General features: G+C 31.8%; 60 protein-coding genes, 1 other RNA gene and 1 riboswitch (2 of these 62 cut by a window edge). Of the genes, 10 read left to right on the top strand and 51 right to left on the bottom strand.

Features of this window, described 5'->3' with window-relative positions; all coding sequences use genetic code 11:
- The 5 genes from fahA to ERX46_RS15725 all read right to left on the bottom strand — a co-directional run.
- A protein-coding gene (gene fahA, locus ERX46_RS15745; RefSeq protein ID WP_130094824.1) for a fumarylacetoacetase crosses the window boundary here: on the bottom strand, positions 1-695 show its 5' portion. It extends 577 nt beyond the left edge of the window; only the first 695 of its 1,272 coding nucleotides appear in the window; its start codon is at positions 693-695; its stop codon lies beyond the left edge, outside the window.
- A gap of 92 nt (positions 696-787) precedes the next feature.
- A complete protein-coding gene (locus ERX46_RS15740) occupies positions 788-1,174 on the bottom strand; it encodes a hypothetical protein (RefSeq protein ID WP_130094823.1) in 387 nt (128 codons plus the stop codon).
- Between the two features lie 150 nt (positions 1,175-1,324).
- A complete protein-coding gene (glyA, locus tag ERX46_RS15735) occupies positions 1,325-2,599 on the bottom strand; it encodes a serine hydroxymethyltransferase (protein WP_130094822.1) in 1,275 nt (424 codons plus the stop codon).
- A 247-nt stretch (positions 2,600-2,846) separates the two neighbouring features.
- Positions 2,847-3,629, bottom strand: a complete 783-nt coding sequence (locus ERX46_RS15730) for a C40 family peptidase (protein WP_130094821.1) — start codon at positions 3,627-3,629, stop codon at positions 2,847-2,849.
- Positions 3,626-4,216 (bottom strand): DinB family protein, encoded by a 591-nt coding sequence (locus tag ERX46_RS15725; RefSeq protein WP_130094820.1) that lies wholly within the window; start codon positions 4,214-4,216, stop codon positions 3,626-3,628. The genes ERX46_RS15730 and ERX46_RS15725 overlap by 4 nt, the downstream gene beginning before the upstream one ends.
- A gap of 302 nt (positions 4,217-4,518) precedes the next feature.
- Here ERX46_RS15725 and ERX46_RS15720 point away from each other — a divergent pair, with 302 nt between their 5' ends.
- Positions 4,519-4,776: a hypothetical protein gene (locus ERX46_RS15720; protein ID WP_130094819.1), complete on the top strand. Its 258-nt coding sequence runs from the start codon at positions 4,519-4,521 to the stop codon at positions 4,774-4,776.
- Positions 4,777-4,877: 101 nt separating this feature from the next.
- Here the strand turns inward: ERX46_RS15720 and ERX46_RS15715 are convergent, their stop codons facing one another.
- On the bottom strand, positions 4,878-6,101 hold the full coding sequence (locus tag ERX46_RS15715; protein WP_130094818.1) for a chloride channel protein: 1,224 nt from the start codon (positions 6,099-6,101) through the stop codon (positions 4,878-4,880).
- Positions 6,102-6,120: 19 nt separating this feature from the next.
- Positions 6,121-6,184, bottom strand: a riboswitch (Fluoride riboswitch).
- 217 nt (positions 6,185-6,401) lie between these two features.
- Positions 6,402-8,393 (bottom strand): excinuclease ABC subunit UvrB, encoded by a 1,992-nt coding sequence (uvrB, locus tag ERX46_RS15710; RefSeq protein WP_130094817.1) that lies wholly within the window; start codon positions 8,391-8,393, stop codon positions 6,402-6,404.
- A 758-nt stretch (positions 8,394-9,151) separates the two neighbouring features.
- Here uvrB and ERX46_RS15705 point away from each other — a divergent pair.
- From ERX46_RS15705 to ERX46_RS15695, 3 genes are all read left to right on the top strand, one after another.
- Positions 9,152-9,751, top strand: a complete 600-nt coding sequence (locus tag ERX46_RS15705; RefSeq protein WP_130094816.1) for a transcriptional regulator — start codon at positions 9,152-9,154, stop codon at positions 9,749-9,751.
- Positions 9,748-10,476 (top strand): DUF3307 domain-containing protein, encoded by a 729-nt coding sequence (locus ERX46_RS15700; protein ID WP_130094815.1) that lies wholly within the window; start codon positions 9,748-9,750, stop codon positions 10,474-10,476. Before ERX46_RS15705 ends, ERX46_RS15700 begins: the two co-directional genes overlap by 4 nt.
- A gap of 87 nt (positions 10,477-10,563) precedes the next feature.
- On the top strand, positions 10,564-10,908 hold the full coding sequence (locus tag ERX46_RS15695) for a hypothetical protein (RefSeq protein WP_130094814.1): 345 nt from the start codon (positions 10,564-10,566) through the stop codon (positions 10,906-10,908).
- Between the two features lie 480 nt (positions 10,909-11,388).
- On the opposite strand, the gene ssrA is transcribed toward ERX46_RS15695, so the two are convergent.
- Positions 11,389-11,791, bottom strand: a transfer-messenger RNA (tmRNA) gene (gene ssrA, locus ERX46_RS15690).
- Between the two features lie 218 nt (positions 11,792-12,009).
- Between ssrA and priA the strand changes: the two genes are divergently transcribed.
- On the top strand, positions 12,010-14,493 hold the full coding sequence (gene priA / locus ERX46_RS15685) for a replication restart helicase PriA (RefSeq protein ID WP_130094813.1): 2,484 nt from the start codon (positions 12,010-12,012) through the stop codon (positions 14,491-14,493).
- A gap of 15 nt (positions 14,494-14,508) precedes the next feature.
- Here priA and ERX46_RS15680 read toward each other — a convergent pair whose 3' ends face one another.
- The 24 genes from ERX46_RS15680 to ERX46_RS15565 form a co-directional block, all read right to left on the bottom strand.
- Positions 14,509-15,132: a TIGR04282 family arsenosugar biosynthesis glycosyltransferase gene (locus tag ERX46_RS15680; RefSeq protein WP_130094812.1), complete on the bottom strand. Its 624-nt coding sequence runs from the start codon at positions 15,130-15,132 to the stop codon at positions 14,509-14,511.
- 71 nt (positions 15,133-15,203) lie between these two features.
- Positions 15,204-16,268: an arsenosugar biosynthesis radical SAM (seleno)protein ArsS gene (arsS, locus tag ERX46_RS15675; RefSeq protein ID WP_130094811.1), complete on the bottom strand. Its 1,065-nt coding sequence runs from the start codon at positions 16,266-16,268 to the stop codon at positions 15,204-15,206.
- 158 nt (positions 16,269-16,426) lie between these two features.
- Positions 16,427-16,846, bottom strand: coding sequence for a YoaP domain-containing protein (locus tag ERX46_RS15670; RefSeq protein WP_165366255.1), 420 nt, complete (start codon positions 16,844-16,846; stop codon positions 16,427-16,429).
- A 23-nt stretch (positions 16,847-16,869) separates the two neighbouring features.
- Complete coding sequence (locus tag ERX46_RS15665; RefSeq protein WP_130094809.1) at positions 16,870-17,781, bottom strand: hypothetical protein; 912 nt, start codon at positions 17,779-17,781, stop codon at positions 16,870-16,872.
- 371 nt (positions 17,782-18,152) lie between these two features.
- Complete coding sequence (locus ERX46_RS15660; protein WP_130094808.1) at positions 18,153-18,626, bottom strand: SRPBCC family protein; 474 nt, start codon at positions 18,624-18,626, stop codon at positions 18,153-18,155.
- Positions 18,627-18,656: 30 nt separating this feature from the next.
- Positions 18,657-19,073: a DUF6157 family protein gene (locus tag ERX46_RS15655; protein ID WP_130094807.1), complete on the bottom strand. Its 417-nt coding sequence runs from the start codon at positions 19,071-19,073 to the stop codon at positions 18,657-18,659.
- A 142-nt stretch (positions 19,074-19,215) separates the two neighbouring features.
- The gene (locus ERX46_RS15650; RefSeq protein WP_130094806.1) at positions 19,216-19,818 is read right to left on the bottom strand and encodes a hypothetical protein; all 603 of its coding nucleotides are present in this window, start codon (positions 19,816-19,818) and stop codon (positions 19,216-19,218) included.
- Positions 19,819-19,984: 166 nt separating this feature from the next.
- Positions 19,985-20,926, bottom strand: a complete 942-nt coding sequence (locus ERX46_RS15645) for a hypothetical protein (protein WP_130094805.1) — start codon at positions 20,924-20,926, stop codon at positions 19,985-19,987.
- A gap of 214 nt (positions 20,927-21,140) precedes the next feature.
- Positions 21,141-22,205, bottom strand: coding sequence for an endonuclease/exonuclease/phosphatase family protein (locus ERX46_RS15640; protein WP_130094804.1), 1,065 nt, complete (start codon positions 22,203-22,205; stop codon positions 21,141-21,143).
- Positions 22,206-22,296: 91 nt separating this feature from the next.
- Positions 22,297-22,809: a hypothetical protein gene (locus tag ERX46_RS15635; protein ID WP_130094803.1), complete on the bottom strand. Its 513-nt coding sequence runs from the start codon at positions 22,807-22,809 to the stop codon at positions 22,297-22,299.
- Between the two features lie 289 nt (positions 22,810-23,098).
- Positions 23,099-24,319, bottom strand: coding sequence for a Kelch repeat-containing protein (locus ERX46_RS15630; protein ID WP_130094802.1), 1,221 nt, complete (start codon positions 24,317-24,319; stop codon positions 23,099-23,101).
- 283 nt (positions 24,320-24,602) lie between these two features.
- The gene (locus ERX46_RS15625; RefSeq protein ID WP_130094801.1) at positions 24,603-25,706 is read right to left on the bottom strand and encodes a PDDEXK nuclease domain-containing protein; all 1,104 of its coding nucleotides are present in this window, start codon (positions 25,704-25,706) and stop codon (positions 24,603-24,605) included.
- On the bottom strand, positions 25,703-26,098 hold the full coding sequence (locus tag ERX46_RS15620; RefSeq protein ID WP_130094800.1) for a hypothetical protein: 396 nt from the start codon (positions 26,096-26,098) through the stop codon (positions 25,703-25,705). The genes ERX46_RS15625 and ERX46_RS15620 overlap by 4 nt, the downstream gene beginning before the upstream one ends.
- 553 nt (positions 26,099-26,651) lie before the next feature.
- A complete protein-coding gene (locus ERX46_RS15615; RefSeq protein WP_130094799.1) occupies positions 26,652-27,806 on the bottom strand; it encodes an alpha/beta hydrolase-fold protein in 1,155 nt (384 codons plus the stop codon).
- A gap of 137 nt (positions 27,807-27,943) precedes the next feature.
- Entirely contained in the window at positions 27,944-28,450 is a 507-nt protein-coding gene (locus ERX46_RS15610; RefSeq protein ID WP_130094798.1) for a cupin domain-containing protein, read from the bottom strand.
- Between the two features lie 296 nt (positions 28,451-28,746).
- Positions 28,747-29,154, bottom strand: coding sequence for a hypothetical protein (locus ERX46_RS15605; RefSeq protein ID WP_130094797.1), 408 nt, complete (start codon positions 29,152-29,154; stop codon positions 28,747-28,749).
- A gap of 106 nt (positions 29,155-29,260) precedes the next feature.
- Positions 29,261-29,692: a hypothetical protein gene (locus ERX46_RS15600; RefSeq protein WP_130094796.1), complete on the bottom strand. Its 432-nt coding sequence runs from the start codon at positions 29,690-29,692 to the stop codon at positions 29,261-29,263.
- A 17-nt stretch (positions 29,693-29,709) separates the two neighbouring features.
- A complete protein-coding gene (locus ERX46_RS15595) occupies positions 29,710-30,771 on the bottom strand; it encodes a tetratricopeptide repeat protein (RefSeq protein ID WP_130094795.1) in 1,062 nt (353 codons plus the stop codon).
- Between the two features lie 133 nt (positions 30,772-30,904).
- A complete protein-coding gene (locus ERX46_RS15590) occupies positions 30,905-31,546 on the bottom strand; it encodes an alpha/beta hydrolase (protein WP_130094794.1) in 642 nt (213 codons plus the stop codon).
- A gap of 8 nt (positions 31,547-31,554) precedes the next feature.
- Positions 31,555-32,583, bottom strand: a complete 1,029-nt coding sequence (locus ERX46_RS15585) for an LIC11966 family surface protein (RefSeq protein WP_130094793.1) — start codon at positions 32,581-32,583, stop codon at positions 31,555-31,557.
- The gene (locus ERX46_RS15580; protein WP_130094792.1) at positions 32,583-34,625 is read right to left on the bottom strand and encodes a S41 family peptidase; all 2,043 of its coding nucleotides are present in this window, start codon (positions 34,623-34,625) and stop codon (positions 32,583-32,585) included. Before ERX46_RS15580 ends, ERX46_RS15585 begins: the two co-directional genes overlap by 1 nt.
- Before the next feature lie 218 nt (positions 34,626-34,843).
- Positions 34,844-35,329 carry a hypothetical protein gene (locus ERX46_RS15575; RefSeq protein ID WP_130094791.1) on the bottom strand — a complete coding sequence of 162 codons (486 nt, stop codon included), beginning with the start codon at positions 35,327-35,329 and terminating at the stop codon, positions 34,844-34,846.
- A 135-nt stretch (positions 35,330-35,464) separates the two neighbouring features.
- The gene (locus ERX46_RS15570; protein ID WP_130094790.1) at positions 35,465-36,067 is read right to left on the bottom strand and encodes a class I SAM-dependent methyltransferase; all 603 of its coding nucleotides are present in this window, start codon (positions 36,065-36,067) and stop codon (positions 35,465-35,467) included.
- On the bottom strand, positions 36,067-36,870 hold the full coding sequence (locus tag ERX46_RS15565; protein WP_130094789.1) for a DUF4349 domain-containing protein: 804 nt from the start codon (positions 36,868-36,870) through the stop codon (positions 36,067-36,069). Before ERX46_RS15565 ends, ERX46_RS15570 begins: the two co-directional genes overlap by 1 nt.
- A 134-nt stretch (positions 36,871-37,004) precedes the next feature.
- Here ERX46_RS15565 and ERX46_RS15560 point away from each other — a divergent pair, with 134 nt between their 5' ends.
- Positions 37,005-38,891 (top strand): B12-binding domain-containing radical SAM protein, encoded by a 1,887-nt coding sequence (locus tag ERX46_RS15560; RefSeq protein ID WP_130094788.1) that lies wholly within the window; start codon positions 37,005-37,007, stop codon positions 38,889-38,891.
- Between the two features lie 208 nt (positions 38,892-39,099).
- Here ERX46_RS15560 and ERX46_RS15555 read toward each other — a convergent pair whose 3' ends face one another.
- From ERX46_RS15555 to ERX46_RS15530, 6 genes are all read right to left on the bottom strand, one after another.
- Positions 39,100-39,339, bottom strand: a complete 240-nt coding sequence (locus tag ERX46_RS15555; RefSeq protein ID WP_130094787.1) for a hypothetical protein — start codon at positions 39,337-39,339, stop codon at positions 39,100-39,102.
- A gap of 2 nt (positions 39,340-39,341) precedes the next feature.
- Entirely contained in the window at positions 39,342-39,839 is a 498-nt protein-coding gene (locus ERX46_RS15550; protein ID WP_130094786.1) for a hypothetical protein, read from the bottom strand.
- 144 nt (positions 39,840-39,983) lie between these two features.
- Entirely contained in the window at positions 39,984-41,573 is a 1,590-nt protein-coding gene (locus ERX46_RS15545; protein WP_130094785.1) for a T9SS type A sorting domain-containing protein, read from the bottom strand.
- Between the two features lie 116 nt (positions 41,574-41,689).
- Entirely contained in the window at positions 41,690-42,637 is a 948-nt protein-coding gene (locus tag ERX46_RS15540) for a hypothetical protein (protein WP_130094784.1), read from the bottom strand.
- A gap of 4 nt (positions 42,638-42,641) precedes the next feature.
- Positions 42,642-43,415, bottom strand: coding sequence for a hypothetical protein (locus tag ERX46_RS15535; RefSeq protein ID WP_130094783.1), 774 nt, complete (start codon positions 43,413-43,415; stop codon positions 42,642-42,644).
- A gap of 328 nt (positions 43,416-43,743) precedes the next feature.
- Positions 43,744-44,103 carry a TraR/DksA family transcriptional regulator gene (locus ERX46_RS15530; protein WP_130094782.1) on the bottom strand — a complete coding sequence of 120 codons (360 nt, stop codon included), beginning with the start codon at positions 44,101-44,103 and terminating at the stop codon, positions 43,744-43,746.
- A 429-nt stretch (positions 44,104-44,532) separates the two neighbouring features.
- Here ERX46_RS15530 and ERX46_RS15525 point away from each other — a divergent pair, with 429 nt between their 5' ends.
- Complete coding sequence (locus ERX46_RS15525; RefSeq protein ID WP_130094781.1) at positions 44,533-45,339, top strand: T9SS type A sorting domain-containing protein; 807 nt, start codon at positions 44,533-44,535, stop codon at positions 45,337-45,339.
- A 325-nt stretch (positions 45,340-45,664) separates the two neighbouring features.
- On the opposite strand, the gene ERX46_RS15520 is transcribed toward ERX46_RS15525, so the two are convergent.
- From ERX46_RS15520 to ERX46_RS15510, 3 genes are read right to left on the bottom strand one after another with little or no spacing between them, the layout of a single operon-like run.
- Positions 45,665-46,075 carry a hypothetical protein gene (locus ERX46_RS15520; RefSeq protein ID WP_130094780.1) on the bottom strand — a complete coding sequence of 137 codons (411 nt, stop codon included), beginning with the start codon at positions 46,073-46,075 and terminating at the stop codon, positions 45,665-45,667.
- Positions 46,076-46,112: 37 nt separating this feature from the next.
- Positions 46,113-46,631, bottom strand: a complete 519-nt coding sequence (locus tag ERX46_RS15515; protein WP_130094779.1) for a GNAT family N-acetyltransferase — start codon at positions 46,629-46,631, stop codon at positions 46,113-46,115.
- Positions 46,632-46,649: 18 nt separating this feature from the next.
- On the bottom strand, positions 46,650-47,072 hold the full coding sequence (locus tag ERX46_RS15510) for a hypothetical protein (RefSeq protein ID WP_130094778.1): 423 nt from the start codon (positions 47,070-47,072) through the stop codon (positions 46,650-46,652).
- 32 nt (positions 47,073-47,104) lie between these two features.
- On the opposite strand from ERX46_RS15510, the gene ERX46_RS15505 reads away from it, so the two are divergent.
- Both ERX46_RS15505 and ERX46_RS15500 read left to right on the top strand, forming a co-directional pair.
- On the top strand, positions 47,105-47,758 hold the full coding sequence (locus tag ERX46_RS15505) for a PH domain-containing protein (protein WP_130094777.1): 654 nt from the start codon (positions 47,105-47,107) through the stop codon (positions 47,756-47,758).
- Entirely contained in the window at positions 47,748-49,283 is a 1,536-nt protein-coding gene (locus ERX46_RS15500; RefSeq protein WP_130094776.1) for a PH domain-containing protein, read from the top strand. The genes ERX46_RS15505 and ERX46_RS15500 overlap by 11 nt, the downstream gene beginning before the upstream one ends.
- Before the next feature lie 41 nt (positions 49,284-49,324).
- Here the strand turns inward: ERX46_RS15500 and ERX46_RS15495 are convergent, their stop codons facing one another.
- Genes ERX46_RS15495 through ERX46_RS15485 form a run of 3 tightly spaced genes read right to left on the bottom strand, consistent with a single transcriptional unit; the run spans position 49,325 to position 51,127 of the window.
- Entirely contained in the window at positions 49,325-49,813 is a 489-nt protein-coding gene (locus ERX46_RS15495) for a hypothetical protein (protein ID WP_130094775.1), read from the bottom strand.
- A 60-nt stretch (positions 49,814-49,873) separates the two neighbouring features.
- Positions 49,874-50,320, bottom strand: coding sequence for a DUF2059 domain-containing protein (locus ERX46_RS15490; RefSeq protein WP_130094774.1), 447 nt, complete (start codon positions 50,318-50,320; stop codon positions 49,874-49,876).
- A gap of 18 nt (positions 50,321-50,338) precedes the next feature.
- Positions 50,339-51,127 (bottom strand): hypothetical protein, encoded by a 789-nt coding sequence (locus tag ERX46_RS15485; RefSeq protein WP_130094773.1) that lies wholly within the window; start codon positions 51,125-51,127, stop codon positions 50,339-50,341.
- Positions 51,128-51,827: 700 nt separating this feature from the next.
- Between ERX46_RS15485 and ERX46_RS15480 the strand changes: the two genes are divergently transcribed.
- On the top strand, positions 51,828-52,838 hold the full coding sequence (locus ERX46_RS15480) for an alpha/beta fold hydrolase (RefSeq protein ID WP_130094772.1): 1,011 nt from the start codon (positions 51,828-51,830) through the stop codon (positions 52,836-52,838).
- Positions 52,839-53,129: 291 nt separating this feature from the next.
- Here ERX46_RS15480 and ERX46_RS15475 read toward each other — a convergent pair whose 3' ends face one another.
- The 7 genes in view from ERX46_RS15475 to ERX46_RS15445 are tightly spaced (at most 28 nt apart) and all read right to left on the bottom strand, a layout consistent with a single transcriptional unit that may run on beyond the window.
- Positions 53,130-53,675 (bottom strand): hypothetical protein, encoded by a 546-nt coding sequence (locus tag ERX46_RS15475; RefSeq protein WP_130094771.1) that lies wholly within the window; start codon positions 53,673-53,675, stop codon positions 53,130-53,132.
- Positions 53,675-54,907 (bottom strand): nucleoside recognition domain-containing protein, encoded by a 1,233-nt coding sequence (locus tag ERX46_RS15470; protein WP_130094770.1) that lies wholly within the window; start codon positions 54,905-54,907, stop codon positions 53,675-53,677. The genes ERX46_RS15475 and ERX46_RS15470 overlap by 1 nt, the downstream gene beginning before the upstream one ends.
- A 28-nt stretch (positions 54,908-54,935) precedes the next feature.
- A complete protein-coding gene (locus ERX46_RS15465; RefSeq protein ID WP_130094769.1) occupies positions 54,936-55,508 on the bottom strand; it encodes a glutamine amidotransferase-related protein in 573 nt (190 codons plus the stop codon).
- Complete coding sequence (locus ERX46_RS15460; protein ID WP_130094768.1) at positions 55,505-55,939, bottom strand: hypothetical protein; 435 nt, start codon at positions 55,937-55,939, stop codon at positions 55,505-55,507. The genes ERX46_RS15465 and ERX46_RS15460 overlap by 4 nt, the downstream gene beginning before the upstream one ends.
- On the bottom strand, positions 55,936-56,637 hold the full coding sequence (locus tag ERX46_RS15455; RefSeq protein WP_130094767.1) for a hypothetical protein: 702 nt from the start codon (positions 56,635-56,637) through the stop codon (positions 55,936-55,938). Before ERX46_RS15455 ends, ERX46_RS15460 begins: the two co-directional genes overlap by 4 nt.
- Positions 56,634-57,323: a GIN domain-containing protein gene (locus tag ERX46_RS15450; protein ID WP_130094766.1), complete on the bottom strand. Its 690-nt coding sequence runs from the start codon at positions 57,321-57,323 to the stop codon at positions 56,634-56,636. The genes ERX46_RS15455 and ERX46_RS15450 overlap by 4 nt, the downstream gene beginning before the upstream one ends.
- 13 nt (positions 57,324-57,336) lie before the next feature.
- Positions 57,337-57,671, bottom strand: the final stretch of a protein-coding gene (locus ERX46_RS15445) for a hydroxymethylglutaryl-CoA lyase (protein WP_394345122.1). It continues 538 nt past the right edge of the window; the window shows 335 of its 873 coding nt (coding positions 539-873); the start codon falls outside the window, past its right edge; it ends in the stop codon at positions 57,337-57,339.

Genomic DNA, 57,671 nt, shown 5'->3' with positions numbered 1-57,671 from the left:
TAGTCGCTTGCTTCAGCAGTTGTAATGTTTTCTCCTAATGGCTTCCCGTCAAAAGTTACAAAAGCCATTTCTAATTCAAAATCCAATAATTTAGAAGCTCCGAAAACTGGATCTTGATCATCATTTGGTCTTGTTTGTCCTTTTGGACGTTTAATCATTTGTTCACTTGGTATAATTGAACTCGCTCTTCCGTGGTATCCAACAGGAATCCAAAGCCAATTTGGTAAAAGTGCATTTGCAGGATCTCTAAATAGAGTTCCCACGTTTGTTGCGTGACCTCTAGAAGAGTAAAAATCTGTATAATCTCCAACTTGAACAGGCATCAACATTTCCACTTGGTCAACGTCAATGAGTACTTGTTCAACATGGTGATTGTTATTTGATAAATCAGTATGTTTTTCGTCAAACAACTTCGACAATCGGTTTCTTAAATCAGTTGTAGCCTCTTTACCTTTCTTCATTATTGTATTCAAAGCATCTGTTTGAAAGTCTGATTGTTCAAAAGGTAAATTCTTAAAATAACCCAATACATATAGGGCATTTAAGTCAATTACTTTATTTCCAATTCTAGAACCAACACGGGCTTTATCTTGTCCTGTTTTGAAAATTCCAAAAGGTAAATTTTGAATAGGAAAGTCTGAGTTTCCATCCACCTCAATCCAAGATTTTAATGACGGGTCGTTTGCTTTAATCATTTTATTTTTGATTTGATATTGTTTCAAGCAAAAATACTAAAGTCTTTCGATTCATCAAAGACAATCGGCTCCTACTTATTGATTAAAATTCTTTATTTGAGTTGAATAGTTATTTCATTTGTTCTGCTTTCCAAAGGACCGAATCTCATATTTATTTTTGCGCCTTTCATAAAGCTTGTTTGTTCAAGAATTGGTTTTATTTCGTTGTATAATTTTTCAGCGCTAGATCCATACAGATACATTATTCCATCACTGTGATCTAATGCCAGTTCATTACCATCGTAAACCCCTAAACATTTTGCTTTTATAATATCGATAATTTTATACATCAAACTGTAAAGTTCATCTGTTGTCTCGAAACCATAATTAAAATAGATAAACAAAGCTTGTTCATTACTGCTGTGAATAGGATCATTATCTGATACTTTATCAACGAGTGGAATAAGTCTCTTTGCAAAATTTTCGTTTAAGGTTTTCATATTCTTTGATTTGAAAATTGTTAAGCGAGCAAGATAATTTTGTTAGTTTCCACAAGAAAACTAAAGATTTTTAAGTCTTCTTGCAAAGCCAAGTTAAATTAAATAAAAAAGAGCAAATGAAAAATCAAATGCCCTTTTTTGAATTTTATTTCAATATTTGAATAATGGGTGACCAGACATCATTTGTTTAACTTCAGTGATAACTTCTTTTGTTATTGCTTCGTTATTCATGTTTGTCATCACTTTGTCCATCAATTCTACAATTTTCGGAATATCATTTTCTTTTAATCCTCTTGTAGTAATTGCTGGTGTTCCAATACGAATTCCAGAAGTTACAAATGGAGATTCAGTATCAAAAGGAACCATGTTCTTATTTACTGTTATGTGCGCATCGTTCAATGCAATTTCAGCATCTTTTCCGGTAATTCCTTTAGAACGTAAGTCAATTAACATACTGTGGTTATCCGTTCCACCAGAAATAATTTTATATCCTAATTTTACGAATTCTGCAGCCATAACTTTTGCATTTGCTGCTACTTGTTTTTGGTAATCAGTAAATTTAGGATCCAATGCTTCTCCAAATGCGATTGCTTTTGATGCAATAACATGTTCCAAAGGTCCACCTTGAGTTCCTGGGAAAACAGCTGCATCTAACATTGATGCCATCGATCTTAAGTTCCCATTTTTCCAACGGATTCCAAAAGGATTGTCAAAGTTCTTTCCTAGCATAATAATTCCTCCACGGGGTCCACGTAAAGTTTTATGTGTTGTTGAAGTCACGATATGACAATGCTCCATTGGATTTGCCAATAGTTTGGTTGCAATCATTCCAGCGGGATGTGAAATATCGGCTAAAATTAAAGCGCCCACTTTGTCAGCAACTTTACGAATTCTTGCGTAATCCCAATCTCTACTGTATGCAGAAGCGCCAACAATAATCATTTTTGGTTTTACTTCTACTGCTTTCTTTTCTAATGCTTCGTAATCGATACGACCAGTTTCTTTATCAACTCCGTAGAAGTGTGGGTTGTATAATTTTCCTGAGAAATTAACAGAAGAACCATGAGTAAGGTGTCCTCCGTGAGAAAGATCAAACCCTAGGATATTATCTCCCGGTTGTAAACAAGCTAACATCACTGCAGCATTGGCTTGAGAACCTGAGTGCGGTTGAACGTTAGCCCATTCTGCACCAAATAATTTACACAATCTATCAATTGCTAATTGTTCAACTTGATCAACAATTTCACAACCTCCATAATATCTTTTTCCCGGAAGACCTTCCGCATATTTGTTGGTTAAAACAGAACCCATTGCTTCCATTACTTCATCACTAACAAAGTTTTCAGATGCAATTAATTCAATTCCGTTGATTTGACGTTCTTTTTCAAGTCCAATTAAATCAAAGATCTCCTTATCTCTTTTCATTCTTTATGTTTTTTTTCAAATTATAAATAGTAATCAATCTTGTATAATTACGAAGTTGTTTGGTGTAAGAAGGTGGAATATCTACCTTGAGCTTTACAGCCTTTCAACTTCAATAATCTAGTTTTTCTTAGGATTGACAATATAAACAATTTTCGATTTCGAATTTAAAATCCTATAGATTTCTTTTGTCACTAATTTAATGTTTCGAACAAATAATCCAAGACTTGGTGGTGTGGATTGGTTCATTTTAGGTGCCATAATTATTTATGCTTATTAATTTATGTGAATAATATTTTTTGTTTTCATTGTATATTCCTTCTTTATCCAAGGTGTCAATTCTAACTCTTCCATGTGCATGAATGATTTGTTGATTAGGCAGAACGATTCCAACATGATGAATATTTCCTGTTGTTTCTGATTTGAAGAATGCAAGATCTCCAGATTTTAGTTGTTCAAAATCTACTTTTGTTCCTTCTAAGTATTGCTGTGAAGCATCTCTAGGAAGAAATAAACCTACTTGATGAAAGACAGTCTGTGTAAATCCAGAGCAATCTATTCCAAAAGCTGTTCGTCCTCCCCATAAATAAGGTGAATTGGAGTAGGAGAGGGCTAAATCTTTAATATTTGAATTTAAATTTGAGTCTAGTTTTTGAGTTGGAATTTCATTTGCCCAAGAAAATTCTAGATCATCTATTTTGAAAGACTTTGAATTTGATAGTATTGGAGAACCTTGTAAAACATTTTGTTTCCCCCAAGGTGTAATGATTGTTAAAATACTTTCTTGTTGTCTTTGCGTGTTCGTTTTGAATTTCTCAAAAGTGATTTCTGAAATTTTAATCAATTGTTTATTGTCTACCCAACCCTCATAATTATCCTGCTGAATGTTGATTTTTACCCATTGATTATGAATACCAATTACAGTGACAATTTCGCCAAAAAGCAGTTGTGTGACAATTTCAGACGAATCCTCATGTGTCGATCTAACAGGAATTACTGCTAGACTACAAATTGCCTTTATGCCTGCAATCATTGTTTTTTAGGGAAGTTTGGATGCGCAAGTATATTTTTTACTTGTTGAATATGTCTTTCGTTGTGATAAATTACAAACATTAAAGCGTCACCCAATCTCAAACGAACCATTTTACTAATAGAAATTGGAATCTTCACTTTTTTCAAATTTACTCTCTCTGCATCTTCTAGAATTATAATTAATTCTTGTTGATTTTTTACAAAATTAGTAACAGGTTCTAAATCTATTAATTCAGGACTAATTGATGGATTAAGGTTTTTTGGAGCGCGAAATTTTCGTTTGATATTATTTAATCGACCTAATTTCATAGATCTCCAAGCGCTTCTTCCAAGAGGTGATGGAACAAAATTCTCTTTAACACTACTGAATTTCGTGTTTTGAATTTTATCAATAAAAACGTGGTGATAATACGTGGAATAACTATTGAGATGAGACAAAACTTCTTGAATGTTCCAGCTGTCTTTCGATGGTTTCCATTTTATTTGATTTTCACCTAGATGGGTGCATTTCTTAGATACTAAGGCAATGTTTAATTCCGTAATATTCCTTAAATTTAATAGCAAATCATCAGTCAAAAATCCTTTCATATTCTATATCTTAAACAGTCCAAAATTAAGACGATTTCTATTACTCTCCAATTAAAAATGGATAATTTTTTAATACAATTTCAACTTATTTACTGCTGTATAAATCGCAAATATAAATCAACTATTTAACTAAATATCAATTGTTTAAATATTTAACTTAATGAGCTAATAACCAGTTGTATATGTTTTTGTGAATTTTAATTTTTAATTCAAGTCAAGAAAAAATGCGGAATAGTAAAAGTTTAGGATTAACTTTACTTCGATTTAATAACGGTGCTCAATGCACTTTAAAAAAATAAAAAATGGCAAATATTAGAGGCTTGAAAAAAAACATCAACGGAATGATTTACGATGTTGTTGATGAATGTTACAGCGTACAATTGTTTAATGACTCAAAAACAGCTGAATCTGATTCTTTTATCGATGATGCTGCAGATTTCCAAGAAGAGATAATGGGTGAAATCAAAAGAGCTGAGAATAAAAAAGACTTTAAAGCAATTGAAGATAAAGTTCAAAAAACAAGAGAAGATTGGACTATTCGTTTGAATAAAATGCAATAATTCTCATTTCAGACTAATTTCCGATTCAAGTTGACATTGTTTTCTTGGATTATAAAAAGTTTTAAAACGTCCGATTCTTTATTGAGTTGGACGTTTTAGTTTTATAGACTTTTCTTTTGTTTAAAAATGGATTTCTTCTTTAAAAGAATTTGTTGATCGCTATAAACACTGGTATTTCCATGAATCATATAAGCGACACCATTTGCTAATCCAAAATAAAGAATTCCATTGAATCCAAATAATTCCGCGCCAATTAAAGTGCTTGCAATTGGAGTGTTAGTTGCAGCTCCAAAAACCGCTACAAATCCAATTCCAGCAAGAACATCCACAGGTAATGGAATAATCAAAAACAATAGATTTCCTAACATTGCACCAATGAAAAATAGTGGTGTAGCTTCTCCGCCCTTGAATCCAGCTCCTAAAGTTAAAGCAGTAAGTAGTAGTTTTATTAGAAAACTATATTCATTCATGGGTTCATTAAAAGCAGATTGAATTTCTGGGATGCCTAAACCTAAATAGGGTTTTATATCAAAGGTCAGAAACAGAAATAAAAGAACGACTCCACCAATCATTGGTCTTAAATAAGGAATAGAAATTTTGCTAAAAAGCTGAGTGAATAAATGTTTGAATTTACTAAAAGCATAAGCTGCAATTCCAAATGCCAATCCAGCGATTATAGTTGATAAAACTGCTGACCATGAAATTGAAGGGAATATTTCAATCGGATATTGTGTATGATGAGTTCCCCAAATAATGCAGAAATAATGACCACCAAAAGAAGAGAGGAGTACCCAAATTATATCTGCAATCTTGAATTTCTTGTCTCTCGGTAATTCAAAAGCGAAAATAGCTCCTGCAAGAGGTGTCCCAAAAATCCCTGAGAATCCCGCAGCAACACCCATTCGCAATAATCGTTTTCTGTGTTTTTTTGTCCAACTGAAAAAGTGAGTGATTGCATCACCAAGCGCTCCACCCATTTGTACGGCAGTTCCCTCACGACCAGCTGATCCACCAAATAAATGTGTAGCGACAGTTCCTATAAACACCAAAGGAATTATTTTCCAGTGAATTGGTCGCTTGGGTTGGTGCATTTCTCTTATCAAATAATCATTGCCACCTTCAACACCTTTTGATCCGAAATAATACATTAGACCAATCAATAGTCCGCCGATTGGGAGAAGATAAACGAAAATTGAATTATTAATTCGCAATTGAGTTGCAGCTGATAAACTTCCAAGGAAAAGTGCTGAAATACTACCTGCAACAAAAGAGATGAGAAATGCAATGAGGATCCATTGACTTATTCTAGATATTTTCGACTTCATAATTATTACCCTTATTAAAGTTTAAATAGAAGTCATCAGTCCAATAGAGACGGTTCAGGGCAGACATCATTGCCAATATATGGGACAAATTTAATTATTCTTTTCCTTTTTTCAAATTTGTATTCAGTACATATTTTAATTGGAAAGAATATTTTCTATTTATTCTCGGCTTTTTTTATCAATAAGGTATTGAACTTTGAAATTACATGAGTCGAACTTTGAAATAACACACCTTTAATTTTGAAATTACAAGATTTACATTTGTTCAAAAAAAGGCTTTGGTGTTTACTATTAGATTGATTACTCTTCTTTCCCTTTCATCAAGTTTTGTAAACGATACATTTCATCACGTAATCGTGCAGCTTCCATAAAGTCTAAATCTTTTGCTGCTTTTTTCATTTGACGTTCAGCATTCTTCATACTTTTCTCTAATTGAGATTTGTCCATGTATTGTTCAACAGGATCTGCCGCAATCATACTGTTGTCTTCTTCTTCCGTTCTGTATTGGAAAGCATTCTGATTTGTTTTGTTCAATGCAGTAGGAACCATGCCGTGTTCTTCGTTGTAGGCAATTTGAATTGCTCGTCTACGGTAAGTCTCCTCAATTGTACGCTCCATTGACTTGGTCATTTTATCCGCATACATAATCACCATTCCATTTACGTTTCTTGCTGCACGTCCAACAGTTTGTACTAATGAACGTTCGTTTCTCAAGAATCCTTCTTTGTCGGCATCAAGAATTGCTACTAAACTTACTTCTGGTAAATCTAAACCTTCACGTAATAAGTTAACTCCAATCAACACATCAAAAACTCCTTCTCTTAACTGCTGTAGAATTTCAACACGTTCTAGCGTATCGACTTCACTGTGGATATAACGACAAAGAATTCCCATTCTGTCCAAATACTTTTGTAATTCCTCAGCCATTCTCTTGGTTAAAGTGGTTACTAAAGTTCTTTCTTTAATTAAAATTCGCTTTTGAATTTCTTCAATTAAATCATCAATTTGATTTAGACTAGGACGAACTTCAATTTCTGGATCAAGCAATCCAGTTGGACGAATAACTTGTTCGACAATGACACCATCAGACATTTCAATTTCGAAATCTGCCGGAGTAGCACTCACATATATAATCTGATTTACAATCGATTGGAACTCTTCAAATTTCAACGGTCGGTTATCCATAGCCGCTTGCAAACGGAAACCATATTCTACAAGATTGGTTTTTCTTGCGCGGTCACCGCCATACATTGCTCTAATTTGCGGAAGTGTTACGTGACTTTCATCCACCACCATTAAGAAATCATCTGGAAAATAATCCAATAAACAGAAAGGACGTGTTCCTGGTAATCGTTTATCGAAATAACGAGAATAATTCTCAATTCCTTGGCAATAACCCAATTCACGGATCATTTCTAAATCATATTCTGTTCGTTCTAGTAATCTTTTTGCTTCGACTTGTTTCCCTTCTTCCTTAAATTTTTCCACCTGAATAACCATATCATCTTGAATGAATTCAATGGCCGCTTTTGTTGTTTCAGGTGAACTCACAAAAATATTTGCGGGATAAATATTGATAGATTTTAATTCATCTATTACATCGTTGCTTTCCGGATCAATTGTGTAAATTCCTTCGATATCATCATCCCAAAACTCAATGCGTAAAGCATAATCCGCATAAGCCAAATGCACATCAACAGTGTCTCCAGTTACTCGAAAAGTTCCACGTTTAAATTCATCTCCAGCACGTGAGTACAAGTTTTCTACTAGTTTAAACAGGAATTTATTTCTTAGTATAGTATCACCAACAGCAATTGGAATTATACTTTTCTCAAATTCATTTGGATTTCCAATACCATAAATACAAGAAACAGAAGAAACTACAATTACATCGCGTCGACCTGAAAGTAGGGCAGAAGTCGCTGAAAGTCGAAGTTTTTCAATCTCGTCATTAATTGCTAAATCTTTTTCAATGAAAGTGTCTGTAATGGGTAAATAAGCCTCTGGTTGATAATAATCGTAGTAAGAAACGAAATATTCAACAGAATTCTCTGGAAAAAACTGTTTAAACTCATTGTATAATTGAGCTGCCAATGTCTTATTATGAGATAAGATCAATGTTGGTTTATTGACTTGCTGAATCACATTTGCAATAGTAAATGTCTTTCCACTTCCTGTCACACCAAGTAAAGTTTGGTGTTCAATATCACTTTTTACACCAGCAGTTAATTCTTTAATCGCCTGCGGTTGATCACCCATTGGTTCGAAAGGAGAAACGAGTTTAAATTCCATAATACAAACTTAAATAATTTGAGTCTTTCATTGCTGATATAACCAATTAAAATAGGAAATGTTTTATATCAGTATTGAGTATTGAGTATTCAGTAGAAAGCAAAGAAGAGTGCTGATTGAAATAAGTTGACAATTTTAGATTTAATCTATTGTGAGTATATGAAAGTTAACATTAGTAGTTAAATGAGATGAAATGAATGCTTTATCATATTAATCGAATGAATTATCTGGCTTTAAGCTGATAATCATATGTATCGGGTTTAAAGTAGCTATATTTAATTATTGGGTTACCAAGCTAAGTCGTAATTATTTAAAAAGAGATTTCTCGTCGTTTCACTCCACTTGTGCTGAGCTTGCCGATGTATCGGAATGACAGGTTTTCGTTGGCTTGGGTGGGGTAAAATTTGCTCAAGCGAAGCTTGAGCAAATTTTACCCCAAAGACTTCTCTACGAACTGTCATTCCGATAGTTGAGAAAATCTTAGATTTTAACAACTGAGGAATCCCTTCTTCCTTTTTGCTAAAGCTTAACTCTAGATAAAATTAATTAATGCGATTATCGGCTGTATTATTGAAAAAACACTTCGTTAAAATTAGGGATTAACGAGCTATATTGGTAGCCCAATTTAATTATATTCAAAATTGAGTATAATCACCAATATACCTAAAATCGAGTATAATTAAGAATATACCTAAAATTGAGTATATTTGGCTTTATATACAATTTTGAGTATATTTATCTTAAATGAAAATTAAATAATGAAAGCGATCATAACAGGTGATATTGTAAACTCTAGGTCAGTAGATGCTAAGAAATGGTTGTTAAAACTGAAGAAGGTTTTGCGATTGTTTGGAAATGAACCAAAAGATTGGGAGATTTATAGAGGAGATAGTTTTCAGTTGAAAATTGAATCAGAGAATGCTCTGCAGGCTGCAATATTATTGAAATCTCAGATTAAACAATTTAAGGAGCTTGATATCCGTATGTCTATTGGAATTGGTGAAGTTGATTACGAAGCTTCAAAAATTACTGAATCAAATGGCTCTGCATTTTTACGATCAGGAGAATGTTTTGAAACCTTAAAAAAAGAACTTTTAGCGGTAAGTTCACCATCTAAAGCATTCGATAAAACAATGAATGTCATGCTTTCTCTCGCTGGATTATCTATGGATAATTGGACGCCTTTGTCCTCAGAGATTATTCAACTGAGTTTAGAAAATCCAAAAATGACACAATTGGAGATGGCCAAACTACTTGATAAAAGTCAAAGTAATATTAGTATTGCTTTAAAGCGTGGAGGTTTCGATGAAATTCAAAAACTATTAACCTATTATAAAGAAGAGGTAATTAATATATGATAGTTCTAGCACTAAAACTCATTCTGGCGCATATTCTGGGAGACTTCGTCTTTCAATCAAATAAGTGGGTTCAAAATAAAAGACAACTCAAGCTGAAATCTCCGAAGTTGTATTTGCATATTTTATTGCATGCACTTTTTCTGATTCTTGCATTACAATTTGATTTCAGTTATTGGTTGGGAATAGTAATTATTTTGGTTTCCCATTTTTTGATTGACCTTGGAAAACTGTATGCTATTAATAAAGTGAATAATATTGCGCTATTCTTCTTAGATCAGTTGCTGCATTTGGCTGTTATCATTGGAGTTGTGTATTATTATATTCGTTTTGAATTTATAAATCTTGACTTATATTTGCCGCAAGCTTTGCTTTTGATAGTTGCAATTTTGATGGTGACAGTAGTGACATCAATAATTATGCGGGTTCTTATTTCAAAATGGAAACCTGAAGAAGAGAGTCATGAATCACTTGAAAACGCTGGAGCTTACATCGGAATGTTGGAGCGCTTGTTCATATTTGGTTTTATCATTTTAAACTATTGGGAGGGAATAGGGTTTTTATTAGCAGCTAAATCTGTATTTAGATTTGGTGATTTATCCAACGCAAAAGATCGAAATCTTACCGAATATATTTTAATTGGAACATTACTAAGTTTTGGACTTGCTATCCTAATCGGATTAGGTTATCAGTGGTTAAGATTTATGCTTGCTATGTCAAATGGTTAATCAATTTAATACTTAACTTAGCGCTGACAAAGAGTTGCAATCTTAACAAGAGTACGATTCTAGAATAAAAGCAATAAAAAAGATAAAATGAACGAACCGATAACGATAAATAGAAATGCAGTTTTAATTATTCCAAAACAAGCATTCTTTGATTGGGCAAACGCAGTATTTCCAGAAGATCCTACAAACGCAGATGATTATTCAGAATTTAATACTTATCTAATTGCAGAAGATAGTTTTACTGGCGATGCAGAAGAAGCGTTAGAGAACTATTGGGAATTTATCTTTGAAAATGAACTTTTTGATATTTCAACAGATGACGAAGATTGGCCAGAAGAGCTGACTTGGGAATTGTTTAAAAAGTTTTTCAAATTTCATTTTAGTTCGTTTGTTACGGATTTGGAGGATAATCCATTTTATGTGGAGAACTGAGGGTAATTATGAATGATGAATGTTGGATTTGTGGGATTGATTATTTGCTTCACGAATTAACTAAATATTGCTTTGAATAGTGGTTGATTTCTCCAAACACGCGTTAATATTTTTTGTTATTAATGCGTGTTTTATTTAATTGCTTGCTGTTGTTTGCGTTTATCACTACAATACTCCCAACACGCAATAAGTTTTGGCTTAAAAAATATGAGAGGTATATGTTTTGCGAAATAACTTGTATTTCACATGCTGAAAGTATTTGATTTCATCAATTCAGCTCGATCACTAAAAATCCTCACCTCAATGTTTAATCAAAAAAAAACTCCCCATAAAATTGGAGAGTCTCTTTTGAACTTAATCTTGTGGAGCTGGAGGGGTTTACTTCGGCTCCTATGGTCGCTCAGCATAAACTTCTCACCCCATTTTCTTTCCAAAAAAAAAACTCCCCATAAAATTGGAGAGTCTCTTTTGAACTTAATCTTGTGGAGCTGGAGGGGTTCGAACCCTCGTCCAAACAATGAAATAGCTAGCCTTCTACATGTTTATTTTGTGATTTAGTTTTCGATTATGGAACGGACACAAACACCCTGACCATAACTTATCTTCGTTAAATTTCGCAGACAAACAGAAGCCGTTTGCAAACTATTCTCAAATTGTTGATTTCTCGGGATCCAGTGCTCATGAGACGGGAGAACTGGCGAGAAACTTGTCCCTCGTACTGTACTTCGGAGTGGATTAAGCTAGTAACCTAAGTTACTACGCTGCAAGATTATATGACGTGTTGTCAATTATCGTTTGTGACCAGAGATTTACGAGACTCACCACATGGCTCGACATGCTTATACTAATTAGATGCAGTTGCTGTCAAATCCAGGTCAGCCCCATTTAATATAGTGCTACAAAGATAGAGAACTTTGAGGGATATCCAATGCGTTGAAATTAAAATAAAAGTTATTTTTTTATCAATTAGAAGAAGTCAAGAGAATAAGATTTACAATGGTTTGTTATCTATTGAAGTTTGAATTTCCAGAATATTGTAAAATCAACGATTATTTCCATCCAATCCAACCAAAATTACCACTTCATTCTTAACTTTGAATCGTGGAAGAAAGAAAGACATATTTTGTAGACGTAATTCTACCAGTTCCCATCAATAATGCCTTTACATATCGAGTTCCATTCGAGATGAATGACTTTATGAAAACAGGTATCAGGGTAGTGGTGCCGTTTGGTAGATCAAAACTGCAAACGGGAATTATCGTGAAAGTCCATGAGGTTGTTCCTGAAGGATATCAATCGAAATATGTTGAAGCTGTCTTAGATGAATTTCCTATTATAACTGGGAAACAATTCAAATTATGGAATTGGATTTCAGAATATTACATGGCGCCACTTGGTGATGTAATGAATGCTGCCTTGCCATCGAATTTTAAGTTGGGAAGTGAAACAAAAGTGTTGATTCATCCTGAATACGAAGGGAATTCAGAAATACTTACGGACAGAGAATACCAAGTTGTTGAAGCGCTTGAAGTACAAAGTGAGTTAGACTTAAAAGAGATTTCTGATATTCTTGGAATTAAAACGATACAACCTGTAATTAAGGCGCTCATTGAAAAACGGGTGATTATTACGCAAGAAGATTTAAAACAAAAATACGCTCCAAAAACTCAATTATTTGTTGAATTGGCCAAAGAATACCAATCAGATGAACAGTTGAAAGCTTTAATTGATGTTTTGAGTGAAGACAAACGTAAGAAAAAACAATTGGATGCCATTTTAACCTACATGCAAATGGGAGGTTTTAAGCAAGGTATTTCTAAGCCTATTTTAAGGTCGGAATTGGTGGAGAAAGGAGCTTCTGCTTCTTCATTCAACACTTTAGACAAAGATGGAATTCTGAAAATTAAACGAATGGAGATTTCCCGTTTAATGGAGAGAGATGAAGCGGATTCAGCGTTTAAAGAATTGTCACCTGATCAACAACGTGCTTTAGATGAGATTAGAGAATCTTTTGTTGAGAAGGATGTTACGCTTTTACATGGTGTGACAGGTTCTGGTAAAACTGAGGTTTATGTTGAATTGATTCAAGAGCAATTGGATAAAGGGAAACAGGTTTTATTCTTGTTGCCGGAAATTGCCTTAACAACTCAATTAATTCAACGTTTACAGAAATATTTTGGTGATAAAATTGGAGTATATCATTCTCGATTTAATCAAAATGAACGTGTTGAAATTTGGAATTCACTTTTACATAATGACACAACGAAATTTCAAATTGTTCTAGGAGCGAGAAGTGCAGTTTTCTTGCCTTTTAGAAATCTAGGATTGATAATCGTGGATGAGGAACATGAATCTTCATTCAAACAATATGATCCAAGTCCCCGCTATAATGGGCGTGATACAGCAATTGTCTTGCGTGCTTTTCATGGTGCGAAGGTTCTTTTGGGTTCTGCAACTCCAGCAATGGAAACATATTTCAACGCAGAAGAAGGGAAATATGGTTTGGTGAAACTGGACAAACGTTTTGGTGACATACAAATGCCGGAGATTTTCACTGCAAATATCAAGAAGGAGAAAATGCAGAAAACCATGCAATCGGATTTCTCTGGATTCTTGGTGGAGCACATGAAAAAAGCTTTAGAAAACAAGGAGCAAATCATTCTTTTTCAGAACAGAAGAGGGTATAATCCTGTTTGGGCTTGTGAAGTTTGTGGTTGGAATCCGAATTGTAAAAATTGCGATGTTTCCTTGACTTATCACAAGAACAGTAACATTCTAAAATGCCATTATTGTAGTTATTTCACCCCGCCCGTTGGTGCTTGTCCAAAATGTCAGAGTAATCGCCTTAAAATGATTGGCTTTGGAACAGAGAAGATTGAAGATGAATTATCTATAATTCTACCTGGTGTGCGTGTTCAGCGTTTGGATTTAGATACAACGCGTCAAAAGAACAGCTATGAAAATATCTTGAATGATTTCGATGCGCGTAAGATCGATATTCTTGTGGGAACACAAATGGTTACCAAAGGATTGGATTTTGATAATGTAAGTTTGGTTGGAATTCTAGATGCTGATATGATGCTGAATCGGCCAGATTTCCGTGCTTTTGAACGCAGTTATCAGTTGATGTCACAAGTGGCTGGACGTTCTGGAAGAAAGACCAAACGTGGAACTGTAGTGATTCAGACGTATGATCCTGACCATTGGATTATTCAGCACGTGATTAATCACGATTATATGGGTTTTTACAAGAATGAATTGATTGAACGTAAGAATTATTTTTATCCGCCTTTTTATAAGATGATTAATTTGACGCTTAAACACCGCGATCCAAACAAGCTCGAGGTAATGGCTATGGATTTGGCTGATCGAATGAAACAAGCATTTGGAAGTCGAGTTTTAGGGCCCGAATTCCCAGTTGTTAAGAGAATACAGAATAGTTATCTAAAAGTAATTCGACTGAAAGTTGAGCGAGACGCTTCGAATAAGAAGGTGAAATTGCTGTTACAACAGAAGATTGATGATTTTTATAGTGTTTCTTATAATAAGTCGGTGAGGGTTATAGTTGATGTTGACCCATCTTAAATTACGAATTACGAATTACGAATTTTCAATTATTAATTGAAAATCCACATATCCTTCACGTTTTAAATCTTCTTCAAAATCGATATCAGATTTTTCTTCAAGTAGAAAATAAGATGAATTTTTTGCTTTTATTCTTGAAATAGAGTCAGATAGAACATGCTCAGTACTCCAAATCATATCATGAAATAGAGTAGGGCTAACTTCCTTCATTCCAATTAAATAGTAACCTCCGTCTAGTGCTGGACCTAAGATATAATCATGATTATTTAATTGGTCAAAAGCGGAGTTAATATCAGATGAATTAATCTCCGCACAATCAGAACCTAGAATAATTATTTTTTCATAGCCTTGATTCAAAACATTCTGAACTGCGTTGTTCATTCGTTCTCCTAAATCTCCTTTACTTTGAATACTGAAAAATGTATTTGGACATTCCCAGCGTTTAGAATCAGTTAAGACATCAGTTGAATAAATAAACTTATCTGCCTCGACTTCTTTAGCAATTTTGGCTGTGTAATCGATTAATTTAATATAAATTTCTAATGCTTTTTTATCACCTAAAGTTTTTGCTAATCTTGTTTTACATTTCCCTAATTCAGGGTTTTTTGTCATGATAATAAGCGCATTTTTGGAATTCATTCTTAAAGTTTTATTGTATAAATATAATATTCAAATGATTGAATGAGAATTGATGTGTTGCAAGGAATTTATTATGTCGTTGTTCCTTGACAACTTGAACCTGCTCCAGCAGTACAGCCATAACAATGTTGACCAATCATGATATTTCTCTTCAAAAGTTCATCTTGGTCGAATTCGCTAACATGCTGACGTTTGCCTTGCACTTTAAGTTGTAACATTTGATTAAAGTCACAATCGTACAAATACCCTTCCCAGTCTACAGAAATAGTGTCTTTACACATCACATTTTCTGCTGCAACTGGATTATAAGCATTGATTAATGTTTCCATGTAGCTTTCGTACTTGTTTGCAGCCAAAAGAAAGTCTAAATACCTTGAAATAGGAAGATTTGTAATTGTGTAGAGAGAATTAAATTCAATATCCCAATCAGCTTTCAATCTCACTTTGTAATCTTGCTCTAAAGCAGATTGCTCGGGCGGTAAACTTGCTCCTCCAGGATTGAATACCAAATGCAGATTTAATCCTGAACCTTCTATTCCGTAACCTAATTTATTCAAAATAATTAAAGATTCAATAGATTTATTAAAAACTCCATCACCTCTTTGTTTGTCTACGTTATCTTGCGTATAACAAGGCATAGAAGCAATAACTTCAATATTGTGTTCTTTGAAAAATTCTGGATATTTTCTATAACGCTTATTGGAAACTAAAATCGTTAAATTACTGCGCACAATGGTTTTTACATTTCTTTTGGTCAATTCTTCTACCAACCATAAGAAATGCGGATTCATTTCTGGCGCTCCACCGGTTAAATCTACTGTGTGAACATCTGTTTTATCAACCACATTCAACACTTGTTCCAATGTTTCTTTAGTCATGATTTCCTTGCGGTCTGGACCAGCATCAACGTGACAGTGTTCGCATGTTAAATCACACATATAACCCAAATTCAACTGTAGAATGTTTGTGGTTCTTGCTTTTAAAGGAAATTGATTATGTTCCTTTAATTTGTCCACAAATCTTGTACCTACCAATTGATCTTTTTCCAATAAGACTATTTGGTTTTTAGCTTCTGATAAGTAACTTTTCCTTCGTTTAAGCGATTTTAATTTCTCTTTTTTTTGGGTTTCTATCATCTTTTTGAATAATGTGAAAATATATTAACTATTAATTAAGAACATAAAATTAATAAAATTGTTTAGAATCAATAAAAATAATAATTGAAAGTTGAATGATTTAGAGCTATTTTGATTTTATTTAGATTCTTCCTTTGATGCCTATCAATGCTTATAAACTAGCTTAAATTTAATTTCTCAATCACCTTATCATTTCTACTTGCTATACAAACACTGCTATCTGTTGTCATGAATTTACCATTCAAAAATATATTAAAAATTGTTGCTGGACATGATGTCTTCTGAGCATCTTCTATTGATTTTAGTTTAACAATCTTCAATGGAAGATTCCTGTTTTTAGCTTTATCAACCAAAGATTCTTTCGCATGAAATTCCGCAAAAGGACATCTACTAGAATATTCTCCTCTTTTTACAGACGAATTAAAATATGGATTTTCAGCTGCTTTATTGAGTTTCCTTATCAATAAACTAAAACTCCTACAAGTTCTTTCATATTTACTAGGCTTCATACCAAAAGAGAAATCTAATGCGCTAAAGTTTAATAAATTCAAAAAAAATAATAATGCTTTTTTGTTCACTAACTATTTTTGAAATCAGGTGATTATAATTTTCTATACCATTGAACCATAGGAATAGGAAAGTTTGTAAATAGATCTTTTGTAGCGATACCCAAAATACCGAATTGAAATGCCCTTCCTTCATTTTGATGAAATCTTAGCCCTGGAATAAATATTCCGAAAGCAGGTTGATTTTTTTTATAATAAATACTTGCAGGATTGTTAAGGTTTCGACCTTTCGAAGGCAATAAAATGAAGGAGTCGAAGACCAAACTCAACCTATTTGAAATTTTAACCATTGCAGCCACACTAGTTAATGCTCTACCATCAACATTTCCTTCGTACCAAATGGCTCCATAACCACCTGAAAATGCAATGTTGTTTTTCCTGTCTCCAAATGAAATAGTTCCAAATGGAAGAGCTCCCCCATAATCTGGTAAAGCCCAAGATATCGTTCCAAATAGTCCACCAATAGCTAAATGTGTTTTCTCACCTAATTGCCAGGATTTTTTAAAATTCACGACCATTGGAGCTGCAACCCAAGTGGTCATAATTCCAATACCAAAGTTTTTTCCGAGAGAAAATTGAAAATCTGGTCCATAAAGATTCCATTGAAGATAATGATTACCTTTTTTAAGAGGCAATCCATTTGTGGTAATAAAATAGCGTGTTGAAAAATTTTCTTCACCTATGAAAATACCATCATTTGTAAATTCAGGATTATCTATTTTTATAATTTCTTTAATTAAATGTTGTGGAATATAAACCTGTCTTTGATCATTTGATAGTAAAAGTAATTCTCTAGCATCTTGAGTGAGAATTATTCCAGTTAATACACCACCGTCGGTTTTAATTATTTTATATTGGGTACTGTCTTGTATTGGAATTGTATCATTTTGAGATAATAATACATTTGAAATGATGAAAAACAGAAATGTTATTAATAGATTTTTCATATAAAAGTAGTGTTAATTAATAAGTTGGAAATATTCCCTAATTATTGATTTGACTTATGAAATTACATAATTACTTTGAAGATTTATACTTTCTATCAAAGTATCTTTAAAATTTAGATAATAGCTCTTGATAAACAGACGAGGTTATAATATCCACCAATTCAGTCATTCCATTAGATTCAGTGGTAATATGTTCATGGTTGAAACTCTTGAAAGCTCATTTTTAGATTTAACCTGTGAAAGAAAATGGTCGATTGTATTTTATCTGCGCTGATCAATCAAAATCACATTTCGATTTGGATCCGTGATTGTTGAATTCGATGGAACTGTTGCTATAGAATCAACTTCAGCGCCTATTTTTATAGCTTGTTTCATTTCAAAACCTCTTTCCAATTTTCACTTTCAGCAAATTCTTTAATCACTTGATTGCGTTCCAAAAGAAATTTTTTCATATACTTTTTAAGAAATAAAATATCTGCTAATTTCCCAAGTAAACCCAAAGGTGATTTATATTCAAAAACATCAACCATTAGCGCAGTACCCTCAGATTCAGAAAAAATATGTTCATGTTTGAAACTTTTGAAAGCTCCTTTTTGCATTTCATCTGTAAAAGAAAATGGACGATTGTATTCAGTTATTTTTGAAGTTAACTCTTGGGTTATTCCAAAATGTTTCGCTCGCCAAGTTACACTCTCATTCATCTGAATTAATCCACTGATTTTTCCTGCAATTGCTTCTTCATTTGATTTAGCTGTAGATATTTTATGTAAGTCTATGCTTCTTGAAAGGTCGAAAACTCTTTCTATAGGCGCTTTTATATGGGTTTTGATATGGATATGTGGCATTTATAATAATGTTAATTCATTAAATAAATTTTAAGCTTTCTTCGAACGCATAGCCTTCACTTTTTTAATGGTTTCGTCTGCTAAAAAATCATCATATTCTTTTGACTCTCTTTTATAGACAGCAATTTTCTCGTTATCATCACAATGCAAACCAAATCCATATCGTTTTGTCAACGGTGAAGCTCTAAAGCAAGGTTGACCTTTAGAGAAAAATAATTCACGTTCTTTTTTATATTCACTTTCTGCTAAATCATTTTTATTTGCAAAAACCTGAAATAGAACATCATCAGAAGTGAATTTATAAGGATTCTTCGCTAAAATTTCAAATTGCATGTTGGCAATCGACTTCTTATTTCCTTTTAAGGGTGGAGTTTCAGCTTTATTTACTGGACAATCTTCAGCAACTTCAATGAAAGTGTTTTGGTAATTTGTAGTGTGTATTTTCATGTTATTGTAAATCGTAAGCTTTAAATATAGTCTATTCTCATTTCAAAAAACTTAGATAATCAGAATAATCTGGATAATCTTAAAATATAGATTATTCAACTTGTCTAATTTAACCTCAATCATTTCGAGCTATTCGACTTTATTAATGTTTATCTATTTCAAATTTGATTGATCTCTCTTTAAAAAATCTGTATATCATGTAAACAACTAAAATTCCCATGATAACTATTCCTGTTCTGTGGAGATATGCAGGATCTTCTTCTTTGTATCTGCTATAAAATGTATGACTTATCATATAGGTTACATTTATAATGTGAAGAATTATTCCGAGATAGAGGAGCTTGCTTAATTTTTTTGATATCCAAAGAATTATTGGAAGGAGGACAATACAAATGTAAGTTATGAATCCATGAAGATGCTCAACAATTCCCAATTCCCTGGAATGACTATTGAATAAGAAGGAAACAAATACAAAATGTATGAGGTGATTTATTGCAAATAAGGTAATCAAAACTCGAAAGGCATCCTTTAAACTATTTTTGTGATAAATTCGTTTCAAACCGAATAAGCCGAGCATAATTAAAACTAGAAGATTTATTGCAGCAGATGTTCTCCCTGAATTTCGAGCACATTCAGCAAAAACTTCTTCAATTCCTTCAATGGTGTAGAATGCTCTAAAAAATATAAGTCCATTAAGAATAAAAATCAAGATAATCAAAAATGGAAGCCTTTTAGCTTTTAACATAAGTCTAGGGTTGTGTAGGATTATATAACGTATTGATTTTGTGTTTATTTAATTATGAATTGTTTAATTATTTTACATCGCTTAAAGCAATTCAGAATTACTCAGCGAGATTTCTATATGACCGCTATTGTTAAAATTTATATTGAATGTTAATTCATTTTAGACTTTAATATAATCTATTCCAAAATCGAGTAATCACTTTACTTTTGTTCAATTCTTCAAACTTTTCAATTGATAATAATTCTATTTCATTTCTTCTTTTATTGACCTCTTGCTCATTTGTATTTTTTAAAGTTTGTTTAAAAGCGAAAAATCCATGATTCTCATGTTTGCCCTTTCCAAATTTGACTTCAAAGTCTGAAATTGTAGCAAAATGTTCATTGTATAAGTTACCTGCTTCTATTTGTTTAAATAGTAGGGGAGCGTAGGAAATATTGGGCTGACTATAATGATGAATGAAAATAACAATTGGCATTCCTGCAGATAAATTATAGTCTCCAATTTTGGAGTGCATTTCAGGTGTATCAATACCAATCAGTTTTTCTCCTGGAAAACCATGTTTTTTAGTTATTTCAATAATGCGTTCAACTTGGACCCTATTTAAAGCTTCCCACTCTTTACCAATTTTACTTCTTTTGAATAAAATAGCATCGTAAAACCTCTCTCTGACTGCTTGGTCGGCTGTAAACATAGCAATCATTTCATTTCTTAATTCCCAATTAATAGATTCAGTATAGACTGCTTTCAAACTATCATTATCTTTTTCTATCCTATGGATAAAGGTGGAATTGTGATACTCTGAGAGCTTTTTAACTTTCAAGATAAGCTTGAGATCTAAGCCTTGTTTGATTCCTCTTCTTATGAAATAATCTAGTTTAACAGTGTCTTTTGTAATTGCTGAAATCTCAATTGCATTAAAGCAATCTCTAGCAAAAACGAAATCAAATTTTTCAAATGTCGAGAAATAGCTTTGTAGACTTTCTTCTATATTGCCGGTAGAAACTAATGTTCTGCCTTTATTTATTCCTTGATAATATTCAAAATAATTTTGAGTAAATACCAAATTAGGAGAAATAAGGAATATTATAATCCAGAAATTGAATTTCATGATTTTGTAATGCTATTGATCAATGAGTAGCTTGTATTCTACGTCAAATATAAATAATTATTACGATTATTATCTAAAATTCAAATAGTTAAGGTTAATCTTTGGAGTTTTTAAAAGTTGGTGGATTTGGTTCCTCCTTGAATAAACATTAAGAAAAGAGAAAGATGCAATGACAAGAGTATAATTGTTGAATTAGAATTTCGAAAAAGGAAACCTAATTGCGGTTTTCACTTTTCTCTTTTTTTCCTTCTTCTATGATTTCTTCAGTTTCTTTATCCTCATCAGTAGACAGTGTTTCTTCATCATTTTTCTGACTAGAATCTGAAGAGTCGATATAAAACTCACAACAAATCGGGAAATGATCAGAACCGATATTTTCTAGCACCTTAAGTTCTTTTATGAAAATAGTTGAACTGTGAAAAACCAAATCTAATGGAGCACGCAATAGCCAGTATTTGGCATGAAATGAAGCTAAAATTCCTCGGCCGTGTCTGCCATCAATTAAGCCGCTATTTTTACGGAATAAAATTGAGATTTTTGACCAAGCAACAGTATTGAAGTCACCAATCACGAGCGTTGGTTTTTCTAATTCTTTTGAACGTTTAGCGATACATAACAAATCCCCATCTCTTTCTTTAGAATTTTCCTCTTCAGTTGGACTCGGAGGTGGCGGATGAACCGAGAAAAGAATAAAATTATCTCCTTTTTTTGTTTTAAAATGAGCTTCAATACTTGGAACATCATCTGCTACATAAAAATGCTTGGTTATCTTTTCAAAAGGAATTTTGGAATACATGTGCATTCCATAAGTGTTTTCGAGTGTGATTTTCTCAGCATGCGGATAATCGTCTTCTAAATCACGCATTGCAACTTCCCAATCTTTGTTGCTTTCAATGGTGATAAATATATCGGGATTTTCTTTTTGAATGAACTTTTTAAATCTATCGAAATCTTTATTGAACTGATATATGTTAGTTGAAATTACTTTAATCGCCTGAGAACTTTTAATATCACGATTTTTGCTTTTGAAGAACTTGGTGAATTTTGAGAATATGTAAATATGATAGATAATAAAAGCAAATTGAACCAATACAATAACCCAAAACATTTTATTCTGTTCAGCGAAAATGAAAAGTCCAATACTCGCAATTATTTGACTAATAAAAACTTGTAGACTTAGGAATTCTGAAGCTCTAAAAACCCAATGCTGATTTTGAATTAAAGGCAGTAAGCTCAATAAAATTAGAAGTATCGATAAAATGATGAAAAATATGCCCACAATTATAGTTTATGCAAAGTTATCATTAATTGAATATCCTGATTAATGAAAATAACTTAAAATGATAATTAGGTAGGATTTAAAACTCCATCTACTGCTTATAAGTTGGGTAGGGTAAATCATCAGCTTCCTTTGTAATGAATTCTGTTTTTTCTTCGCCTGTTTTCCAATCCACCCAACCCCAAAGTCCGTTTTTTGAAAATGCTATGTATAATGATCCATCAACTTTGTATCTTTTATATTCATCGTAAAGGCATGGAACTGATTGCTTAGCTCCGTCTCCAAAAGACCATCTTGATAGATGTAATCCAAGTTTTCCGTTGTTGTAAACTACTGAATAAGCGCCATTGTATGGAATGAATTTTAAACTATCGTATTCCATAGGAACCAATTCTTTGGTATCAACGCCTTCGTACATATATTGATACATTCCCCATTTTTTGGTTGACTTGTGTTGGGCTTTGAATACTCCGTCTCCATTGCCTTCATCCATTTCAATTTTTCTTGCATTTAAAGCATTTAGCATTTCTTTTTCTGAGAAAGCTTGTGAAAAACTAGAAAACGTGAAAAGTATAAGTAAAGTAACTAAAAATAGATTTTTCATTGAATTTGATTTAGGTAAGAAATAAATTCTGTACCTATAAAAGTATGAAAAATTATTTAAATATTTGTAAATCAGTCTATATAAAATAGTGTTGGACTAATTCTTAGTTATATTTTTCAAAGCTTTCAATAAATTATTCTCAAAATCTTTAATTATTAAATTGCTTAATTTCAGTTTACTTTCATTTGAAACACCGATAACGCAGTTTTTAAACACTTATTTAAACGGATAAACATCCGTGAATGTTCGGGTTCCATATTGAGAATTAATTATAATATCATGAGAAATACTAATGCTTCATAAATTTCAAAACTTCAGAACTTTCCTTCATTTGAATTCTTACAAAATAAATCCCTTTTGCCAATTGAGAAATATCGATTTCTGATTTATTTTCAAAAATTGCTTTATTCATGATTTCCTTTCCAAAACTATCTACAATGCTCAGTTCATATTTTTGATTGGAGATGAAATCCGTCAACTCTAAATTGATAACATCAGCTGATGGATTAGGATAGAGAGTTAATTCTATTTTTTGAATTTCATTTTTTATATTCAAAGGTCTAACACATTTCCAAGTTTCTTTGAGACGCGTGTTTATTGGATCTAGTCCTGCAGTATAGTATAAATTGGTGCCATTATTAAAAGACATTCCGCCTCTTCTTTCAACGGAAGGAATGGAAACGAGTTGTTCCCAAGTTAAATCAATTAGACTAAAACTCCACAAATCGTTGAAGTAATTGCTGTTTGTATCTCTTCCGCAAGAAATGAATAACTTGTCACTGATAGTATTTAATGAAGAATGAACTCTTCCTTCTAATGGAAATTCACTCTTTAAAGTCCAAGTATCAGTGACTGGATCGTATTCATACAGTTTATTGTTGAAATTATTATTTTCATCTTTCCCAAAAGTCAAATATCCTCGATTATTGTGAGCAGATGCAGAACCACGATAAAGCGCACCAAAAGGAAAATCACTTTTTTGTTGCCAAGAATCGGTACTCATATTATAAGCCCAAACTTCTGAAATAGCCTCAGTCGAAATTGTATTTCCTCCAATTATATAAGCGATGTCGTCAATAACAAAAGAAGCGGCACCTCTTCTTCCAGCATCAGGTAAAGGAGTTTTTTCTGTCCAATTATCATTCACAGGATTATACATCCAAATATCATCTAGATAATCTCCACTTTTAAGACCTCCAAAAATAAAACCATCAGTTGCAGAAGAAAATCCGGAGGCATATTGACGTTCTTCACCTGAAGGTAAGGAAGCAATTGTAGACCATGTATCGGTGCTCATGTTTAGCGATTGAAAATCCTTTGCTTCGACCCAACCCACTTTGAATCCTGTTCCGCAATATGCTGTATTTCCAATAACAAAAGAAGCGCCATCATCTCTCGCTGTTGCAGGAAAGTCATCAATTTGAATCCATGATTGAGAATGGACATTAGAATGGATTAAAATACTCAAAAGTATAAAAAGCGATTTTATTGTTTTGATGATTAGTTTCATATTTTCTTGGAGTGTCAAATGTTTATTTCTTCAAACGTGAAATTAGTTGTTTTGTTTTCTCAAGTTACTTTAATTCACGATCTGTTTATCCACGGTTTTATATGCGAACAAGATAGCTTCTTTATCAGGAGTTCTCCGTTAATTCTGTTTAAAAAATCAACTTTTGCTTTTGTGTTTATCAGTCTGAAAATCAGCATTTTTCAATTATGGGGTCACTGTCCCCATAATTGAAAACTTTTAGATAAAACCTTTGAATTGTTTTTAAAAGTGAATAGCTTCTCATTCACATTTTTTTTAATTCTTCATTAATATATTCTTCTAATTGCTCTTTGCTTGGTAATTTCACGAGGTATTGCTGAACAAATAGATTCTCATCAATTCCAGCAGTAGCATATTTCACTAAGGAGTTATCTTTATTGGTAACCAATAGAATTCCTACTGGTGGTTGATCATCTTTTTCACTAATTTCTTCCTTGAAAAAGTTGAGATATGTATTGAGCTGACCAATATCTCCATGGTTAAACTCCCCAATTTTTAATTCAATAATAACATGACATTTTAAAATGCGATGATAAAACAGTAGATCTAAAAAGTAATAATTCTCGCCAATGAGTATTCGTTTTTGCCTTTTTTCAAAACAAAAACCATTTCCTAATTCGATTATAAATTCTTGAAGGTGATCTAATAAAGCAGTTTCTAAGTCCGATTCTTCAATCACACCCTGAACATTCAAATCTAAAAATTCAAAGGAATAAATGTTCTTTATTATATCTATTGCCTTCATAGGCACAACATTTTTATTGGCAAATTCAGAAAATTTTTCTGTGTTTATTGTTAATCCACTTCTTTCAAAATATAAACTTGAAATTTGCCTTTTTAACTCTCTCACACTCCAAGTACTTTTTACGCATTCTATTTCATAAAAAGTACGCTTTAATTTATCATCTATTTTAATTAATTGTTCTATATGCGAATAAGACAGCTTCTTTATCAAGAGCTCTCCGTTAATTCTATTTGAAAATTCATCCTTGATTTTGTGGTTATCAGTTTCAAATTCAGTATTATGCAATTGTGTGGTCAGTGACCCCATATTTGATTTTAACAATAAATACTCCTTGACTTGAGGGTAAGAAGTATAAAGTAATTTGAAATTATGCAATGCCCTTATGTCAATTCCTTTTATATCCTTGAGCGCTTTCGCAATGTTTGGAATTAGTTTTTCACCATATTCCGCTCTGTCATTTCCGTTCTGTTCATATTCAATAATATAAAAGCCAATAAACCAATTCCTTATAGTTAATGCTTGGTTAACAGCACTTGCACTTTGTTGTTGTAATTGATTATGAACTGCTGATATATCTTTTATTAGTGTTTTGAAGCCTTTCATTTTTCTGGATTTAATTTAAGATTATTAGTTCTGATTTTAACTAATGTCTGTTTTACCCCCTCTTTGAGTGGCCCAAATATCAAATTAGCAATAGCACCATCCATAAAAGCTGTCTTTTCTAAGGTTGGTCTTATCGCCTCGAATAATTTTGTTGCATGGGACCCATACATATAGATTGATCCTTCCGAATTATCGCAAGCAGTTTCCTGACCGTCATAGAAACCCAATTTATTCTTCAGAATTATTGCTTCTAAAATGTCTTTTAGTTCATGAACTTCATCAATGACTTTTATTTCTTTGAAGTAAACAATTACGGCTTGTTCAAACTTGTTTTCATTTGACTTTAATTCTTGATTGGTTAAATTTCCAATCTCTTGATTTAGATTTTTCATAATGATTTGATTTATGGTTTTTAAGTTTTTTATACAGTAAAATGAGAGTATTTCCAAATTTGAAAGAATAAGAAAACTCATTTACTATTAATAAGTTATGTAATTTTTTTCGATTTGTAATGAATAAAATCGAATTTTATAAATTTTTATTTGAATTATGAGCTCACTGATCCCATAATTCAAATTGCGCGAATGAAGGTTTGAAAAATCATGTATGCAAGACTATAGCAAGTGTTTATTAGCTTTGAAAATGTCGTTTAAATAACAAGGAAAACCAAATGTAAATAGTCAGAAAAAGCGGTTCAAGATAGGGGGAGAATAAAGTAAACGAAATTAATAGGTTTCTTGATAATCTTTCACTTTAGAGTTTTTGTTTTTTAAAATCCTTTCTAGACTTTTATATTAATGTGCTGAACGCTAAATGATAGTTTCAAAGTCTTGAATATATTTTCTGTTGTAATGTTGATGATTTTAACGGGATAAATAGTATCTTTTAATTAACATATTTGGCATCAATAAGTAAGTGAAAGGTACTGTATTAAGCTGATATTCTCTATTTCGTTAAATCCTCTAATTCCTTCAATAATTCTAGTTTCTCATTTTCAGAATAGAGCTTTGAATTTGCCAATGACTCCTCGAAATTTTCAATTGTTTTAGCATAATTTTGTTTTAATTGAATTTGAACATCTAAAATATATAAATGAGCTTCTGAGCAATTTGGGTACGATTCTATTAGTAATTTCCAGGCTTCAATGGCTTTATCAAATTGTCCTTCGTTATAGAAATACCAACCTTTTCCGTTTAATGCACCCAATGAGAATTCTATTTTGCTTCCGTAATTTTCTTTGATCTCATTTTCGAATATGGAAAACTTATTTAATTCGTTGAAATCATTGGACATATATTTTCCTTGCGTATGAGCCCAACTTTCAAAAATCTCGTATAAAGCAGGTGCAATAGTTAATCCTGGAGTTACATTGTGGTCTGCTTCTTTAAATAGTGTTCCTTTTGAGTTAATTGAAGAATTGTTTAGCGTTTGAAGTACAGAATCCATTTTGTAGAAATCTTCTGGGTAATCGTTACCTATTCCAAAACGATAATATTTTGTTGATTGCGTTTTATAATTCTTTAGTTTTTGAATAGAATCGTTTAGTTCCACGTTTTTTTGTGTGAAAAATGGACTTAATGAAATTATTGCATTTAACTCATTTATTCTAGAGAAAAGGAGGGAAGTTGTAAAGTAACCATATCTAGAATGGCCAATTAACATTCTAAATTTTGAAGCATTAAATTGACTTTCAGCAAGTGGAATTAATTCATCAAAAATGAACTTTTCGTTTTCTGCAGCAAGTCCTTTTTCATTTGATATTTCATGCAAAGTTTCAATATACCGATATTGCTGTTCAGATGCTACACTGATTATAATTGAAGATGGCATTTGCTCATTGCTCGTCAAATAGTCAATAGTATTTAGAATATAGTTATGACTTCTTTCATTTTGACTATCGAAAATAATGATCAGAGGAAAATCACGCTTTAGTTCCTTTTGCCACTCGAATGGAACTGTTACGGTAATATTTTTGTCAAAACTAAGATTTTCGGATGTAATTGTAGTGTCCAGCAAATTTTTGTAACGCTCATAATTTTGAGCAAAAATGGAGGAAGTGACCAAGAGTAAAACTAAGATGAATAGTATTGATTTTTTCATATTTTAGAATTTATTGTTGCCTAGTTTCTGCTTTCAAAATATTTCTTCAGCTTCTCCCCAAATAATATTTTGTTCGTTTTGAGGTCTATTGCTGAAATCATTGATTGACATGATACAATTGTTTAAATTAAAGCTTCTTAATACCTTGTCAATCTCCCAATAACTTCTTCATGTTCAGGGAATAATTCAACCAATTCGTTTTTTGACTTCATTTCAAAATCTTCAAAACTAAATCCTGGAGAAACCGTGCAGCCTGCCAAAGAATAAGAATTATCGTCCATAACTTCTGAAGCGAACCAATCACCGCCATTTACGATGCGCTGGGGCAGTTGACCTTTTTCAAAATCTCGTCCAATGATGTATTCTTTATAAATTCCTTCTTTCGTTATAACATGCAGTCGAATAGGGGAGCCGTCATAAAAATGCCAGATTTCGTCTTGTTTTATTCTGTGAAAAGCTGAAAAATTGTCTGATATCAATAAGAAATAAATAGATGTGGAATAGTTTCTACTTCCTTTATAGTCAGGACCTAAATTATCTTCAGTTATTTCTCCAGTGCTTCGGTGTGTTTCTTTGAAATAACCACCTTCTGGATGTTTTTCTAATTCTAATCTGTTGACTAAATCTTGAATCTTATTTTTCATGTTGAATGATTGTATAAATGAAGGTTTTATTATTTAACGAATTTAATAAAATCAAACAGTTTTCATTAATTAAATGTTCTAGAATTGTTGTCCAAAATTGATTCTATTCTACTTTTCCGAAATATAAATAGTCCAAAGTGCTATAGGAGTTGTTGCTGATACATTCAATCTTATTTACTATCTTAGAATATCCATTCAAACTAATAGATAGGAAAGTAAAAAGAAAAGATAGAATTTTAATCTTCATGACTCTAATGATTCATAAATAAGATATTAGTTCCTCTTGTGTTAATCTATTATTTAGGCCCTTCAAATTCGAATTTATTAATTAATTTCTCATAGTTTGGGTACAGATGTTTATTCAATACGAAATCAATATAAATTGCAGCGCTTCCCGTTTCTCCTTGAATATTTGGGTCATAATTTCGTCCAAAATCGAATACTAGAGTATCTTCGATAACCTTTAAACCCATATTTTCAGGATTAGGTAAATCACGTAATGAACCTTTAATATATCTGGTAGAAATTACAGTATCGTTTTCATGTTCTATCCATTTGCCAATGTTTGAATCTAAATAATAATAGTTGAATATAGATTTTCTAGCAAAGCAGGTGAATGGACTGTCGTCTAATTCATTGTTTTGAGCGTTGCAAATGATTGCTGTGAATATGAAAACAATTGTAAAAGCGATATACTTTATCATACCTTTTTAAGTTTTATTGAACAATAACCAGTTGTACGGCTTGAATTGATTTTGGTTCAATACAAACCAATTAAACTTCAAATATTAAAAAGGTATTATTTTCCTCTTACTCCGGAAAATCAAATTCTGTTTCATTCTTGAACGGAACTCCTAATTCAAAATTACTCACATTTCCATATTCACAGTGCAGAGTGAGCCAGATATCTTCATAGAAATGAGTTTTGAACGTTTCATAATCTTCAATAACCCAATCGGCTTTTAATTCTCCAAAAACCTTACTTTTTGCTTTTTCAATTTCTAAATCCATAAAGGTTTTTCCATTGAATTTTAAGTCTCGATTTTTGCTGGAATAGAAAGTAAATCTATCATTAGATTGAAAAGTTAAGCTGATTTTCAGTTTGTTCCAGATTAGAATGTATTCACCGTCGTCATAAGCATCTTCAATGATTTGATCTGGTTCTCCTAAAATTTCGATAATCTCTTTGCGGTACATTCCGAATTTAATATTGTCGAATCCTATTCTTGGTTTGATTTCCATTGTTTTCGAATTTTTAATTATTGGTCATTCTTAATATTTCCGTGACGCTTACAATCAAAAAGTAGACATCCAGCATATTCAGGAATTATGTGATCTTTTAGATTTGGAATTGGTAAATTGAATTTATCAATAAGCGCTTCCTCACCAATTAGAATTTCTTCTTTAAGATCTTGTATTCTTTCTTTTTTTTCTTCAACAGAATATTCGTCCCAATCTTCATGACCACTTTCAATCTCTTTTAGCAAAACCATTTTTTCATCAACAAGATTTTTTATCAAAAGATTCCATTTTACTCTGTCAATCAGATAAAGCGAATACGATAATTCTATAAAATCGAATAAATCGAATTCCCTTATATCCTGTTTTAAAAGGCATTCAATTGCTGACTCATATTCTCCAATAAGGAAATATAAAAAGCCTATTTCATACACAGCAACTATTTCTCCGAAATTAAACTCAATATCATCGCTTGGCTTAATTTTATCTTTTAATTTTTCTGCAATTCTTTTGACACCTAATAAATCATCTAAATGAAAGTATGTTAGCGCTAAGTTGTAAAGATTCAAATTATCAACATCTTGAATTTTAACTACCTCTTCAAAATATATTTTGGCTGTTTCGTAATTTTCTGAATTGAAATAGCAAAACCCAAGATTATTAATTATTCGAATATCTTTTTTAATAGCAAGTGCTTCAATAAGAAAAGGTATTGCATCTTCATATCTTTTTTGATCAAGAAGCATATAACCATATTGATAGTAAGGTAAATAAGATTTAGGTTTGAATTCTAAGCACTCTTTTTGAATTAATATTGCTTTTTCTATAGCATTATCTTCATTAACTCTCCACTCAATTTCAGACCATTCAAAATATAAAAACCATGCATAGTTGTGAGTTGATTTTATAGTTCTTTTTAATTTATAAGCTAACTCAAAAAACTCTAAATCTTCATCGCCATTTTTCATTTCGTGATTTTCAAAGTATCCAATAGCAATTTCATTTATCAAATCAAGGTTGGTAGAATCTTCCTTATATTTTTTGATCAATTCATTTAATTCTAATTCTGTGATAGCTGACACTTTTGAAGTTGTTTAATTTTTAAAATATCCTTTTACTTTCTAGTGTTATATTAGAGTAGAGAACTAATTTAGTATTCTTATTATGAATAATTAATAAATACGATACTGTAAACTATATTATTATTCACCAATATCACCCAAACCCCCTCAACTCCAAATTTATAACCTCACTAATCTCTTCCGCTTTATCAACTATCATAAAATGTGCTCCATTTTCAATGAATATTGTATTTTCTCCTTTCTGTTGGAGCAACTTGTCATTTGAACCACCAATTTTAATCAGATTGGATAATCTTGTTTCATTTTGCCAATTGATGAGTTCTCTAACTGCCCATTTCACAAAATATTCTTCTGTATCATCTAAAATTGCGTAAACCAATTCTCTTCTGTCTGTTCCAAATAAATATTGAACAATTGCCTTTGGTGGTTTGAATAGTTTTTCAGGAATTAATTCAATCAGTTTTGACCTTCCTGCGAGTTTGAAAAGCCCGCTTAAATCTTGGCGTATTTCAACAGATGAAATTAAGATGGTGAATTTCGGCTTGGTTAATTTGCTAATTTCTATGGCAACTAAACCACCAAAACTAACTCCTAAAAACCCATATTCTTCTTCATTTTCAATATTGTAATCGATAATTAGTCTTTTAGAGTAGTCAATAATAGATTCCTTATTTTTAGGCTTAATCCATTCTACATGAATTAATTCGTGATCAATTTTTAAATATTGAAAAACTCTTTTATCTACTCCAAGTCCGCTAATTGCAAAGATTTTCATTTAGATTCTTAAGAATGAACTTTGTAAAAAGCTTCTACAGATTTATTCCATTCATCCAACATTTTTGATCTGGCTTTATTCAAATCTTCATTGGTTTGATTAATTGAATTTGCTGCTTCGTTGTATTCATTGACAGCTTTATTGAATTTATCTACATCTTCTTGCGTGCGGTCTTTCTTCTTTTTAGCCTCCATTATTTCATTTGCTTTTTCAAAATTGTCTTTCTTGATGTAGAAATCTGAAATTTTCGGAAATTCCTTTTCGGCTTCATTTTTATAAAATTCAATGGCTTTTTTTGCTGCTGCAATTATTTCTTTGTCACCGTTATAAGCGCTCATCGTGTCCAGTTTTGCTAAAGCTTCATCTGCTTCAATAGACAACGCGTTAACATTTTGTTCAAAAGCAGCTATGTCTTCCGTTTGTTGAGCGACTAGGGCATAAGCTTCTTGTTTATAAACTTTAAAGAATATTAAATATACCTTATTGTAGTAGTTTAACATGTCAGCAGCTTGCTCTATTTTTTGAGATTTACGGTCTTTTTCAGACTCTGTTAAAGTGATATTGTTGTTAGCAGCATAAGCTTTTTCAACTTCTTTGAGTTCCTCAAAAGCATTCGTTAATTTTTCATTTGCTCTTTTATTGGCCAAAATATAAGCCTCCATTGCGTCGTAAGATTCTTCCGCAACGGCTTCCATATCTACAATGTTTTCATAATCTTCACGCAGAACAGATTCAGATAAATTCAAATATTTTAAAGTCGCTTCTTTTAAACTAGCATCGCCTTCATGCGGTTTCATTGCTTCCACAACCGAAATTTGGGTTGCATATTGCTCAATTAATTGAATTCGTTTATTTTCAGACTTTCTTGCACTTTTCCCTTTTGTAATTGTTCTCAAATACTTCCAAGTATCATTTTTTAATTCTGCAAATGACGTACTTAATTCGTTCATGTGTTCTACACTTGCTTGTGAAAAACTTAAATTTGACATTCCAAAAACTAAGGTTAGAACGAGTATTGTACTTTTAAAATTGACCATTATTTATCGTTTTTTATGTTTATTAAATCTAAGGTAACAAAGAAAGCCTCAATGATTTCTTGATCCTCCGTTATGTCTTCCATTACGGAAAAATTAATTTCTTTTTCATTATCGTGTTGATTCGAATATCCAGCTAAATAGGAAGGATTATTGACTGAGAATGACGCTTTATTTTCAAATGAATAATATTCCTTTAGACTATTTAAATAAGCATCATTTGTTATATTATTTGAATTTATATCAATGGAATAAGTACTTGTTTTCCAATATTCAGAATAACTCATGGAAAGATTCTTCACCAGTTTAAAATAGGGATTATTTACATTTCGAAGCTCATATTTATGTTTCACTTCCTCTCTTTGTAAAGTATAAGGAGTCTTGAAATAGGTCTTTTTATCAATATGATCAGCTAAAATAGCAGAAGGTGAAGTTTTCTCTCCAGTTGCTATCCCATCAATTATCGAAGGAAAAAGTATATCAGGAATTACTCCTTTTCGTTGGTAAGTATCACCATTTACACGGTAAAAACAACCAACGGTTAGCTTGACATAATCCTTTGGTTCAAAATCCATTTCTTCTGGTGACTCATATCGATATGCTTTAATGGGAAGTATCGATTGCGCAGTGGATTTACCATAAGAAACTGAGCCAACGATAATTGCTCTGTTGTAATCTTGCAAAGTAATTGCGAAAAATTCTGAAGCTGATGCACTAAATTCATCAATCATTACTGTGAGCGGGCCAGCGTAGATTAATCCGCGGTTCAAGTCCTTGATTAAGGATGGTTTTTCATCGCCATTGTCGACAATTCCTAAAGTTCCATAATCAATGAATATTCCAATTAAATTGATTGCTTCAAGCATGTGACCACCGCCATTTCCTCTTAAATCGATGATTAATGCTTCTATTCCTTCTTTTTTCAATCTAATTATTTCTCTCGAAATATCGGCAGCACATCCATTTGTGCTTATTCCAAATTCATTTTCGCTGGCATAAAAAGAAGGTAAATAAATATATCCAACGGTTTTGGAGGAGTCTTTTAAAATGAAACTCTGGACAATATTTTCCTGAACAGTGATTGGTGTTTTAATCAGATTCACGGTATCTAAAACACCTGTTTCAGTTTCGAAAACGAACTTAGCGCTTTCTATTTCGCTGCTGTTGAGGAAATTCATTGCTTCTCCATAACCAATGCAACTGAAGTCTTTCTCAATTTTGTTAACGATAACTGCATTCAAAATAATTCCCTCATTGATTTGATTTGAATTCCAAGCAGCGCCTCCAGGAACAATGGAAGCTACTTTGAGTTGACCTCTTTCATTTCTTTCCAATTCAAAGCCAAACGAAAGGTTCTCATCACTTAAACTACCATCAAAACTTTCTTTTTCATCTACAGAAAAGTAGTTGGTGTGCGGATCGAAGGTGTTTGCTAATGAAGTCAAATACCACTCCCCAATCTTTTTATCAAGACTATTATTTATAAAATAGCTGTCCAATCTGCATTGTTCTCGGGAAAGTATAGTTTTATAAACCGAATCTATTTTTGCGGAAGAAACCTCCTCTCCATCTATCGTTCGGATAGTTAAATATTGTAACCATTTCCGCCAACGGTATTTAATTTCAGAATTTTGAACATAAATTTTTCCTTTGTCGATAGTTATAGAATCGTTTTCAATTAATTTGAATTTTTCATTTTCTAATTGTAATAGAAAAGATTTTGAATCAGTGATTGCTGTTTGAATTATTCCGGAAAACGCTTCATAAAAGGTGCATTCATTTGTTTTTAGATCGTCGGCCAATGCGTAACTTATACCTTTTATAGTTGAAACATTTTCTGAAGAGAGAAATAGTCCATAAGCATCTGATTTATCCAAAAGAATATCGCTAAACAGCTCGCTAAATGAGGAATCAATTGGTTTTGCGTTGTAATGGAACTTATTAATAGTGCCGATCAGATCAGATGCTTTTTCGCAAGTTGTTTGAGCAAATGAGAAAATATTCGCTCCGATAAATATACATGAAATTAAAAAATGGTTTCTCATCAAGTAGCATTGTGATTGGCTAATATAGCAATTTATGGTTATTGATTTCAATAAAAATGGCCAATTATAAAGGTTGTGACGAATTGTGGTAATTATTCATTTAGTTTTTAAGAGATTGATTGGTGCAACCCTCCATTATTTCGTAAGCAGTTGAGCTTTCACGGAATTGATCTTCTAAAGTAGAATTAGAGTATATTTTATTTCTATATTTCTATATTTCAATATCCATATCCCTTCAAACTCTCTAATTTCTGATTATAATCAAATTGTAAATCTTCATGTAAGACACTGATTTTTTTCTCAATCATTGCGACTTGTCTATCGTATAAATTAGTCAATGTATTGTTATCAAAAATTGAAGGTCTCAATTTTTCTATTCTTTCGCAGAAATAGAGTAGGAGTTCAACTTCCGTGGATTTCTCAGATGAATATTTGCTGTAAATCTTGATTTGTCGGAGAATCTTTCGAATTGTTTTCTTCATGAAGAAATAATTTCTGGAATTTATGCCTTCAAATAATTCGTCGAGCGTAGTTTTTACACTTTCAATATAAGCATTTTCATCATCAGATTGAAACAGCAGATAAGTCAAAAATGCTTTGTTCTCTTTTTTGAATTTCCCCAATTTTAAACAAAGATCTAAAAGTTCATCCTTAGATAAATGCTTCAGCTCTTTTTTAATAGTGACAATAGATTCTATTTGCATGCTGCGAATTTAAGAATTTTCATTTGGATTCTCAGATGGAAAAATTGAATGATTATCAAAGTCGATTTAATAGAACACTAAATATGAGATTAATGATAAACGATCTAAAAATCAATGATCATAATTCCTAAATAGCTAACTTTTTCTACATTTCACTATGTAAAAAGGTAAATCCTCTTCTATTTCATTGACCTCAAATAATCCAAAATCACCAAACTCTTTTTCTATTGATTTTTCATCATAAAAATACAGACATAATCCTTTATGGACTTCATATCTATCCTCGCTGATGTAATTTCCAGTTCCATAATTTGGTGCTTTTTTAGAAACCACAACAAAAATCATGTAGCCACCTTTTGCCAATTGATCGTAGCAATCTTTGATTAACTTTTTTCTTTCTTCGGTGTCCAATAAATGAATTAAGGAATAACTATAAATTCCGTCGTATTTAATAGCGTCAAAAGGCATAGCTGAAACAGAACCGTGATAGACTTTTGTGTCAGCACCAAAATGTTTTTTAGCTTTCTTAATTGCTGTTTTAGAGATTTCAATTCCTGTAACGTGAATTCCATTTTCAATAAAAACTTGTGCATTTCTTCCGTATCCAAAACCTGGAATTAGCATATTTTTTATTCCTTTTTCAATGAAGAAATCTTTAGCAATTATAGTTGAAGGAGTAGGGTTTAATCCCCACATTTCATGATTGCTTTTGTATATTGATTCCCAAATTTCAGCCATTATTTCACTTTTCTTTTTTTCAAAGCCTTAATTCCAAATATCATTATAATTGCTATTAAAATAAATGGCCAAATGTTAATTAAGTATACAAAAAACCAAACTAAATTATCCCAACCATTTTTAAATCCATCAGCAAACTTGTTTCCGAAATTTGTTGAATTTGGCTCTGTTTGGTAAATAGTCATTGTTAGGGTAGATAAGGAAATTTTACTTTTTAAGTATCTTAACCTTCCCTCAATGGATTCAATTTCAGATCGTAATTGCCCAATTTGCTCCTCAACTTTTAATATTTCTGTGACATTATTTGCCTGCTTTAAAATTTCCAAATATCTATTCTCGAGTTCTTTTTTAGTTTTTAATCGTGCTTCGATATCTAGGAATTCTTCCGTAACATCTTTTACTTCAATGCTTTTATTATCAAATTTTGAAATTCCTTTTGTAGCATCCATCAAAAGCTGATCGAAGTGTAATGCGGGAACTCTAATTACAATTGTATTACTTACTCGTCCTGAAGATTTGTATTCTTGGTCAGATGAAATATATCCTTTGTGTGCTTTTACACTTTTAAAAATTAGATCTCGAGAAGAAACGATATTATCTGTTTCAAATTCTACGCTTCCCTCTTTAATTAATTTTCTTTCATCATTTAATTCTTGCGGACTATCATTTTCTGGCTGCGCTTGTTTACTGATATTTTCAAAAGACTGCTCAGTGGCTAAATCAAATGAATCGCTTTGCCTGTCAGAACAGCCAACAATTATAAGTAAAAAGAGAAGTCCAAATATTTTTCCTGTTAATTTCATTTTAAGTAATTTATGAATTAAAAGTAATGAATTTTAAGTTATCTAAATGGTTTTGAAATGAATTGAATTCCACAACATATTTATTTGAACAAAATTTCAATAAATAAATGAATAGAGAATCCTATCTTTGCACCATGCGATCCAAACTCCTTTTAGTTACTCCGCCATTTACTCAGTTAAATACTGCATATCCGGCAACTGCTTACTTAAGAGGATTTCTTGAGGAACACGCTATTTCTACTGAGCATTGTGATTTAAGTATCGAACTTTTCACTTCCATTTTTACAAGTGATTTTTTGCGTTCTATAATTAAGGAAGCTGAAGATATGCAAAGCTTTAATCATCCGTTGGTTCGAAAATACAAGAAACTCTATATTTCGAGGGTTGAAGACGTGATAAAATTTCTTCAAAAAAGTGACATTGAAGCGGCTAATAAAATTCTTGAAAAAGATTTTTTACCAAAAGGACACAGATTGTCCAATGTGAATACAAAAATCAAATGGGCAGATGGAGAAATTGGAGTGATCGATAGGGCAAAACATCACGCTACACTTTTTATTGAAGAAATTGGAGATTTTATTCAAGCCAATGTTGATGAGTTTTTCGCTTTTACAAAATACGCCGAACAAATCGCTACAGCTTCATGCAGTTATGATCAGTTGGATGAATTTCTAAATTATGAACCGACACTTATCGAGGATAAAATGTTGGAGATTTTTGAAAAACAACTGCTGAAACACAATCCAACTTTAGTTTGTTTTACCATTCCTTTTCCTGGGAATTTGTTTGCTGCTTTGCGCTGTTCGCAATTCATAAAACAGTTTTATCCACATATTAAAATTGCAATTGGTGGAGGATATTGTAATACAGAATTACGCTCGCTAGAAGATCCTAGAATATTTGATTGTATTGATTTTATTTCAATGGACGATGGAGAAGGACCATTGTTGAAAATGGTTAATTATCTTGAAGGAAATGTTGAAATTAATGAGCTGGAAAGAACTTATGTCCTTGAAAATAGTAGGGTAGTTTATAAAAACAAGATTCCAAATACCATTTATCACCACAAGAATTTACCAGCGCCAAATTATGCTGGCTTACCTTATGATAAGTATGTTTCTTTTCTAGATGTTGTGAATCCTATGCACCGCATGTGGACGGATGCGAGATGGAATAAATTGACAATTTCGCATGGTTGTTATTGGAAACAATGTTCATTTTGTGATGTGAATTTGGATTATATCAGTAATTATCAAAACACAACGGCAGATGCTTTGGTAGATAAAATTGAGAAAATCATTAAAGATACGGGAATCAGCGGATTTCATTTCGTAGATGAAGCAGCGCCACCAAAAATGTGCAGAGCTTTATCCTTAAAATTGATAGAAAGAAATGTGAAAATTACCTGGTGGACAAATATTCGATTTGAAAAAACATTTAGCGCTGAATTGTGTGAATTAATGGCGAAATCTGGCTGCATTGCAGTAACAGGAGGATTAGAAGTTGCTTCTGACAGATTATTAGCAAAGATGAAAAAAGGAGTTGACATTGCGCAAGTAACCAGGGTAACGCATAATTTCTCTCAACAAAACATTATGGTTCATGCTTATTTAATGTATGGATTTCCAACTCAAAATGAACAAGAAACAATTGATTCACTAGAAGTTGTAAAACAACTATTTCAGAAAAATTGTATTCAATCGGCATATTGGCATCAATTCACAACGACTATTCATAGTCCAATAGGAAAGAATCCAGAAGATTTTGGAATCAATATAATTGGTCCCTCTTTTAAAGGATTTGCACAAAATGATTTATACCACGAAGATCCAACAGGAGCAGACCACAAAATATATGGCAAAGGATTAAATCTAGCTTTGAATGCTTATTTGAATAACTCAGGATTCGATAAAGAAATGCAAAATTGGTTTGATTTCCCTGTTCCTAAAACTACTCAATCTATGGATTTAATTGAAAGTTTTTTACTTGAAGGAATGGCAAAGACGGTTGCTGTGGGGTGATTAGGATATATTATTTTGGTTATAATTGGAGGAACTGCGATTAATTTATCTCAAGACCCTGACTTTTTATGTACTTTTTGAAGTTTTTTAAATGTTGAATACAGTATTGATAATCTGTTTTCATAATAATTTCAAATGTTTCAATATTAGTATCTATTCCATCATATCTTGACGTTCTTGAATATTGTAATAGACTTTTATACTCCCTTCAAGCACCTTTTGTAATTCGCATTGAAGAATTATTTCTATCGGGGTTAATGTTAAGTTCTATTTCATGATGTGTTTGACCAATATTTATATCTCTTTTTAAGGCCAAAGCTTTTAAATAATGAATTGCTGTATAAAATAGGGAAGTTATTTTCCAATCATAGAACTTATCTGGGGAATTTTCACAGATGCAATTATGGAATTCTTCATTATGATTGGCTTGATTTAAATATCTATCCATAACTATTCAAACTTAATTTCCTCATCAAATTTAATCTTGTCAACTAGTTCAGAGGGAATAAATTGAAAATAGACATTGTGTTTTTGTGAGATATTTGCTAAATCTATAGTATTTAAAAACTCAAAAAACACATCTCTACTTTTAACATTGTCTTCTTTTAAAACAATAGAATAATGTAAATCATTTAAACTTTTACGTGTTTTGAAAACTTTTTTAATCGATGAATGATTTTTCTTAAAATATCCTCTAATTATTGTGTCAAGTATTTGATTTACTTGGCTATCAATTTTATTAGAAAATTGGAAGATGTCATTTATAGGGTCTTGAATTTTTTTCTCTAATTTTTTAGCCAAGGGAGTTTTCTCACCCAAAGTCAAAAGAGCATAGCTTGCATCTACCTCCTCTTTGAATTCTTCTAAATTTGTTTGTAACAGATATAAAATAGCCTTTAATTGACTAAGTTTGTTATCTTTTTTTATGTCTAAGGTTTGATTGTCCACGGTTATAAAATTTCTATACCAAATATACAATAAATTTATAGTCTAAACAATTACTCCATTGCTTTTTAAAATTAGATACTGATTTTTAATTAATTATGCGTTTTATTGAAAATCAAACCAATCAAGAATTTAACTTTGTTACCCTTAACGAATAACAATCTTTCTTACCAAACTCCCTGATTCCGTTCTTAAATGAAAAAAGTAAATACCACTTCTTTGATCACGCAAATCAATTTCAATTTTACTTTCCGAAGTAAAAGGCTTTTCTAGAAGTACTTTCCCTTGTAAGTCTAAAACAGTAATAGACAATGGATTTTTGTCGTAATTATTTATATTGACGATTCCAGAAGATGGGTTAGGAGATATTGAAACATTAAAATCTTCCAATTTCTCTAAATTCGTTGTTCCATCTGTACAAGGTATATCTGATTCGTTGATATAAAAATCCTTTACATCAGAAGCCCTGTCGATTACCGATTGAACATTTTCTAAGTGGTTTCCATTTCTAGCATAAGTAATGGCATAAGATTGTTTCAATGTATCGCCAATATTGAAACTTCCAACGTTAACCGAAGTTAGGCTTTTTGCTTCAAAGTTTTGGTGTCCAACACTCAATGCACTCCATTCTGATGGAATATTTGGATTACCAGAAAACACATATTTTGTTGCTATTGCATTTGGGTTTAGCCAAGAACTTCCGTCAGCTTTCAATCCGTTCATAAGGTTCCATTTATTCGAAACGGTGAGTCCAGCATCAGCATAAGGAACGCTGGAAGTCATGTCGTTATTGAGACTTACAATTCCAATTGCTGGCGGATTTACTCCATAACCGAGCGTTTGTAAATGATCTTCATCATCATTATCTGCATTGTAAAAGTAAGTCAGGTTATTCAAAGAATCACAACCATAATAATCATCAGTGGAATTCCCAATGTCAGCATCAACGGCGATACTGTGAATAAATTCTGGGTAATTTGTATTGCTTCTATTGATTACGGTAATGTCTACAAAGGTGACATCATTCAAATAATCCCAAGTTTTATATTGATAAAATAGATAATGCATTTCAATTCCGATAACGTTTGTGTTGGTATAAGAATGAGGTTCAGCGGCATCATTTTGAATCATATATGTGGCACAACAACCTTTGATAATTGGATAATCACCTGCCATTGGATTATACGAGCCATCACTATCATAATCGAAGTATTCTGCCAGATAATAGGATTGACCCGAATTGTCATCACCATGAGCTGGCCAATTATTTATGGTCATTATCGCCTCATTGGTTAATGGATAAACTTCATCACAATTTGGATCTAAACCACATTCATAGGTCAATACAAAATTGTCAATATCAGTTTGACAAATACTCCAAACTGAATTATTCCATTTGTTTTGATATTCGGGATTAGTGTAGGTTCCAGGGTCAGATATCGGACCATTAAAAACATCAGTTCCTTGATTTGGAACACCGCCTTGAACAAAATGAATTTCACCTTGGGCATCAATGGCTGCAAACCAAAATTGTGTTGAATAAATAGCGTGTCTTCCTGAACCTTTAGGAACTTCGTATCCTAAACCTTGATTGGTATAGTCATAACAGAAGGTTCCAGCATCCGAAATACTGGCCGAAACATTATTGTGATCAAGGATTGAAGAGTGTATTTGAGCAATTGAATAGTTTACGAATAAAATAGCAAAAGCAATCAAAAGTGTTTTTAGTAGTTTCATAATTAAAGTTTTACTGGATTCAACCTACTTGATGAATTACCTATAGACACGAAAATTTTGAGGGAAAGGTTGGGGAAGTGGTTTTACGGAATGAATAATAAATACTAATATTTTATTCAAGCTATATGATTTCGGTCTAGTTTTCCGATTTTCATCGAAGCCATCAAAACAAAAACAAATCCCAATTGCACAAATCCATATATCAACAACAAAGCATTCACATTATAAGGATCTACGGCAGAATCTAAAAACAGATAATTGGAAATATTCTCGAAACTAGAACCTAATGGAGCCATTACAGGAAATAAACCTTCGTACTCCATAGAATCAGTGAATTGATAAATTGTAGTTGTGGACATCTTTACCATTGGGAAGAACAAGATAAAGATAATGGTTATCGCTTTTTTGAGAATAGGAAAAGTGTTTCTACTCCAAAATATTTTAAAGATGATAAATAATAAAAAGTAGATTCCAAGATAGAGGAGAGCCGAATTAAAATTGTAGCCTTTATAATTTAAAAAGTCACTGCCCATCATTAATAGAGAGAGAATTGAGATGTGGATAATCAGATAAATAATCAGAAGACTTGAAATTAAGACAAGATTTTTCTTTATACTTTCCCAAGTATTTCTCATGATTTTTACCAAAGCAAAATTCATCATTGAGATTTTTAAAACCGCAAAAGTTCCAAGAAGAATACTGTAGATTTGAAAAATTACAAATGTATCTTTTGCTTTAATAGATTCAGTTAAGTTTGGACCAAAACGAACGAAGAAATTGTTTTTTGAGAATAAATCAACAAGGGAAAATAGATTGGTTGAAATCCCTAAATTGTTCCCATTAGAGTATAAACATGGGAAATACAGCAAAAGAATAGTGATAATTATAAATTTTGAACTATTCCAGAATTTGCTTCTTTTTAAAAAATAGAATAACGCAAAATAGGCGAGTGGGTAAATGGTAATTGCCCAAATTGAATTGGACTTACTAAAAGGAATAACTGAAACGCTGAGTAAAATCAGTATGATCCAAATGAGGGTTTTCAGAAGAAAATTACTCCTCATATTTCTATATTTTCTCCATGCTACTATTCATTTTTACTCTTATTGGCGTAAAGACTTGAGGAATAAAAATAATATCCTTTAAATGTCGATTGATAATACGATAGAACTTTCTTTCTAGTATAAAATGCAATTTCATTTTGTTTGAAAGTCCGTTTAAAGTGTAATAATAAATTGCTTCTCCCTCTTTTCCGTTTACTTTTCTGTATGTTTCAATTATTTCAACATTATTTTCTTTTTCAAAAAAGCTAATAAACTCATCTCTAGTTGGTGTGTTGTCCCATTGAAGATCTCTTGGACAGCAGATGGAACCAAAATATTCAGTATAATAACTTTCGAATTCATCAGATTGAATTTCTGTTTTAGGAGCAAAGTTCATTTTAGGATAGTCATTCTTTAAAATCACACTGTCTTTTTTAATCAATCTATCACTTCTAATAAATTCATAAACGATTGTACTTTTTATAGGTTTTTGATTGGTTTCATTTTTAGCTGCAACACAAGAAGAAGAGGTTCTATTTGGAACAATGACAATTATTTTAGCAAATTCTGGATAAATTTTAGCCAAAAGGTCTACAGGGATTTGTGAAGAAATAAATAGTACTGGAGTTTCTATTGTCGTGGGAATTGAAATATCGATTAAAAAATTCATCCCCACTTGAGTAATGTTATCATCGTCAATCACTATAACATTCTCAAAAATAGAATCTTTAAAGTTTTGTGCATGACTGCTTGTAAATATCAAGATAAAACAAAGAGGTAGAAATGTCTTAATTTTCATTTTTGATTCTTTGTACAGCCACCTGGTGCTTCGGTTCAATTTCATTTTATACTCTGATAAATAACTTTCTAGCCTTATGGAAAGTAAAATAAAATGATGAAATCAGAATGAATATTAAGCCTAACATTAGAATGAATTCAACAAATCTCATCAGCATACTCGGTTCTTTAGGATCTCCATCCATTATAAATCCTATAGTAGTAAGGATTGAAGCGAGAACTAAAATATTCACTGTTTTTTTCTTCATTTTGGTTTTATTAGTTTAACCTAAAACGAAGTTAAGGATGTTTTTATTTTAATTATAAAAGTAATTGTCTATTTATTCAATCTACTTTTTCAAAATATCGAAACGCGCTGTAGGTTTTGCCTTAAGTCTTCCTTCTTGAATCAGTTGACCTGTTCTTTCGCAGACACCGTAACTTTTGTCTTCAATTCTTCCTAGAGCAGAATGCAATTCTCTTGATTTACGTTGGAGTCTGCTGATTACTTGTTTGTTTTTGGCTTGTTGCTGGAAGTGCTTACTGCTTTGATTAAAAGCCACATTTGTATGCGCTAATTTTTCCTTTTGATTTTCTCTTTCTTCTTTTAATTTAACAAGTTCATTGTCAATGATTTTAATTTCATCATCGATGATTGACTTGAAATTTTTAAGTTTTTCTGGACTGTATTGCATTTCGTTCTTCGACATCTAATTATTATTTGATTAAAAATTAATTTATACAACATGGTTTTAAAGAATATACTGAACTAATTTTCATTGTTTTCAATACTACTCTGAAATTTTCAAATCTCTGCTGTCCCATAAATATAAGGATTTTAGAGGCTTAATCAACCAAGTTATATTTCTTTGTGATTTTTTTAAGTAATGAAAATAGGATTTAAAAAAAAGTATCAACGTTTAAATTTAAGCTGAATCTCATTTTGAATTATTTTTTTAAGTCAATAGTCATAATAAGGATTCTTCTGGTAAAATTAAGGGACCACATTTCTTCTTAATTATACATAAGAAGAACAGAATCAATATTTAAGTTCTAATTCTTTGTCATTATTATTTTCTAAATAATGACATTTTAAATATCATTATGATAACTTTACAATTAATCAAATTTAAAATACTATGAAAAAAATTACTTTAGCTTTTGCGCTAATAACTTTTGGCGTGCAAGCACAAACGTTTCCAAATCCTTATTGTGATGTAAGTGATCAAGGGACGGATACTGAGATAATCAGTTCTATTGAAATCGCTGGAAACCTTATTACAAACAGTGATACCCTATCTATTTTAGTTGACAAAAGTTCGGAAATAGTAAGTTTAGTCACAGGAGAAATCTTCACTCTAACTGTTGAAGGAGATACAAAGGGTGACTTTGAAAACAATATTGTCGCATTTATTGACTGGAATAAGAACGAAATTCTAGATGATGCCGGTGAGATTTTTGAATTGGGAATGCTAACAAATAGTGATGGAACTGATGGAATTTCTGTAACTATGGATATTACAGTTCCTGCAAATGCCGTGCAAGGTGAAACTCGTATAAGAATTACAAAAACTTATCGAGATGATGACTCAGAAGCAATAATTAATCCTTGTGCCATAGAATTTGATGCGTTTGGTATGGGGGTTTACCCAGGTTATGGCCAAGCATTAGATTTTACTTTACAAATTGGAACTTTAGGACTTAATGACTTCAAAAATAATGAATTATCAGTTTATCCTAATCCAGCGCAAAATGTTTTGAATATTCAATACAAGTCAGCGTTGAATAGTGTGAAGATTTACAACAATGCAGGGCAAGAAGTTTATTCTAAAAACGTAAATTCAACTGATTTACAATTAGATGTGTCAATATTGGATGCTGGCTCTTACATCGTTAGATTGTTTGCTGACCAAGGTCAACACAGTTATAGAATCGTTAAACAGTAAGCATTTGAAGTTATTTACCTCCCCATTTTAGGAGATTTATTTAATTTAAAAGAAGCCGTTTCAGCTAATGAAGCGGCTTTTTTTGTCAATAATCTAGAAGTTGATGTGATAACGTAAATCATTTGGTTCACTCAGTTCTCTTCATTTTTTAATTGCAACCAATGAATGGAGCATTTAAACTTTATTCCTTGCTTTAATTGTGTGTTATTTTTTATCTCCTTAATATAGAAAATAAGATAGTAGGGATACTGAAAATTTCCAATTAAAATTCTATAATAATAAGTTTTTATATAAATATTTCCTGTCAAATACATGAAATAATTTATCATTTAATCAAAATAATATCTCTTTCTTCTGGCTTGTCTGACCAGTATACTTGCCACATTCTTCCATCAATTTGATCGAGCAAAATGAATGTGTAGATGTTATAAGTACCATGAAGTGTAAATCTGTCTGTTACTTCATTTTCATTTTCTACAAGAGGTAATGTATTTATAAAAGTTTCATAGCGTCTTTCATCTTCAATATCAATTTGGACTTGCCACAATAATCCATTTTGGGTGTTTAGTTTTATAAAGGTATTAATAATTTCAGTTGAAAAAAGACGGTAATTAGCAATAGATTGACTTGTTATTTTGTCACTGTTTCTCTTATCATTGTTGCTCTGTCCTTGAACTTGAGAAACAGATGTCATCATGAATAAGGCAAGAACGAATACTGAAGTTATACTTTTCATAGTGTTGGTTTTTGAATATATTTAGTTTAAATATAGCTTATTCTATCCGATTTGATATTTCATATTCGAAAAACTTTTCACCTTTTTCTGTTAAACCATCATTGATCTTGTGCATTCCACATTTTTCAGATAACCTTACAGATGCTTTATTTTCGGAGTACATTCTTGCAGTTATAATTTCAGTTTTTAACTCCCTAAATCCATAATTTATCAAACCATTACAGATTTCAAATCCATATCCCTTTTTCCAATGTTGGAAGTTTATTATGTAACCTAATTCTAATTTCGAATGGCTACCGTAAGATTTAAATAGACCCGCTTCACCAATTATTTCGCGTGTAAACTTGTCTTCAATAACGAAAACTCCAAATCCATTAATGTAATTCTGATTAAGTATTTTATATTTCTCCGAAAGTTGCGCTAAAGTCCAATCATGATTACCATTTGAAACATATTTCATATTCTTTTCCTCGGTGCATATTTTTAATAGAGATTTTAGATCTCCTTTCTCAATATCTCGAACGACTAGTCTTTTAGTTTGAAATCTTAAGTTCATAGAATAGTTTTGTTTGCTTTAATGTGTTTTTCTAACAATTTTCTTCTCCATTATATTTATTCCTTCTTTCGATTGTTGGATTTCCATGTGAATTATACTTTCATCAGGATTTTTCCAAAAAACCTTTCCATTTTTAATTATTTCGATCTTGTTTTTAGTAATTATTTCTTCAAACTGAGTCATTCCTTTCCTATTAAAGGAGCTAGTGGTGACAGGTAAATAAAATATCAATGAATCATTTATAATTTTGGATTCAGTGAACATAGCATAACCATTTGCATTTTGAGTGTCTGAGTAGATAAACCTTAAATAATAGCTGTCTTCAATGACTTTTATTTTTGGAGATTCTTTAAAGTATAATTCATTATTTAAAGAAGTAATACTTCTACTTGAGGTACATCCTGATAAAGCTGCTAAAATAGAAATAATTAGAAAACTCATTATTTTATTCATCTTATCATCAATTATAGAATGTGAAACTAAAAATAGTAATTTTTGATGAATTGATTGTGATGAATTCTATATTTCGAATTCAAAGTGTTTACTCACAAAGAATGTTTTCTTCAATTCTTTCCTTAAATTTGATCAATATTAAAAATACCCTATTCATGCTGGATTTTCAAAACAACACTTTAAACATAGATGATTTACCTCGCTTTGAAACAGTAAAAGGGCATCCTGTTGCACCTGCATATCTTAAAGTTTTGAGAATTATTTATGCTTTCTGGGTGATTGTTTTAGTTGGCGTTTTGATTGTCTTGAAATTTAAAGCCAATCCTCCAGCGCCTTTTTATTACACATTAATCGGTGTTTTAACCTTTGTGTTTTCACTCCTTATTATTGAAATAGAAAGGGGTTTTCAAAAGAGAAAATTCGGAATTAGAGAGAAAGACATCATTTTTCAAAAGGGATTTTTTGTTTTTAAAGAGACAATCGTTCCTTACAAAAGGATTCAGCATGTTGAGGTGAAACAAACTTTAGTTTTTAAGATTTTTAAACTTTTCACTTTGAAAGTTTATACCGCTGGTTCATCAGCAGGTGATTTGAGTATAAAAGGATTGAACCAAGACGATGCCGATAAAATAAAAGCACAAATTCTAAAAGTCGCAGACATTGATGAAAACTGATTTTTCAATACCTAGACGACAAAATTTCAGAGGAATTCTGGTGGTGTTTTTGATGGATCTCGTCAAAAGTATTAAACGAAATATTTATGTATTTCTACCGCTTTTGAGTAGTAAAATACGTGAGAATTACCTTGAGGTTGTAATTATTGGACTAATTCTATTGGTAATTCTACAATTGCTTTATTCTTATAAAAGCTATTTGAATTTTAAATTTCATGTTCAAGACCAACGCTTCTTCTTGCGTCATGGTGTTTTTAATTTCACAGATACAGATATTCCTTTTGACCGGATTCAGAACATTAACATCAATCAAAATCTTATTCAGCAAGCACTAAATGTTGTTGGTTTTGAAATTGAAACAGCGGGACAAAACACAGCCGAAATAAAAATTAAAGCGCTGAGTAGGGAGGATGCTTTAGCCTTAAAAGAAATTCTACTTAAAAATAGAGCTGAAGATAATGTTGAGAATAGTGTTAGCAATAGCTTAGAGGATAGAACTGAAGGTCAAATTGAAAATGCTAGTTCAGAACCTGTAATTCCTCATAGAAAAAGAGTTTTGTTTAATCTTAGTTTAGGTGAATTACTCAAGGTGGGTGTGAGTTCAAACTATATCAAAGGATTGGGATTGGTTCTGTTTTTTGTGAGTACGATTTTCCAATATCTTCAAGAGTTTTTTGATAATTTTTATGAAATAAACTTTGAAAATACCTATTTGACTCAAGCTTATGAAACCTTTGCATTCGTAGTTGGGTTTATCATATTTCTTTTGGCCGCAACTTTTATAGTGACTATTGGTAGAACGGTGTTTAAATATTATGATCTCAAAGTAACCAAGGTTGACAAGGATTATGAAGTGGAATATGGACTTTTAAAACGCATTAATCAAGTAATCAAAAAGAGTAAAGCGCAAGTTTTTGAAGTAGAGGAGAACCCAATTAAAAATCTATTCAAAATTAAGAATGTCTTTATTAGTCAAGCTTCATCACAAGAACTTCAAGACAAAAAGAAGATTGGAGTAGTAGGGATTTCAGATGAAAATATAAACATACTTTTCAAGTCACTTTTTGATTTATCCTATCCTCAACAATTCATTAATATCCAAAGCAGTATGCGCATGATGTTTAGGTTAATGATCAAATATTTCGTTCTGTGTATTTTAATCGGACTAGGTTTGTTTACCATGCTCGGATTAACTTACAGCTTAATACTTCCAATTCTGTTGCTTGGTGTTTTTACTTTTATCTCGTTTAAAACGATTCAAAAAAGTCATATTGGCGTAAATGATGATCTGATAGAAGTGCATTCGGGTTCGATTCATACAAACAAAAAATATATTGCAACGCACAAGGTGCAATCAATAGCAATCAAGCGCAATTGGTTTCAGCAACGCAATAATCACGCAGATTTGATTATCTATACCGCCTCAGGCCTTGAGCGTATTGGTTATTTGAAATATGATGAGGTTGTGAAGGTTGTAAATTATTTGAATTTTAAAGTGGAGAGCAGTGCGTTAGGTTGGATATAGGATTTTACAATTTTTGGATAATTAAAAAGCATTAAATTTTATCATCTTCTATTGTTCTTAATGAAATTGATATTTACTCCAATTCTATATTCTGATAAATCTTTAAATGCATTGTTGTTTACATTAAAACTATATCCTAGATAAAGGTTTACTATTCCAAACAATGAGAAGTTAACTTCTGGAGTAATTCTAAAATCGTTTTCACCAGATCTGTAATTATTAGCAAAGTTTACTCCAATTCCGAGAATTCCCGAATGATTTAAAATAAATTTTACTCTAGGGCTTATTATGGGAGAATCACCCATAATTACATCAGTATAAATTCCCATTGAGTAATTTGCTTTTGTTTTATTACCTAAATTTTTACCAATTAATCCTCCTATACCGAATCCATATCCTCCTTGGTTAAAGACTTCAGCACTGAATCCATGGTCGTAATTTAGAGTATTGTCAGAATTAGATTCTGACTGAGCATTGATTTCAAGATTTATGAGCAGCAGCGCCAAGGTTAAAAAGATAGCATTTTTCATAATGTGATTAATTTTTTAGTGATAGTAATAATTTTCTAAATTCAAGATATTGATGCGGTTTTAATATCCTCTAGCCTTCATTTTTTTTTCGAATTCTTCTCCAATTTTCATTCCCCATTCCTGACCGACCTGCATTGATTCCTGCATAATAAACGGAGTGTTTTTTGCAAATTTCTTTCCTACTGGAGTTTGGTAGAATTTTATCAACTCTTTCAAGTCTTCTTTTGTCATATATTTTGAATAAATCGGAACCAACATTTCTGTTAATTCATCAATTGAAGTCTTAGAAAATTCCTTTTCGAAGTCATTCCAAATTTCTTCCCCTACATCTGGATATTGCTGTTTAAACATTGTAAACATTTGTTGAATAGCTGCTTGATAGGATTCATTTGTACCTGATACCTCAAACATTTTTTTTAGTGTTTTACTGTATTCTTTATCTACTTGTCCAAAAGTTGAAAAACTGAATAGAAATAAGATCGAGATAAACGTCAATACTTTTGTCATGATGATATAATTATTCGATTAATATATAAATTTATTTCCATCAAATATTAGCTTTATTGAACGATTAATTTGAAGTTGTTTATCAAACTGCTTTATAATTTTTTCAAAAGATGGATTTTCATCAGTGTAAGCTTTCATAGGCAACAATGTGTTGTCGTCAATGTCTACATTTTCGTAGCTTTCTATGCTCAACACTTGTGTTATTTCATCAAAAGAAACTTTCATTCTATTAACTGAAATTTGAGGACTATTCACAAATGCTGGATAATCCAAAATTAATTTGTCTTCTTTAAACTGAATAACATATTGTATTTCAGTGAAATAATCACGAGATATAAGTAAATACAAATTTGAATTGTTAGACTTCAATTTGTAAATTTCTCCAACCGTACCAGAGACTTTTGAAGAAATAGGATTAGAGTTCAATTTCCCATCTATATCAGCCCATTGAATAACAGTATGGACTGATTCGTAACCTGTTGGGCCAACCAAGTTTTTGAATGAATAAAACCGAATATTTAGACTGTCTGATGTAGTCGCATTTAAATGAATATTTGTAATTTCCTTTAAATTAAGATGTTTAGCTTCTTTATGCTTTAAAAGATCAGCAAGTTTATTTTCTGTAATTGTTGCTAAAGAATCAATATTTATGTTGTTCTCTTCATAAGCTTCATAATTTAAATCCTGAGAAAACCATTTCAAATTTTCTATTACTTCTAATTTGAGTTCATTAAAGTTTGATTGTGCTTTTGCTTGAAAACAAAAAATGGAGAATAAGAAAAGCGTCATAGTAAGTTTAGTAGCCATTTTTTTATATCGTTTAGTAAATAATTGTGATTTGGTCCTGCATACAATGTGTCATAAACTTTTAAATAATCATTTGTTTCTAAAATTAATTTGTCAAACGACTTTTGCGATTGGCTAAATCCGATGTTAGTTAAAATAGTAAGTATAAAAATGAGAGCTATTGTTTTATTGATTTTCATAATGAAATTTCACAAGATGTTTAATGTTCAATATTTTTACTTTTCACTAGTATCTTGATTTCACAAATTTAAAACATTATTTATATCCTCAATAAACGACTTTTTAAATCTTTAGAAATTAAAAACATCAAAGAATTTACTTTAAAATAATTCCTTTCAGTAATCATAATTTCTTGTCAATCAAACAAATCCACTAAACTCTTCTTCTCAATCTGTTTATTAACATTCTATTCAATAATAATCTTAAACGCTTCCTATTGATAGTGAAAAACGTTTTATTCTGATAAGAAAATTGGTTTACACCTTATAAACCGCAACGATTTCAACAATACATAAAGCACAGAATCATTTTGATTCTCCTATTTCCTAATTGAGCTCATTCTTCTCATTAGCTAAAGAAAATCCTACTTTGATTTGGGTATTATAGTTCAATCAATTCACTTAATAGGGAAACTAAAATTAAGTAAATGAAATTTATAAATGTAAAAAACTTATTTTTAGAAATCACATATAAAATCACTATGAAAAAGCTAATATCACTGCTTGTATTGCTCATTTTCTTTAATTTTTCTTATTCCCAAAATAGAGTGGGAGACACAGGTTTTATTTCTTTTACCATCGAAGAAGAAAATGATCAAATTGATTTTGTAATTGCAGATACAGTTCTAAATACTCAAAAGCCTTTGCTGTTATTTTGTCAAGGTTCTACTCCAATGCCATTATTTATGGATGTTGGGAATAATAGAATCGTGCCTATGCCATTGGGTAATTTTGATTTAGAAGAAATGAGGAAACACTACCATGTTGCTGTGATTTCAATGCCTAAAACTCCAATGATAGTCGAATACGGAGAACTTTCAGAGCAATATTTTTATATCGGTAATTCGGGAAGCAAAAATCCAACGGAGGAATTTTCATTAGCTGACTATATCGAGAATTATGTGAGAAGAGCAAATGTTGTAATTGATTATTTGAAAACTAAAGATTTTATTGACTTTACTAAATTAGTAGTTTGCGGACATTCTCAAGGAAGTAGAGTGGCGGTTGGAATTGCCGATGCGAATGAAGACGTTACACATTTAGGATTGTTTGCTTATAGTTATGAAAGAAGGATTGATGGAATTATTAGGAAAATTCGTGCACAAGCTGAAAAAGGAGAAATAACTTGGGAAGAAGCCGATGCCAAACAATCTTCTCAATATGAATTTTATAAGAGAGTTCTTAATGACGATTCTTTGAAAATTAGACCGCACTTAACCTCTTGGCGCTCATTCTCAAAATCAACAATTGAGGAATTAGCTAGCTTAGAAATCCCTGTTTATATAGCCAACGGTTCGGAAGATATTAGCTGTGCAAATACAGATATGATTCCATTGTATTTTATAGAACAAGGCAAAACGAATTATTTCATAAAACGCTATTCAGGTTTAGAGCACAACTTTTTTCCTATAGTTGATGGAAAACCAGATCATAAAAATGGAGAATGGAAAAATGTAATGAATGCTTTTATTGAATGGAGCTTGGATAATTGACAATTGGAGAATTACGAATCAATAATTTTCCGCTGTAAAAAGTTGATTATGTTAAATTGAACTTCCTTAAAAAATCTGTATTAAAATTTGTTACAATTCACGGAGCTTCCAGTTCAGGAGTGCAAGCAGAAGCATCAATGCCAACCCTATGAAAAATTAGTATTTCTGTCACGTGTTCCCTGAATTTTGAGATAGTATAACTGAATAAAAGAACCAATAAAATTCCGTTTACAATTGACCATTGATAATTAACAATTCGCCTTCTTTTTTTTAATTCGTAATTGATAATTCCTAATTCGTAATTATCTTCTCCTTTTTCATCAAGAAAGAATGAATCAAAGTCACAACAGTCAATACAGCATAAAGAATTTTATCAAAAAATGAGACGTCTTCAATAAAATATTGGAATCCAAGTACGATAAACATATAGATAAAGTGAAATGCCAAACCTCCTAAAACTATGAAAGTATAAATCGTTTTTTTACGGTACATTAATACGAGTCCAACTAAGATAAAGAGCCAAACAAAGAGACTATTGAAATAGAATGTTGTGATTGAAACCAAGAATTCTTCTCCATTAAATCCTAAATTCTGTCCATTTTTAATGATGACATCGGCTACAGAGAAACCTTTGTTTTCCTTAATAATGTCAGAAGTAAGCAAAACAAAATAGCTTACGGCGTTCCAAATTGTAAGTAAAAACCAAGAAAATAATGAAAATGAGAACATTAATCTTGTAAATCCATCGGGTTTCTGTTTTCCTAAAATCAGTTTTTTAATTTTGATTAATAACGGAACAGCATCTTCAGGTTTTATTTCACCAATTGGCTTTTTCATCAAGTGTAAAATAGGAAGGAAATGAATATTGCCGCGATAATTCCAGCAGCATCAGCAATGAGTCCAGCTCCGGCGGCATATCTAGTTTTCTTAATTCCAACGGAACCAAAATAAACAGCCAAAACATAAAAAGTTGTTTCAGTTGAACCTTGGAAGGTAGCGGCCATTTTCCCTACAAATGAATCTACTCCATGTGTTGAAAAAGTCTCCAGCATCATTCCACGAGCAGCGCCACCACTAAATGGTTTCATAAATGCAGTTGGTAATGCCTCGATGAATTCTGTATTGGCAACAGAAGCTAGTTTTAAGAGATAACGAATTCCATCAAACATTATTTCCATTGCTCCAGAAGCTTTAAAAACTCCAATTGCAACAAGAATTGCTACTAAATATGGAACGATTTTAATGGCAACATCAAAACCGCCTTTTGCACCATCTATAAAAACTTCGTAGACATTGATCTTCTTTCGAATTCCTAATCCTAAGAACACAATAATGACAGAAAATAAAAGCAAGTTCCCACCAACGCTCGAAACAGGTTCTACCATGTCGGGATTTAGATACAACCAGATCAAAAGACCAACAATTAAAACAGTCAAAGTACCCAAATAAGCAATGACTGTTGTGTTGAGTAGGTTTATTTTTTGTTTAAAAGCGACAACAAATAATCCAACCAAGGAAGCGAAGAATGTAGAAATTAAAATAGGTAGAAATACTTCTGAAGGGGAAGCGGATCCAGCGCCACTTCGATAAGCTAAAATACTCACAGGAATTATCGTTAATCCAGAAGTATTCATCACCAAGAACATTATTTGTGCATTGGAGGCTGTGTCTTTCTGCGGATTGAGTTCTTGTAATTGTCCCATGGCTTTTAATCCCAATGGAGTAGCGGCATTGTCTAATCCAAGCATATTAGCGCTAAAGTTCATCATCATAGAACCAACAGCTGGATGGTCTTTTGGGATGTCTGGAAATAATTTCCCGAAAAGTGGAGAGACCAAGCGCGTTAAAATACGAATTGCTCCTCCTTTTTCACCGATTTCCATTATTCCCATCCAAAGACACAATGCTCCAGTTAGGAAAAGTGCAATTTTAAAAGCAAGTTCTGCACTTTCAAATAATGCGTCAACCATTTCCTTGAAAATCATCATGTCACCAAAGAAGAGTAACTTCCCTAGTCCAACAGCCAAGGCTGAGAAAAACAATCCGATCCACAAACGATTTAATAACATAGCGCTAAGTTCTTAATTTATGTGGAATTCAATCCGCTTTATGCAGAGAAATATTCACAAAGTTATCCATGATAACAGCGCCAAGATTTCCAGAAACTTCAGGAATAAATTGAATTCCGTAAATTGGTTTATCGTGTTTTTTCATGGCTTCATTGATGCTGTAGTCTGAACTCGCTAGTAACTGAAATCCTGGAGGAATAGAAATCGTTCCTGCATTGTCCTTAATCAATTGAACTTCATGAGGTAATTTGTCAAAAATCCCTTCTGTTTCAAGGATACCAATTTCTACCAGTTCATTGCGATAAGGTTCAAATGCTGGTCGTGCATCAAAGCAAACTCCTATAAGATGATGTCCAACTCCAATTCCTAAAACGGGTATTTCTAACTTCAAAACCTCTCTAATTTTCTCAATGTATTTTTCAACATTGGTGTCGTTAATTGAGATATGCGCATGAGAAATTATCGCACCTTTTGGATTTAGTTTTTGTATTTCGTCGAAGTCAATATCATAAATAGATACAGTTTTATAGTCACTGTATTGATCTACTAAATCTTCCAATTTGTAAATCGAAGTATATCCACAATCGACGATAAGTATCATATTTTCGGTGGTTTTAAACTTGTGAATTCCCAAATAATTTCCTCATGATTTATATCTTGAAGGGTCATAGTTTGATTGCCAATAGTGTTTATTCTAAAATAATAAACACTTCCATCACTATAATTCAGGTTAAGAACAATATCATTATTAGGATAATTATTTACGGTATATTTTCCTTTAAATCCTTCATTACTTCCTAAATGAATCAATTCTTGATCTCTAAATCGTTTGTTGGAATAAAAAATAAAGCTTTTACGATAATTGTTCATTGCAGCAACATTCCTGTCATTTGGATCACTTGATTTAGTAAGAACCCAAACCTTTGCGCTATTTCCATGTAATAATTGAATAGGAAATGAAGAATGTAATGTATTTTCGTTAATACACGAGGAGAGCAGAAGAAGTGATATGATGAACACTACATTTTTCAAAAAATAAGTTCTTTTTCGTTAATACGTTCTTGAATGGCTTTTGAAGCTCTTTTCTTCAAATCAGCTGTTTCGAATTTACCTTTTAAATCCCCAATTGCCTCAATAAAATGATATTTTCCGTCTTTATATCTCAATAAAACATCATAACGATCAAATTTATCGTTTCCGAGATCATCAAAAACAGCAACAATTAAATCATCTATTTCATTAGGACGAGAAATACGTTCCACCAAATAACCAACAATACCGTTCATTAGAATAAGCTTTCCCTTTTCTCTAACAAAAACCAATAATCTTCGGTATGGATATTTATTTACCCCTGCTTTGATTTGTAAAAGGAATGCATCATCAATTGTTCTTTTGTGATTGTAAGGATAGAAGTTAAAAAAACGAGAGCTGCAAGGTGTGGAGCCATCACTTGTGGTATCTGTATAATTTGGGTTACATAAATGAGTTTCAATTAATAATTCATAGTACAATTTATCGTCGAAACCTCCAGCAGTAAACAAAGCCTCGGTTTTCAATGTGTCTTGATTGAAGCCTTCTGGAAGCTCATCTTTTAAATCGTTAGTTTGGATTTCATCATTTGTATTCGCCTTTTCATTTGAAGCAGGAGTGGAGCTATTGATTTCTTTTCCATCTTCTTTACATGAAAATAATAGCAATAGAATAATAATGGAAAGGAATCTTAGTTTCATATTTTCTCGATTGTTCCGCCAAGTGTAATTTTTTGGGTCACTTTTGGATTTCCTGTGTAACTTATTGTTCCACCACTAGTAACATTAGCTGTTAAAGTCTCAATTGGTGCACAAATAATCTCACCACCAAAAATTATACTTGCATTTACTTCTTGCGTTATTAATCGTACCGATGCAATTGTACCTCCTGTTTTAACCGTAGGTTCAAATATTGGAGTTTCTCCATTTATACTAATTGAGCCACCTTTAGTTACTTCGGCTTTGATAAGTGGAGCATAAACTTTGTCAATCACAAACTTTCCTCCCGAATCAGCTTTATAACTAACTGTAGAAGTAAAATTTCCAGCATCTTTCACCTTAATTTGAGCTCCTCTTCGCGCTTCAATAGAAGAAATTAATCCTGGGTGATATAATGTTAATTCAATCCCGATTTCTTCAACAAAACTTCCACTGTATTTGATTGTTAGCGTTTTTTGAGAATAAGAAAAAGAAAGATTGTCTAAATTTGCTTCCGTTTTTTCTTTATCTACAATTGCCTCTTTTCTATCTGAAGTAAATATTTCAATAGGGAAGTTTCCAATAACAACCAATTTCTCAAAATTAGATAATTCAAAAGCTGTTACCTCTTGACTTAGTGCAGATGAAAATAATATAATCGAAGAAAATACTGCCAATAAAAATTTCATAATATGTTTGAATTTAAAATACGTAATTACTTCTTTGAACTGCCTTTTCTAATGCAGATAAGTTCAAATCGGTTCTGATGTTGTTATTTGAAAACCATTCAACCATCTTTTCTGTTGGCATGTTTCCGACTAGATCATCTTTAGCCATCGGACAACCTCCAAATCCTCTAATTGCACCATCAAATCTTCGACATCCAGCGTCATAGGCAGCTTTAATCTTTTCTTGATAAGTGTCTGGAGTGGTATGTAAATGAACTCCAATTTCTGCATTGGGAAGCTCTGGCATAATACCATTTAAAATACTGGTAATTGTTCCCGGCTCTGAAACTCCAATTGTATCGGATAGAG

This window comes from Brumimicrobium glaciale, assembly GCF_004152935.1.
Lineage (GTDB): Bacteria > Bacteroidota > Bacteroidia > Flavobacteriales_D > Crocinitomicaceae > Brumimicrobium > Brumimicrobium glaciale.
This window is presented reverse-complemented; position numbering and strand designations above follow the sequence as displayed.

Excerpts from the sequence above, each read along its gene's own strand:
- ERX46_RS15665 (WP_130094809.1), bottom strand. The coding sequence starts at position 17,781 with ATGAAAAATCTATTAATAACATTTCTGTTTTTCATCATTTCAAATGTA.
- glyA (WP_130094822.1), bottom strand. The coding sequence starts at position 2,599 with ATGAAAAGAGATAAGGAGATCTTTGATTTAATTGGACTTGAAAAAGAA.
- ERX46_RS15635 (WP_130094803.1), bottom strand. The coding sequence starts at position 22,809 with ATGAAAAATCTATTTTTAGTTACTTTACTTATACTTTTCACGTTTTCT.
- ERX46_RS15620 (WP_130094800.1), bottom strand. The coding sequence starts at position 26,098 with ATGAAAAATCTAAATCAAGAGATTGGAAATTTAACCAATCAAGAATTA.
- ERX46_RS15645 (WP_130094805.1), bottom strand. The coding sequence starts at position 20,926 with ATGAAATTCAATTTCTGGATTATAATATTCCTTATTTCTCCTAATTTG.
- ERX46_RS15695 (WP_130094814.1), top strand. The coding sequence starts at position 10,564 with ATGAACGAACCGATAACGATAAATAGAAATGCAGTTTTAATTATTCCA.
- ERX46_RS15500 (WP_130094776.1), top strand. The coding sequence starts at position 47,748 with ATGAAAACTGATTTTTCAATACCTAGACGACAAAATTTCAGAGGAATT.
- ERX46_RS15515 (WP_130094779.1), bottom strand. The coding sequence starts at position 46,631 with ATGAACTTAAGATTTCAAACTAAAAGACTAGTCGTTCGAGATATTGAG.
- ERX46_RS15540 (WP_130094784.1), bottom strand. The coding sequence starts at position 42,637 with ATGAGGAGTAATTTTCTTCTGAAAACCCTCATTTGGATCATACTGATT.
- ERX46_RS15715 (WP_130094818.1), bottom strand. The coding sequence starts at position 6,101 with ATGAAGTCGAAAATATCTAGAATAAGTCAATGGATCCTCATTGCATTT.
- ERX46_RS15570 (WP_130094790.1), bottom strand. The coding sequence starts at position 36,067 with ATGGCTGAAATTTGGGAATCAATATACAAAAGCAATCATGAAATGTGG.
- ERX46_RS15510 (WP_130094778.1), bottom strand. The coding sequence starts at position 47,072 with ATGAGTTTTCTAATTATTTCTATTTTAGCAGCTTTATCAGGATGTACC.
- arsS (WP_130094811.1), bottom strand. The coding sequence starts at position 16,268 with ATGATAGAAACCCAAAAAAAAGAGAAATTAAAATCGCTTAAACGAAGG.
- ERX46_RS15610 (WP_130094798.1), bottom strand. The coding sequence starts at position 28,450 with ATGAAAAATAAGATTCAAGATTTAGTCAACAGATTAGAATTAGAAAAA.
- ERX46_RS15525 (WP_130094781.1), top strand. The coding sequence starts at position 44,533 with ATGAAAAAAATTACTTTAGCTTTTGCGCTAATAACTTTTGGCGTGCAA.
- ERX46_RS15655 (WP_130094807.1), bottom strand. The coding sequence starts at position 19,073 with ATGAAAATACACACTACAAATTACCAAAACACTTTCATTGAAGTTGCT.
- ERX46_RS15590 (WP_130094794.1), bottom strand. The coding sequence starts at position 31,546 with ATGAAAATCTTTGCAATTAGCGGACTTGGAGTAGATAAAAGAGTTTTT.
- ERX46_RS15535 (WP_130094783.1), bottom strand. The coding sequence starts at position 43,415 with ATGAAAATTAAGACATTTCTACCTCTTTGTTTTATCTTGATATTTACA.
- uvrB (WP_130094817.1), bottom strand. The coding sequence starts at position 8,393 with ATGGAATTTAAACTCGTTTCTCCTTTCGAACCAATGGGTGATCAACCG.
- ERX46_RS15585 (WP_130094793.1), bottom strand. The coding sequence starts at position 32,583 with ATGGTCAATTTTAAAAGTACAATACTCGTTCTAACCTTAGTTTTTGGA.
- ERX46_RS15560 (WP_130094788.1), top strand. The coding sequence starts at position 37,005 with ATGCGATCCAAACTCCTTTTAGTTACTCCGCCATTTACTCAGTTAAAT.
- ERX46_RS15625 (WP_130094801.1), bottom strand. The coding sequence starts at position 25,706 with ATGAAAGGCTTCAAAACACTAATAAAAGATATATCAGCAGTTCATAAT.
- ERX46_RS15470 (WP_130094770.1), bottom strand. The coding sequence starts at position 54,907 with ATGTTATTAAATCGTTTGTGGATCGGATTGTTTTTCTCAGCCTTGGCT.
- ERX46_RS15605 (WP_130094797.1), bottom strand. The coding sequence starts at position 29,154 with ATGATAAAGTATATCGCTTTTACAATTGTTTTCATATTCACAGCAATC.
- ERX46_RS15660 (WP_130094808.1), bottom strand. The coding sequence starts at position 18,626 with ATGCCACATATCCATATCAAAACCCATATAAAAGCGCCTATAGAAAGA.
- ERX46_RS15555 (WP_130094787.1), bottom strand. The coding sequence starts at position 39,339 with ATGGATAGATATTTAAATCAAGCCAATCATAATGAAGAATTCCATAAT.
- ERX46_RS15520 (WP_130094780.1), bottom strand. The coding sequence starts at position 46,075 with ATGAAAAGTATAACTTCAGTATTCGTTCTTGCCTTATTCATGATGACA.
- ERX46_RS15495 (WP_130094775.1), bottom strand. The coding sequence starts at position 49,813 with ATGAAAAATGCTATCTTTTTAACCTTGGCGCTGCTGCTCATAAATCTT.
- ERX46_RS15485 (WP_130094773.1), bottom strand. The coding sequence starts at position 51,127 with ATGGCTACTAAACTTACTATGACGCTTTTCTTATTCTCCATTTTTTGT.
- ERX46_RS15475 (WP_130094771.1), bottom strand. The coding sequence starts at position 53,675 with ATGAAAAAGCCAATTGGTGAAATAAAACCTGAAGATGCTGTTCCGTTA.
- ERX46_RS15465 (WP_130094769.1), bottom strand. The coding sequence starts at position 55,508 with ATGATACTTATCGTCGATTGTGGATATACTTCGATTTACAAATTGGAA.
- ERX46_RS15700 (WP_130094815.1), top strand. The coding sequence starts at position 9,748 with ATGATAGTTCTAGCACTAAAACTCATTCTGGCGCATATTCTGGGAGAC.
- ERX46_RS15740 (WP_130094823.1), bottom strand. The coding sequence starts at position 1,174 with ATGAAAACCTTAAACGAAAATTTTGCAAAGAGACTTATTCCACTCGTT.
- ERX46_RS15720 (WP_130094819.1), top strand. The coding sequence starts at position 4,519 with ATGGCAAATATTAGAGGCTTGAAAAAAAACATCAACGGAATGATTTAC.
- ERX46_RS15450 (WP_130094766.1), bottom strand. The coding sequence starts at position 57,323 with ATGAAATTTTTATTGGCAGTATTTTCTTCGATTATATTATTTTCATCT.
- ERX46_RS15680 (WP_130094812.1), bottom strand. The coding sequence starts at position 15,132 with ATGAATTCCAAAAATGCGCTTATTATCATGACAAAAAACCCTGAATTA.
- ERX46_RS15565 (WP_130094789.1), bottom strand. The coding sequence starts at position 36,870 with ATGAAATTAACAGGAAAAATATTTGGACTTCTCTTTTTACTTATAATT.
- ERX46_RS15600 (WP_130094796.1), bottom strand. The coding sequence starts at position 29,692 with ATGGAAATCAAACCAAGAATAGGATTCGACAATATTAAATTCGGAATG.
- ERX46_RS15580 (WP_130094792.1), bottom strand. The coding sequence starts at position 34,625 with ATGAGAAACCATTTTTTAATTTCATGTATATTTATCGGAGCGAATATT.
- ERX46_RS15705 (WP_130094816.1), top strand. The coding sequence starts at position 9,152 with ATGAAAGCGATCATAACAGGTGATATTGTAAACTCTAGGTCAGTAGAT.
- ERX46_RS15730 (WP_130094821.1), bottom strand. The coding sequence starts at position 3,629 with ATGATTGCAGGCATAAAGGCAATTTGTAGTCTAGCAGTAATTCCTGTT.
- ERX46_RS15490 (WP_130094774.1), bottom strand. The coding sequence starts at position 50,320 with ATGACAAAAGTATTGACGTTTATCTCGATCTTATTTCTATTCAGTTTT.
- ERX46_RS15615 (WP_130094799.1), bottom strand. The coding sequence starts at position 27,806 with ATGAAAAAATCAATACTATTCATCTTAGTTTTACTCTTGGTCACTTCC.
- ERX46_RS15630 (WP_130094802.1), bottom strand. The coding sequence starts at position 24,319 with ATGAAACTAATCATCAAAACAATAAAATCGCTTTTTATACTTTTGAGT.
- ERX46_RS15575 (WP_130094791.1), bottom strand. The coding sequence starts at position 35,329 with ATGCAAATAGAATCTATTGTCACTATTAAAAAAGAGCTGAAGCATTTA.
- ERX46_RS15455 (WP_130094767.1), bottom strand. The coding sequence starts at position 56,637 with ATGAAACTAAGATTCCTTTCCATTATTATTCTATTGCTATTATTTTCA.
- ERX46_RS15725 (WP_130094820.1), bottom strand. The coding sequence starts at position 4,216 with ATGAAAGGATTTTTGACTGATGATTTGCTATTAAATTTAAGGAATATT.
- ERX46_RS15530 (WP_130094782.1), bottom strand. The coding sequence starts at position 44,103 with ATGTCGAAGAACGAAATGCAATACAGTCCAGAAAAACTTAAAAATTTC.
- ERX46_RS15545 (WP_130094785.1), bottom strand. The coding sequence starts at position 41,573 with ATGAAACTACTAAAAACACTTTTGATTGCTTTTGCTATTTTATTCGTA.
- ERX46_RS15650 (WP_130094806.1), bottom strand. The coding sequence starts at position 19,818 with ATGTTAAAAGCTAAAAGGCTTCCATTTTTGATTATCTTGATTTTTATT.
- ERX46_RS15480 (WP_130094772.1), top strand. The coding sequence starts at position 51,828 with ATGAAAAAGCTAATATCACTGCTTGTATTGCTCATTTTCTTTAATTTT.